Source organism: Streptomyces sp. NPDC050121, assembly GCF_044460385.1.
GTDB lineage: Bacteria > Actinomycetota > Actinomycetes > Streptomycetales > Streptomycetaceae > Streptomyces > Streptomyces soliscabiei.
On record NZ_JBITJV010000007.1, the window covers coordinates 115344 to 173014 of the forward strand.

48 protein-coding genes and 5 pseudogenes (2 of these 53 cut by a window edge) are annotated in these 57671 nt (G+C 68.9%); 24 read left to right on the plus strand and 29 right to left on the minus strand.

Features of this window, described 5'->3' with window-relative positions:
• On the minus strand, nt 1-2639 hold the 5' portion of the coding sequence (locus ACIBTS_RS13275) for a glycosyl hydrolase 115 family protein (protein WP_399319301.1). 283 nt of this gene lie to the left of the window's left edge; only the first 2639 of its 2922 coding nucleotides appear in the window; its start codon is at nt 2637-2639; the stop codon falls past the left edge of the window.
• Between the two features lie 172 nt (nt 2640-2811).
• On the minus strand, nt 2812-3339 hold the full coding sequence (locus ACIBTS_RS13280; protein WP_399319024.1) for an SMI1/KNR4 family protein: 528 nt from the start codon (nt 3337-3339) through the stop codon (nt 2812-2814).
• A 132-nt stretch (nt 3340-3471) separates the two neighbouring features.
• Between ACIBTS_RS13280 and ACIBTS_RS13285 the strand changes: the two genes are divergently transcribed.
• The 4 genes and pseudogenes from ACIBTS_RS13285 (at nt 3472) to ACIBTS_RS13300 (ending at nt 6677) form a co-directional block, all read left to right on the plus strand.
• Complete coding sequence (locus ACIBTS_RS13285; RefSeq protein WP_399319026.1) at nt 3472-4350, plus strand: hypothetical protein; 879 nt, start codon at nt 3472-3474, stop codon at nt 4348-4350.
• Nucleotides 4351-4391: 41 nt separating this feature from the next.
• Complete coding sequence (locus ACIBTS_RS13290; RefSeq protein ID WP_399319028.1) at nt 4392-4829, plus strand: RpiB/LacA/LacB family sugar-phosphate isomerase; 438 nt, start codon at nt 4392-4394, stop codon at nt 4827-4829.
• Nucleotides 4830-4944: 115 nt separating this feature from the next.
• Nucleotides 4945-5339 (plus strand): annotated as a pseudogene (locus tag ACIBTS_RS13295) (phosphoketolase); the annotation flags it as partial.
• A gap of 360 nt (nt 5340-5699) precedes the next feature.
• Nucleotides 5700-6677: a RimK family alpha-L-glutamate ligase gene (locus tag ACIBTS_RS13300; protein ID WP_399319030.1), complete on the plus strand. Its 978-nt coding sequence runs from the start codon at nt 5700-5702 to the stop codon at nt 6675-6677.
• On the opposite strand, the gene ACIBTS_RS13305 is transcribed toward ACIBTS_RS13300, so the two are convergent.
• Nucleotides 6661-8742 (minus strand): PAS domain S-box protein, encoded by a 2082-nt coding sequence (locus tag ACIBTS_RS13305; RefSeq protein WP_399319031.1) that lies wholly within the window; start codon nt 8740-8742, stop codon nt 6661-6663. The genes ACIBTS_RS13300 and ACIBTS_RS13305 overlap by 17 nt on opposite strands.
• A gap of 235 nt (nt 8743-8977) precedes the next feature.
• Between ACIBTS_RS13305 and ACIBTS_RS13310 the strand changes: the two genes are divergently transcribed.
• Complete coding sequence (locus tag ACIBTS_RS13310) at nt 8978-11359, plus strand: ATP-binding cassette domain-containing protein (RefSeq protein ID WP_399319033.1); 2382 nt, start codon at nt 8978-8980, stop codon at nt 11357-11359.
• 128 nt (nt 11360-11487) lie between these two features.
• Here ACIBTS_RS13310 and ACIBTS_RS13315 read toward each other — a convergent pair whose 3' ends face one another.
• Nucleotides 11488-11856, minus strand: coding sequence for a DUF6479 family protein (locus ACIBTS_RS13315; protein ID WP_399319035.1), 369 nt, complete (start codon nt 11854-11856; stop codon nt 11488-11490).
• A gap of 148 nt (nt 11857-12004) precedes the next feature.
• Here ACIBTS_RS13315 and ACIBTS_RS13320 point away from each other — a divergent pair, with 148 nt between their 5' ends.
• A complete protein-coding gene (locus tag ACIBTS_RS13320; protein WP_319674767.1) occupies nt 12005-12379 on the plus strand; it encodes a ferredoxin in 375 nt (124 codons plus the stop codon).
• Nucleotides 12380-12400: 21 nt separating this feature from the next.
• Here the strand turns inward: ACIBTS_RS13320 and ACIBTS_RS13325 are convergent, their stop codons facing one another.
• A complete protein-coding gene (locus ACIBTS_RS13325; RefSeq protein ID WP_399319037.1) occupies nt 12401-12613 on the minus strand; it encodes a hypothetical protein in 213 nt (70 codons plus the stop codon).
• Between the two features lie 219 nt (nt 12614-12832).
• Here ACIBTS_RS13325 and ACIBTS_RS13330 point away from each other — a divergent pair, with 219 nt between their 5' ends.
• The gene (locus ACIBTS_RS13330) at nt 12833-14011 is read left to right on the plus strand and encodes an acyl-CoA dehydrogenase family protein (protein WP_079664439.1); all 1179 of its coding nucleotides are present in this window, start codon (nt 12833-12835) and stop codon (nt 14009-14011) included.
• Nucleotides 14012-14328: 317 nt separating this feature from the next.
• Here the strand turns inward: ACIBTS_RS13330 and ACIBTS_RS13335 are convergent, their stop codons facing one another.
• From ACIBTS_RS13335 to ACIBTS_RS13380, 10 genes and pseudogenes are all read right to left on the minus strand, one after another.
• Nucleotides 14329-16224 (minus strand): TniQ family protein, encoded by a 1896-nt coding sequence (locus tag ACIBTS_RS13335; protein WP_399319038.1) that lies wholly within the window; start codon nt 16222-16224, stop codon nt 14329-14331.
• Nucleotides 16221-17534, minus strand: coding sequence for a hypothetical protein (locus ACIBTS_RS13340; RefSeq protein ID WP_399319315.1), 1314 nt, complete (start codon nt 17532-17534; stop codon nt 16221-16223). The genes ACIBTS_RS13335 and ACIBTS_RS13340 overlap by 4 nt, the downstream gene beginning before the upstream one ends.
• A gap of 201 nt (nt 17535-17735) precedes the next feature.
• A pseudogene (locus ACIBTS_RS13345) lies at nt 17736-18191 on the minus strand (TniQ family protein); the annotation flags it as partial.
• A gap of 385 nt (nt 18192-18576) precedes the next feature.
• Nucleotides 18577-19830: an AAA family ATPase gene (locus ACIBTS_RS13350; protein ID WP_399319040.1), complete on the minus strand. Its 1254-nt coding sequence runs from the start codon at nt 19828-19830 to the stop codon at nt 18577-18579.
• The gene (locus ACIBTS_RS13355) at nt 19827-22169 is read right to left on the minus strand and encodes a transposase (RefSeq protein ID WP_399319042.1); all 2343 of its coding nucleotides are present in this window, start codon (nt 22167-22169) and stop codon (nt 19827-19829) included. Before ACIBTS_RS13355 ends, ACIBTS_RS13350 begins: the two co-directional genes overlap by 4 nt.
• Nucleotides 22169-23044 carry a TnsA-like heteromeric transposase endonuclease subunit gene (locus tag ACIBTS_RS13360; protein WP_399319044.1) on the minus strand — a complete coding sequence of 292 codons (876 nt, stop codon included), beginning with the start codon at nt 23042-23044 and terminating at the stop codon, nt 22169-22171. The genes ACIBTS_RS13355 and ACIBTS_RS13360 overlap by 1 nt, the downstream gene beginning before the upstream one ends.
• Before the next feature lie 1001 nt (nt 23045-24045).
• Nucleotides 24046-25504 (minus strand): annotated as a pseudogene (locus ACIBTS_RS13365) (UvrD-helicase domain-containing protein).
• A 9-nt stretch (nt 25505-25513) separates the two neighbouring features.
• On the minus strand, nt 25514-25939 hold the full coding sequence (locus tag ACIBTS_RS13370; protein WP_399319045.1) for a hypothetical protein: 426 nt from the start codon (nt 25937-25939) through the stop codon (nt 25514-25516).
• 74 nt (nt 25940-26013) lie between these two features.
• Complete coding sequence (locus ACIBTS_RS13375) at nt 26014-26895, minus strand: DUF6083 domain-containing protein (RefSeq protein ID WP_399319047.1); 882 nt, start codon at nt 26893-26895, stop codon at nt 26014-26016.
• Nucleotides 26896-27055: 160 nt separating this feature from the next.
• A complete protein-coding gene (locus ACIBTS_RS13380; RefSeq protein WP_355902244.1) occupies nt 27056-27319 on the minus strand; it encodes a helix-turn-helix transcriptional regulator in 264 nt (87 codons plus the stop codon).
• A gap of 1594 nt (nt 27320-28913) precedes the next feature.
• Here ACIBTS_RS13380 and ACIBTS_RS13385 point away from each other — a divergent pair.
• The 3 genes from ACIBTS_RS13385 (at nt 28914) to ACIBTS_RS13395 (ending at nt 30588) form a co-directional block, all read left to right on the plus strand.
• A complete protein-coding gene (locus tag ACIBTS_RS13385; protein WP_399319049.1) occupies nt 28914-29168 on the plus strand; it encodes a hypothetical protein in 255 nt (84 codons plus the stop codon).
• Nucleotides 29169-30184: 1016 nt separating this feature from the next.
• Nucleotides 30185-30322, plus strand: coding sequence for a hypothetical protein (locus ACIBTS_RS13390; protein ID WP_399319051.1), 138 nt, complete (start codon nt 30185-30187; stop codon nt 30320-30322).
• Nucleotides 30323-30417: 95 nt separating this feature from the next.
• Nucleotides 30418-30588, plus strand: coding sequence for an FCD domain-containing protein (locus ACIBTS_RS13395; RefSeq protein ID WP_399319053.1), 171 nt, complete (start codon nt 30418-30420; stop codon nt 30586-30588).
• A 21-nt stretch (nt 30589-30609) separates the two neighbouring features.
• Here the strand turns inward: ACIBTS_RS13395 and ACIBTS_RS13400 are convergent, their stop codons facing one another.
• Together ACIBTS_RS13400 and ACIBTS_RS13405 are read right to left on the minus strand one after the other, a co-directional pair.
• The gene (locus tag ACIBTS_RS13400) at nt 30610-31380 is read right to left on the minus strand and encodes an HAD-IIA family hydrolase (RefSeq protein ID WP_399319303.1); all 771 of its coding nucleotides are present in this window, start codon (nt 31378-31380) and stop codon (nt 30610-30612) included.
• A gap of 222 nt (nt 31381-31602) precedes the next feature.
• The gene (locus ACIBTS_RS13405; RefSeq protein ID WP_399319054.1) at nt 31603-31752 is read right to left on the minus strand and encodes a hypothetical protein; all 150 of its coding nucleotides are present in this window, start codon (nt 31750-31752) and stop codon (nt 31603-31605) included.
• A gap of 65 nt (nt 31753-31817) precedes the next feature.
• Here ACIBTS_RS13405 and ACIBTS_RS13410 point away from each other — a divergent pair, with 65 nt between their 5' ends.
• Both ACIBTS_RS13410 and ACIBTS_RS13415 read left to right on the plus strand, forming a co-directional pair.
• Nucleotides 31818-31949: a hypothetical protein gene (locus tag ACIBTS_RS13410; RefSeq protein ID WP_399319055.1), complete on the plus strand. Its 132-nt coding sequence runs from the start codon at nt 31818-31820 to the stop codon at nt 31947-31949.
• A 16-nt stretch (nt 31950-31965) separates the two neighbouring features.
• Nucleotides 31966-32688 carry an IclR family transcriptional regulator C-terminal domain-containing protein gene (locus tag ACIBTS_RS13415; RefSeq protein WP_399319057.1) on the plus strand — a complete coding sequence of 241 codons (723 nt, stop codon included), beginning with the start codon at nt 31966-31968 and terminating at the stop codon, nt 32686-32688.
• Here the strand turns inward: ACIBTS_RS13415 and ACIBTS_RS13420 are convergent.
• Nucleotides 32683-33660 (minus strand): helix-turn-helix domain-containing protein, encoded by a 978-nt coding sequence (locus ACIBTS_RS13420; protein WP_399319059.1) that lies wholly within the window; start codon nt 33658-33660, stop codon nt 32683-32685. The two genes, ACIBTS_RS13415 and ACIBTS_RS13420, sit on opposite strands and share 6 nt — an antisense overlap.
• 150 nt (nt 33661-33810) lie before the next feature.
• On the opposite strand from ACIBTS_RS13420, the gene ACIBTS_RS13425 reads away from it, so the two are divergent.
• Both ACIBTS_RS13425 and ACIBTS_RS13430 read left to right on the plus strand, forming a co-directional pair.
• Complete coding sequence (locus ACIBTS_RS13425) at nt 33811-34323, plus strand: 2,4'-dihydroxyacetophenone dioxygenase family protein (RefSeq protein ID WP_399319061.1); 513 nt, start codon at nt 33811-33813, stop codon at nt 34321-34323.
• A 452-nt stretch (nt 34324-34775) separates the two neighbouring features.
• Entirely contained in the window at nt 34776-35039 is a 264-nt protein-coding gene (locus tag ACIBTS_RS13430; protein ID WP_399319063.1) for a substrate-binding domain-containing protein, read from the plus strand.
• Between the two features lie 84 nt (nt 35040-35123).
• On the opposite strand, the gene ACIBTS_RS13435 is transcribed toward ACIBTS_RS13430, so the two are convergent.
• Nucleotides 35124-35633 carry a TetR/AcrR family transcriptional regulator gene (locus ACIBTS_RS13435; protein WP_399319305.1) on the minus strand — a complete coding sequence of 170 codons (510 nt, stop codon included), beginning with the start codon at nt 35631-35633 and terminating at the stop codon, nt 35124-35126.
• Between the two features lie 82 nt (nt 35634-35715).
• On the opposite strand from ACIBTS_RS13435, the pseudogene ACIBTS_RS13440 reads away from it, so the two are divergent.
• From ACIBTS_RS13440 to ACIBTS_RS13450, 3 genes and pseudogenes are all read left to right on the plus strand, one after another.
• A pseudogene (locus ACIBTS_RS13440) lies at nt 35716-36698 on the plus strand (IS5 family transposase).
• A 441-nt stretch (nt 36699-37139) separates the two neighbouring features.
• The gene (locus tag ACIBTS_RS13445) at nt 37140-38162 is read left to right on the plus strand and encodes a ketopantoate reductase family protein (RefSeq protein ID WP_399319065.1); all 1023 of its coding nucleotides are present in this window, start codon (nt 37140-37142) and stop codon (nt 38160-38162) included.
• Between the two features lie 410 nt (nt 38163-38572).
• A complete protein-coding gene (locus ACIBTS_RS13450; RefSeq protein WP_399319067.1) occupies nt 38573-39064 on the plus strand; it encodes a hypothetical protein in 492 nt (163 codons plus the stop codon).
• A 67-nt stretch (nt 39065-39131) separates the two neighbouring features.
• On the opposite strand, the gene ACIBTS_RS13455 is transcribed toward ACIBTS_RS13450, so the two are convergent.
• The 6 genes from ACIBTS_RS13455 to ACIBTS_RS13480 form a co-directional block, all read right to left on the minus strand.
• On the minus strand, nt 39132-40343 hold the full coding sequence (locus ACIBTS_RS13455; RefSeq protein ID WP_399319069.1) for a cytochrome P450: 1212 nt from the start codon (nt 40341-40343) through the stop codon (nt 39132-39134).
• Between the two features lie 38 nt (nt 40344-40381).
• On the minus strand, nt 40382-40834 hold the full coding sequence (locus ACIBTS_RS13460; RefSeq protein ID WP_399319071.1) for a flavodoxin domain-containing protein: 453 nt from the start codon (nt 40832-40834) through the stop codon (nt 40382-40384).
• Nucleotides 40835-41009: 175 nt separating this feature from the next.
• Complete coding sequence (locus ACIBTS_RS13465) at nt 41010-41711, minus strand: hypothetical protein (protein WP_399319073.1); 702 nt, start codon at nt 41709-41711, stop codon at nt 41010-41012.
• Nucleotides 41712-41716: 5 nt separating this feature from the next.
• Nucleotides 41717-42034, minus strand: coding sequence for an NAD(P)-binding protein (locus tag ACIBTS_RS13470; RefSeq protein ID WP_399319075.1), 318 nt, complete (start codon nt 42032-42034; stop codon nt 41717-41719).
• 278 nt (nt 42035-42312) lie between these two features.
• Nucleotides 42313-43740, minus strand: coding sequence for an APC family permease (locus ACIBTS_RS13475; protein ID WP_399319076.1), 1428 nt, complete (start codon nt 43738-43740; stop codon nt 42313-42315).
• Nucleotides 43741-43972: 232 nt separating this feature from the next.
• Nucleotides 43973-44956, minus strand: a complete 984-nt coding sequence (locus tag ACIBTS_RS13480; RefSeq protein WP_399319078.1) for a C-terminal binding protein — start codon at nt 44954-44956, stop codon at nt 43973-43975.
• A gap of 341 nt (nt 44957-45297) precedes the next feature.
• Between ACIBTS_RS13480 and ACIBTS_RS13485 the strand changes: the two genes are divergently transcribed.
• The 4 genes from ACIBTS_RS13485 to ACIBTS_RS13500 all read left to right on the plus strand — a co-directional run bounded on the left by ACIBTS_RS13485 (nt 45298) and on the right by ACIBTS_RS13500 (nt 50477).
• Nucleotides 45298-46224, plus strand: a complete 927-nt coding sequence (locus ACIBTS_RS13485; protein WP_399319080.1) for a LysR substrate-binding domain-containing protein — start codon at nt 45298-45300, stop codon at nt 46222-46224.
• 227 nt (nt 46225-46451) lie between these two features.
• Entirely contained in the window at nt 46452-48074 is a 1623-nt protein-coding gene (locus ACIBTS_RS13490) for a flavin-containing monooxygenase (RefSeq protein WP_399319082.1), read from the plus strand.
• A 36-nt stretch (nt 48075-48110) separates the two neighbouring features.
• The gene (locus ACIBTS_RS13495) at nt 48111-49481 is read left to right on the plus strand and encodes an NAD-dependent succinate-semialdehyde dehydrogenase (protein WP_399319084.1); all 1371 of its coding nucleotides are present in this window, start codon (nt 48111-48113) and stop codon (nt 49479-49481) included.
• A 108-nt stretch (nt 49482-49589) separates the two neighbouring features.
• Nucleotides 49590-50477 (plus strand): fumarylacetoacetate hydrolase family protein, encoded by an 888-nt coding sequence (locus ACIBTS_RS13500; protein WP_399319086.1) that lies wholly within the window; start codon nt 49590-49592, stop codon nt 50475-50477.
• Between the two features lie 89 nt (nt 50478-50566).
• Here the strand turns inward: ACIBTS_RS13500 and ACIBTS_RS13505 are convergent, their stop codons facing one another.
• A complete protein-coding gene (locus ACIBTS_RS13505; RefSeq protein ID WP_399319088.1) occupies nt 50567-53314 on the minus strand; it encodes an FAD-binding and (Fe-S)-binding domain-containing protein in 2748 nt (915 codons plus the stop codon).
• Between the two features lie 304 nt (nt 53315-53618).
• Between ACIBTS_RS13505 and ACIBTS_RS13510 the strand changes: the two genes are divergently transcribed.
• The 3 genes from ACIBTS_RS13510 to ACIBTS_RS13520 all read left to right on the plus strand — a co-directional run bounded on the left by ACIBTS_RS13510 (nt 53619) and on the right by ACIBTS_RS13520 (nt 56107).
• Nucleotides 53619-54275: a TetR/AcrR family transcriptional regulator gene (locus tag ACIBTS_RS13510; protein ID WP_399319089.1), complete on the plus strand. Its 657-nt coding sequence runs from the start codon at nt 53619-53621 to the stop codon at nt 54273-54275.
• On the plus strand, nt 54269-54670 hold the full coding sequence (locus ACIBTS_RS13515) for a cupin domain-containing protein (RefSeq protein WP_398684152.1): 402 nt from the start codon (nt 54269-54271) through the stop codon (nt 54668-54670). The genes ACIBTS_RS13510 and ACIBTS_RS13515 overlap by 7 nt, the downstream gene beginning before the upstream one ends.
• Nucleotides 54671-54874: 204 nt before the next feature.
• Nucleotides 54875-56107, plus strand: a complete 1233-nt coding sequence (locus ACIBTS_RS13520) for an MFS transporter (protein ID WP_399319092.1) — start codon at nt 54875-54877, stop codon at nt 56105-56107.
• Nucleotides 56108-56126: 19 nt separating this feature from the next.
• Here the strand turns inward: ACIBTS_RS13520 and ACIBTS_RS13525 are convergent.
• The 3 genes and pseudogenes from ACIBTS_RS13525 to ACIBTS_RS13535 form a co-directional block, all read right to left on the minus strand.
• Nucleotides 56127-56270 (minus strand): annotated as a pseudogene (locus ACIBTS_RS13525) (IS701 family transposase); the annotation flags it as partial.
• Between the two features lie 109 nt (nt 56271-56379).
• Nucleotides 56380-57282, minus strand: a complete 903-nt coding sequence (locus ACIBTS_RS13530) for a 3-hydroxybutyryl-CoA dehydrogenase (protein ID WP_399319094.1) — start codon at nt 57280-57282, stop codon at nt 56380-56382.
• Nucleotides 57279-57671, minus strand: partial view of an acyl-CoA dehydrogenase family protein gene (locus ACIBTS_RS13535; RefSeq protein ID WP_399319096.1) — the final stretch only. Its footprint extends 798 nt past the window's final position; the window shows 393 of its 1191 coding nt (coding positions 799-1191); its start codon lies beyond the right edge, outside the window; the stop codon is at nt 57279-57281. Before ACIBTS_RS13535 ends, ACIBTS_RS13530 begins: the two co-directional genes overlap by 4 nt.

The following is a 57671-nucleotide window of genomic DNA, read 5'->3' on the forward strand; positions in this document are numbered from 1 at the left end:
ACGGGCGGCTGGTCGTCGAGCGCGAGGGCCAGCCGCCGCGCGCCGCGCTCGTCGAGCGAGGGCAGCCGGAAGACGGTGACGGGGAACGAGCCGGTGCTGCCGAAGCGCACCCGATACCTCAACTCCGGTGCCCGCGCGGCGAGATCGGCGGTGACCGGCGCCGCCGTCGACGGCACGGCCTCCACGGCGGCCCCGCGCCGGCCGAGCCCGCGCACCGTCCGCCAGCGGGCCCCGCCGCGGGACACCCGGTGCTCGGTGTGCACGGCGTCGATCGAGACGTACCCGCCCGCTTCGACGAACCCGCGCGCCCGCCTGCGTGCCCGCTCCCCGTCGTTGACCACCTTCAGAGGCACCTCGAAACGCTGCCCGCCACTGGTGACGGCCACCGTCGCGTCGTGCGTGCCCTCGGGGGTCCGAGCCCAGTCCACCTCGACCCACACCCGGACCTGTTCGGTCAGCGAGCCGCCCGTCGCACTCAGCCGAACCCAGGGCCGGTCGGCCTCCGCAGCCCAATCGACCGCGAGAAACCCGGTGTTGAACACATCGACGAAACGCCGGTCCCGGGTGGCGGAGGAGAACGACAACGGCCGTTGCGCGCCGGTCTCGTTGCCCTCGGCGGCGACCCCCAGCCCCGAGGTCTCCTGCCGGGCGACCCTGGTGACCGCCGGCCGGCCGGGCGCCTTCGGGATCTGCGAGGGGTACGGATTGATGTAGCCGTCCCATTTCCCGCCCGCCACCTCGGCGTTGTACCGCTTGGTGAGCGCCGCCTCCTGGGCGTGCGCGGCTTCGGCGAGGTCCGCGAAACGGTTGCTCCCGGCGCCACGGCCCTGCCGTACCGCGAGGGCGTTGCGATCCGCCCAGTAGTACTTGAGGTTCATCAAGTACGCGCCGTGCACCGGGTATTGGAGAAGTTCGTAGAAGGCGTCCTGGCAAGCCGCCGGGAGCTCGGCGCCCAGCGCAACGGTGCGCTCCAGCAGCCGGTCGTAGGCGGCCATGCGGCGTCCCGCCTCGTCCCCGTGGTGGACCACGGAGAAGATGTTCCGGTCGATGAACTCGGGGCGCCGCTCGGCCGCGAGACGGTAGTACTCGGTGCGGAGCGCGGTGATCTCCCGGGCGTGCCGGAGTCCGAACTGCCGTCCGTACCACTCCGCGAGAAAGCCCTCGACGTCGTCGGCGTCCCAGCGGTCCACGTCCCAGGCCATGTCCATGGCGAAGGACAGACCGGTCTCGATCGACTTGAGATCTCCGACGTTGAAGATCCACATCCGGTCGGCCCGGTGCTCGTACACCCGGCGCAACTCCTGCCAGATCTTGGCGAGTTGGGTGGTGTCCAGCCACAGATAGCTGCGCGGGCGGCCCCAGTAGGAGAGGTGGTAGTAGATCCCGTTGCCGCCCGGGCGGGCGCGCTCCGCCTCGGTGGGCAGCTGGCGCATGTTGCCGTGGTTGTCGTCCGGCCAGATCAGCGTGACGTCGTCGGGGACCTGGACGCCCGCGTTGTACAGGTCCAGGACCTCCTTGTACGGGATGAAGATCTGCGGCTCGGCCGCCGCGCCGACCTCCTCGGCCAGGATCCGGCGCTGGTCGGCGATGATGTCGTTCATCACCACGACCTTCTCCGGGATCGTGGTCGCGTTCTTCGTCTCCAGCGCGGAGTCGTGCAGCCCGCGCATGCCGAGCGTCCAACTGCTCTCGTACGCCGCGTTCTCCCGGGCCCGGGCTCTCCAGTAGTCGGAGATGACGCCCGGGTTCACCGTGTAGTCGTACACCGGCAGACCGCCGTCGGCGCCGCGGTGCTCCTGCGCCCACGGGTCCCACTCGTGGACGCCGTTGCGCAGCAGGGCCTCCGGGTGGCTGGAGCCGACGACGATGCCGTAGCGGTCGGCGAGCTCGGGGTTCTCCCGGTACTTGTTGAAGAAGTCCGAGTACGGATGCATGGCAGGCCACAGGTAGTTGGCCTTGAGCCGGAGCAGCAGCTCGAAGAAGCGCTTGTACGTCTGCGGGCCGATGTTCTTGTCCGGCTCCTGGGTGCGGTGCGACCAAGTGGTCAGGTTCTGCTCGTCGTTGAGGAAGACACCCCGGTAACGGACGGACGGCTCCCGCCGTACGAAGGGGCCCGCCGGCACCGTGACGGCGTCGCGCCGCTCCACGGGTACGTCGGCCCACCAGTACCAGGGCGACACGCCGATGCGTTCCGAGGTGTCGTAGACCCCGTACACCGTGCCGCGCCGGTCGCTGCCCGCGATGACCAGCGCGCGGTCCACGCCGGGGACCGGACGCTCCACCACCTCGGTCACGGAGGCCTCCCAGCGGCCCCTGACCCGCGCGACGTCCAGCCGCCCCTGGGCGACGAGCCGGTCGATGACCGGGCTCGCGCCCAGCGTGCCCACCAGGACGAGCGCCGTGGAGCGTTCCGGCAGGGTGCGCCGCAACGCGGGCCGCACCCCGCCGACCCGCTCCACGTCGACCTGGAGGTCCCCGGTCGCGCGGACCACGGCCGGATCGTCGGCCGCGTCCACGAACACGTCGACGGCGACGCCGTCACGCACCAGGTCGAAGGCCCGACGGGCGCCGGACACGGCGGCGTGGGCGTCCGCCGGAAGCACCGCGGGCAGCAGCGGGGCCAGCCCGACGGCCGTCATGCCCCGGAGAAACGCCTTGCGGGTCCATGAGGGCGAGGGGTCCTGTGGTGCGGTGTGCGGCATCGACGCTCCCGACTAGGCAGTGGCATGACCATGCTAGAAAGCGCTTTCTCGCGCACCTTAGGTCAGCGCCGACCGTGGCGTCCATAACCGTGCACCCCCTGCTCCGGCCCTACCGGCACAGCGCGGCGATGTCCTCCGCGAACGACGGGAACTCGCTCTGTGCCTCGGCGATGACGGCCCGGGCGGGCCGACGCGGGGTGGTGGCGTGACGCGCGGCCAGCTCGGCGAGTCGCGGCTGGGGGCGTGCGTCGCGGTCCGGGTTTTCCACCACCTCCATCGGGCCGAAACCGTCGGCCAGCAGCCACAGGAAGTCGGACAGGTTGCCCGCCACCACCCCGACCTCGCCCTCGGAGCCCATGAACACCACCGGCTGCCCGGTCAGGGGCCTGCCCGGCCGCACACACCACAGGGCGGCGAGCCCACCGGTGCCGTCCTGCCCGAAGACGCGGAAGGCGTCCCCGTCGAGGTCGTGGTTGCCGGTCCAGTGGCGGATCCAGTCGGTGGTCTCCTCGGCGGAGTCGAAGGCGTCGTACGGCTCGAAGTCGAAGCCCTCGCCGTCCTCGTAGGGGAACTCCGCCGTGGCCACCTCGGCGAGGGCGGGCGGGTAACGGCGGTCGTCGGTGATCGTCTCGGTCATGAGCGCAGGCTAATCGGGCCCACCGACATCGCCGGGCGGGGTTGTTATGACCGCCGTCATGACGGAAGCTGCCTCTCGGAACGTCACACCACCACTACTGGCGCTGCCACCGACCGGCCGGAGGACTTCGGAGTGAGTGACATCGACGCACGGGCGATGTGGGAGCGGTTCGAGCCGGTCCACCAGCTGATCTACTTCGCCCCCGAAGTGCGCGCAGCCGCCGACGGCCTCGGGATGCGCGGCTACTGGATGGGCTACTTCGCCCTGCGCGCGGCCCCCCTCGGACCTGTTCCCGGCTCCGTCGTCACCAGCTGCTTCTACGTCTTCCACCCCGACCGGGTGGCACGTGCGCTGCCGGACGCCTGGGCCTTCGCGGCGCCCGACGACGTGCTGGCGGCCCGCGAACGGGCCGTGGACGCCGCCATGACCAGCCTCTACGGGCCGGATGTCCTCGGTTCCGCCGAGCTGGCCGAAGCCGCGGACCTCGCCTGGGAGGCGGCGCGGGCCGCGGACACGGCCGGGCGCGTGCTCGGCGCCGCCAACCAGGCCCTCCCGCGCCCCGCGCAGGCGCATGTCAGGCTCTGGCAGGCGGTGACCACCCTGCGCGAACACCGCGGCGACGGCCATGTCGCCGTGCTCGTCGGCCGCCGTATCGGCCCCGTCGGGGCCATGGTGCTGAAGTGTGCGGCGGGGGAGTCGGACGAGGAGTTCCAGCGGCAGACCCGCAAGTGGGACATCGGGTCCTGGCGGTCGGCGCAGACGCAGTTGACCGAGCGCGGCTGGCTCGACGAGGACGGGCGCCTCACCAAGGCGGGAGCGGCCGCCCACGAGGAGGTGGAGGCGGACACGGACGCAGCCGCAGCCGCTCCGTGGACGGCCCTGGGCGCCGACGCCACCGCCCGCCTCGCCCACCTGCTCGAACCGCTCGCCCGGACCGTCCTGGGCTCCGGGATCCTCCCGGGCACCAATCCGGTCGGGCTCACGGGCGGGGCGTGGGGGTCCCCGGGGTGACCGCGTAGCCGTCGTTCCGGGGGCCCAGTAGGCTCCCCGACATGCGGATCTCCGTTTCCTCGGACATGGACGAACCAGTGGCGCGCGCCCTCGTCGCGGAGCTGCGCGGCCGCGGGCACGACGTGGTGCCGCACGGCGCGCTGCGCCCCGGCGACGACCCCCGGTGGGCGGTGTGCTCGGAGGCGGCGGCGCGGGACGTGGCCGACGGGACCTCGCAGCAGGCCGTGGTGTGCTGCTGGACCGGCACCGGCGCGTCGATCGCCGCGAACAAGGTGCCCGGGGTCCGGGCCGCCCTGTGCACCGACGCCTACACCGCCGACGGCGCCCGCCGCTGGAACCACGCGAACGTCCTCGCCCTCGGTCTGCGCCTGACCTCCGAGCCGCTCCTGAAGGAGATCCTGGACGCCTGGTTCGCCGCCGAGCCGAGCGAGGACGCCGAGGACCGCCAGAACGTGGCCCACATCGACGGGCTCGGCTAGCTCGACGGGCTCGATCGCCTCGGCGGGCTCGATCAGCGCGGTGGGCTCGAGTGGCTCGGTGTCGGGAAGCCGGGGGTGAGCAGGTGGCGCGCCCCCTTGCGGACGGCTCTGTTGGATCGCCCGCCTCATGCCGAGCGACGAACACCCGCACGGCATGGGCGACTTCGAGTACGACGGACTGTTCACCGCCGACAAGCCCGTGATCTTCGCCCACCACGGCTACCCCTGGCTGATCCACCGGCTCGCCTACCGCCGCACCGGCCACGACCACCTGCATGTGCGCGGCTACCGGAGATCGGCACCACGACCACGCCGTTCGACATGGTCGTCCGCAACGACCTCGACCGCTACCGCCTCGTCATGGACGTCATCGACCGCGTCCCCGGCCTCGCCGTGCGTGACGCCGCCGTGCGCCAGCGGATGGAGGACGCGCGACTGCGCCACCATGACGGGATCCGGGTCCACGGCACCGACCTCCCGGAGGTTGCGGAGTGGGCCTGGGACGCCTGAGACGGCAGCTCACCCGTGGCCGGGCAGGGCGCACGGAACGGGGCGGACGGCGCAGAAGGCGGGGCAGGAGACGGGGCGTCGTGCGCCCTGGTACGGCCTGCCGCCCGGTGCCTACAGTGGTCGGCCAGCCCTGCACGCGGACCCGGCGAGGCTGGGCCCCGTCCCACCCCCTGTGGTCACCAGTCGTCCTCGTCCCCGCCCGGCGCCCGGCCGGACCCGGGACGGCCCCGCACACCGTGCGGCTCCCAGGGCGACGCATGCGAGGACCACCCGCGCGACAGGCACCATCCATGACACCGCTCGGGCCGCGCGAGGGCCGCCCGTGGTACGAGCGCGCGTCGAGAGCCACTGGAGGCCGCTGTGTCCCGACCGTGCATCGCCCTGATCGCCGACCCCACCTCGCCCGAAGGCTGCCGCGAGTACCTCGCCGAGGCCGTCGAACTGCTCACCGGCGCACCGCCCGTCCGGATCGACTCCCGGCACTTCGCGAGCGGCGGCACCGGCCGCGGCATCCGCGACGGAGGCCGGTTACGACTGCAAGTCCCCGAAGAGCAAATGGACTTCGTGCCCGACGTCGTCCTGCTCTACGAGATCCCTCCGCATCACCGGCGGGCCCTCGCCGGCTTCCAGGAGCTCCTGGAGGGCCACGACGTGGTGACGCTCGCCGCCGGCCCCGACGCCTGGCGGACCGCGACCGAGAAGAACCTCACCGTCGAACGCTTCCACCGGGACGGCGTCGCCCAGATGGAGACCGCGGTGCTGTCCCGGCCCTCCCTGCGGGAGGCGGCCGGCACGTTCGACCGGCTCGGCCGCGACACCTGGGCCCGGCCCGTCGTCGGCACCGGCGGCAACGACACCTTCCATGTCACCACCCCCGCCCAGCTGGAGCACGCCGCCGCCTACTACGCCGAACGCGGCACCGACTGGCTCCTGTCCCGCGACGCGGGCAACATCACCGCCGACGGCCTGCGCCACCAGTTCCGCGTCTTCGTCCTCGGCGACCGCGTCGTACACGCCCGCGAGCACCTCCAGCCCGCGACCGACACTCCCTGCAACACCTGCCAGGGCGCCACCGCCGTCCACATCGCGCCGCCGGACCTCGATCCCCGGCTCGCCGAACTCGCCGTCGCAGCCACCGCGTCGGTCGGACTGCCGTTCGCCGGCGTCGACCTGGCGGTGGAGAACGGCGGGGTCGTCTTCGAGGTGAACGTCCAGCCCGCGTTCGTCGACGGCGAGCTCGAACTGCACGCCGTGGCCGTGCCCTACGTCCAGGCACACCTGGACGCACTCGCCCTGGCCTGCGGCCGTCCGCCCCGGGGGATCACAACTTCAGCGTGAACCACGTCGTCTTGCCCTCGTCCGTCGGCCGCACCCCCCAACTGGCGGCGAGGGCACGCACCAGCACCAGACCGCGGCCCGACTCCTCGCCCTCGACCGCCAGGCGCGGCTGGGGGAGCTGCGGGCTGCGGTCGCTCACCTCGACCGTGAGATCGGTGGCCGTGCGGTGCAGATGCAGGCCGACCGGGCCCTGCGCGTGCTGGACGGCGTTCGTCAGCGTCTCCGACAGCAGCACAAGCGCGTCCTCGGCGCTGTCGGCGCAGTTCCACGAGGTCAGCGCCTTGCGCAGAAAGGCGCGCCCCTCCGGCACGGACGCCGGGACGGCCGGGAGATGGGTGGTGACGGCGGCCAGAGGCGCGGCCGGCAACTGCGCGAGCAGCAGGGTGACGTCGTCGTTGTGGCCGTCGGCGTCCGGCAGCAGACCCGCGAGGACCTGGTCCGCCGCTGCCTCCAGACACGGCGTGCCGACGAACAACTCCTCCAGCAGCACGATCAGTTCATCGATCCGTACCTCGATGTCGCTGCCCGGCGTCTCGATCAGGCCGTCCGTGTACAGCACCAGCGTGGCCCCCGGCGGTATCTCCGAACTGGACTGCTCGTACACGACGTCGCCGACGCCGAGCGGGGCGTTGACCGGACAGGGCAGGGCGCTCACGCCGTCGCCCGCCCCGGCCACCAGCACCGGCAGATGCCCCGCCGAACAGACCGTCACCGTGCCCGCGTCCGGGGCGATCACCAGATAGCAGCAGGTGACGAGCTGATCGGGCACGTCGAGGTCGGCGACACAGGTGTCCAGCGCCCGCATCAACTGCCGCGGCTGCATCCCGGTCTTCGCCAGCGCATGCGCGGCCGACCTCAACTGGCCCATCACCGCGGCGGCTTCGAGCCCGCGGCCCATCACATCGCCTATCAGCACGCCCACCCGGTCGGCGCCCAGCGGAATCAGGTCGAACCAGTCGCCGCCCACCCCCGCGCCCTGCGTGGCGGGCCGGTAGCGGCTGGCGGTGGCCAGACCGGGCAGGGCCGGCGGGGTGCCCATCAGACTGCGCTGCAGCGTCAGGGCGATGTGCCGCTGCTGCTCGTACAGGGCCGTGAGCTCGGCCTCCGCGCGCTTGCGGTCGCTGATGTCCCGCACGATCGCGCACGCCCCGACCACGGTGCCGTGCGTGTCCCGGGTCGGCCACAGCGTGACGTCCACGTCCAGCAGCGCCCCGCTCTTCGTCAGCCGCAGTGTCTCGTAGTGCTCGACCTTCTCGGCGTGCCGCAGCCGCTCGAGCAGCTCACGGACCTCGCCCCGCAGCTCCGGCGGGGCCAGCATCGAGACGTGCCGGCCGATGGCCTCCTCGGCGGTGTAGCCGTACAGGCGCTGGGCGGCCGTGTTCCAGTACGTGATGTACCCGTCGAGGGTCTTGGCGAGGATCGCGTCCTGGGACGACTCCACGAGCGCGGCGAGCTCGTTGATGCGCGCCTCGGCCGCCTTGCGGTCGCTGACGTCACGCACGGCGGCGGACACCAGCAGCCCGTCCCTGGTCTCCAGGGGGCTCAGGCTGATCTCGACGGGGAACTCCGTGCCGTCCTTGCGCAGGCCGTGCAGTTCGAGTCCGGCGCCCATCGGACGGACCTGGCGGTTGGCGGTGTACCCGCGCCGGTGCGCGGTGTGCTGGCCGTGGAACCGGTGCGGGATCAGCAACTCGACCGGACGACCGAGCAGTTCCTCGCGACCGTGCCCGAACAGGGCCTCGGTCTGGGCGTTGACGAGCTTGATGATGCCCGTGTCGTCGACGATGACCATGGCGTCCGGCGCCGCTTCCAGCAGCCCCCGGAACCGCTCCTCCGCCCCGCCCACCACGCCCTCCGGTGCGGGCGCCCCACAGGCGCACCGTTTCTGCTCGGGCTTGTCCTTCACGCTCTGTCGAACGCCCTGCCGCGCGCCTTGCCTGCCGGCCTGCCTGAGGCCCGGCTTCACGCCCGGCGTGACGTCCTGCTTGACGTCCTGCTTCAGGTTCTGCTGCGCGGCGCCCGCCCCCGCGCGCCGCGCCGGTTCCGCCCGCATCACATCGGCCATCTTCCACCTCATCCCGCACGACGAATCAGGCCATCTCAGCGCCTTCGGCCCGCCCCCGCCCCCCGTTGTCGTTTACTGTCCGCCCCCTGTCCGAACCTGAGCGGCACGGAACCGATCAGAATTCGAGAAGCGCCCGCCCCGGGGCCGCGGATAGCGTGGGTCGTCAGTTCGAGCAGGCGACGCCGACGGAGACCGCGCAGCCGGTCCCGCGGGACAGATGGGGAGACGATTGAGCATGGCCAACAGCACGGACACGCCGCCGCCTGCGCAGCACGTCGCCGACAGCCACGGTCTGATCCGGGTGCACGGTGCGCGCGAGAACAACCTCAAGGACGTCAGCATCGAGATCCCGAAGCGCCGCCTGACGGTGTTCACCGGGGTCTCCGGCTCGGGCAAGAGCTCGCTGGTCTTCGACACGATCGCCGCCGAGTCGCAGCGGCTGATCAACGAGACCTACAGCGCCTTCGTCCAGGGCTTCATGCCGACGCTGGCACGGCCCGAGGTCGACGTGCTCGACGGGCTGACGACGGCGATCATCGTCGACCAGTCGCGGATCGGCGCCGACCCCCGATCCACCGTCGGCACCGCCACCGACGCCAACGCGATGCTGCGCATCCTCTTCAGCCGGCTCGGACAGCCCCACATCGGCCCGCCCAGCGCCTACTCCTTCAACACCGCCTCGGTCCGGGCCAGCGGTGCCATCACCGTCGAGCGCGGCGCCAAGAAGGCGGTGAAGGCGACCTACTCCCGCACCGGCGGCATGTGCACCCGCTGCGAGGGCCGCGGCACCGTCTCCGACATCGACCTCACCCAGCTCTACGACGACTCCAAGTCGCTCAACGAGGGTGCGCTCACGATCCCCGGTTACAGCATGGACGGCTGGTACGGCCGCATCTTCACCGGCTGCGGCTTCTTCGACCCGGACAAGCCGATCCGCGGGTTCACCGAGAAGGAGCTGCACGACCTCCTGCACAAGGAGCCGACCAAGATCAAGGTCGAAGGCGTCAACCTGACGTACGAAGGCCTGATCCCGAAGATCCAGAAATCGATGCTGTCCAAGGACCTCGACGCGCTGCAGCCGCACGTCCGCGCGTTCGTGGAGCGGGCGATGACGTTCACCGTCTGCCCCGAGTGCGACGGCACCCGGCTCAGCGAGGGCGCCCGGTCGTCGAAGATCGAGGACGTCAGCATCGCCGACGCCTGCGCGATGCAGATCACCGACCTGGCCGAGTGGGTCCGCGGCCTCACGGATCCCTCGGTGGCGCCGCTGCTCACCGCGCTCCAGCACACACTGGACTCTTTCGCCGAGATCGGCCTCGGCTACCTCTCGCTGGACCGGCCCTCGGGCACGCTCTCGGGCGGCGAGGCGCAGCGCGTCAAGATGATCCGCCATCTCGGCTCCTCCCTCACCGACATCACCTACGTCTTCGACGAGCCCACCATCGGCCTGCACCCCCATGACATCCAGCGGATGAACGACCTGCTGCTGCGGCTGCGGGACAAGGGCAACACGGTCCTCGTCGTGGAGCACAAGCCGCAGACGATTGCCATCGCCGACCATGTCGTCGACCTCGGCCCCGGCGCCGGTACGGCGGGCGGCAGCGTCTGCTTCGAAGGGACCGTCGAGGGCCTGCGGTCCGCAGGCACCATCACCGGCCGCCACCTCGACGACCGGGCCTCCGTCAAGGAGACGGTGCGCAGGTCCACCGGCACGCTGGAGATCCGCGGCGCGACCGCGCACAATCTGCGGGACGTCGACGTGGACATCCCGCTCGGCGTGCTCTGCGTGGTCACCGGAGTGGCCGGATCCGGCAAGAGCTCGCTCGTGCACGGCTCGATCCCGGCCGGCGAGAACGTGGTGTCGGTCGACCAGGGCGCGATCCGCGGCTCCCGACGCAGCAACCCGGCGACGTACACCGGACTGCTCGATCCGATCCGCAAGGCGTTCGCGAAGGTCAACGGTGTGAAGCCGGCGTTGTTCAGCGCCAACTCCGAGGGCGCCTGTCCCACCTGCAACGGCAACGGCGTCATCTACACCGACCTGGCGATGATGGCGGGCGTCGCGACCACCTGCGAGGAGTGCGAGGGCAAACGGTTCCAGGCGTCGGTCCTCAAGTACCACCTCGGCGGCCGCGACATCAGCGAGGTGCTCGCGATGTCGGTGACCGAGGCCGAGGAGTTCTTCGGCGCGGGCGAGGCGAACACGCCGGCCGCGCACCGCATCCTGGGCCGGCTCGCCGACGTCGGGCTCGGCTACCTCAGCCTGGGTCAGCCGCTCACCACGCTGTCCGGCGGCGAGCGGCAGCGGCTCAAGCTGGCGACCCACATGGCGGACAAGGGCGGCGTCTACGTCCTCGACGAGCCGACCACCGGCCTTCACCTCGCCGACGTCGAGCAACTGCTCGGTCTGCTCGACCGGCTCGTCGACTCCGGCAAGTCGGTCATCGTCGTCGAGCACCACCCGGCGGTGATGGCGCACGCCGACTGGATCATCGATCTCGGCCCGGGCGCCGGCCACGACGGCGGCCGGATCGTCTTCGAGGGCACTCCCGCCGACCTCGTCGCCGCCCGCTCCACCCTCACCGGCGACCACCTCGCGGCCTACGTCGGCGCCTGACGACCCCCTCGAGGCCGGGCACCTGACGCCGAAAGGCCCCGCAGGCCTGAGGGGCCTGCGGGGCCGGGGGCGTGGGGAAGTGGGGGAGGGAGTGGACGGGGCAGGGAGAGGGAGTCGCCGACGCCGGTTCAGTGGGCGCCCAGACCGCCCCCGCCGAACGAGCCACTGCTGCCGCGGCTCCAACGCGGCCGCTTCTTGTCGGTGCTCGGCCGGGTCTGCATGTTGGTCAGCTCGTACGGCGTGAGGGGACGGCCGCCCTTCGGCATCCGAGGCACCTCGTCGGGTTCCCGGTTCTCGCGGACCTCGTGCACCGGCCCACCCGGGGGCAGGTGCGGCTGTTCCTCGGGGCGCGGCCGGGCCGGCTCGCGCGACTTGATGCGCGCGCCCAGCCAGAAGCTGCCGGCCAGCACGGCCACTACGGCCAGGCCGACCACGAACAGCCCAAGGCTGAGCAAGCCGCTCGCGGCGGCCAGCTGCAGGCTTGCGTTGGTAGTCATATCAGGCGAATACCCCCGCAACGGGTCATGAACCCGCCACTCAACGCCAGTGACTCTCCGTCCGTAGAACCTCGCGCTCGGCGTTCGGCGAAGTCGGCGGGACGGAACGGCCGGGTTTGGCGCCGCCCCTACCGGCTACCCGCCAGAGGTGACTTCGACGACATCCCAACAGGAACTCTTCCGGTTCCTGGAGGACCGTTTCGCCTGCGCCCAGGCGTGCACCGAGTGTGCGCGAGCCTGTGCGCTGCGCGCGAGCCTCGTGGATCCGGACGGGACCGAACAGCAAGAACTTGTCCGACGCAAGGGCATCATGTGCGCGGAGGTGTGCGACGCGACCTGCCGCGTGCTGTCCGAGGACAGCAGCATGGACGAGGCCGGCATCCGCGCCCAGCTGGAGTGGTGCCGGACCGTCTGCCTGGAGTGCGCACACGTCTTCGACAAGCACCCGGAAACCGAGGAGAGCGCGGCCGCCTGTCGCGCCTGCGCCGTAACCTGCACGGACTTCATCGCGACGCTGGTCTGAGCCACCGCTTCGACCGGCTCGTCATACGACGCCCAGCTCGTGTAGCTCGTGCAGCATCCGGCGGACGACCGGCACGGGCAGGCCCGGATGCCGGGCCGCCTGCTCCGCGGTCTCGGTGTCCCGCAGCAGTCCCACCAGGACCCGTGCGGGCAGTCCCGGGTGCCGGCCGGCCGCGTCCCGGACGGCCCTGTACGGCCGGCAGGCTCGCGCCCCCGGTCGTCCAGATGCGGCCATGCGGGCCCGCAGGCCGCGGACCCTCGGCCCACCAGGGTTCCGCGATCTCGAGCCCCGCCCGCTCTAGCAGCGCCTTGAGGCCGTCCACCGTCATGGGAGGACATCCTGGTGGGAGGGGATCCGTCCCGCACCTCTTCCCGCCCCGCCATTCCCAATTTCTGAAACACGTTCTACGGTGTGCGCCGTCAGGACACCGGCCTTGGGAAGCCAGGAGGCGCCGTGCACCTCGACCACACGCCCGAGCAGCTACGGCTGCGCACCGAACTGCGCGCCTACTTCGCCGAGTTGGTGCCCGACAACGCCTACGCCAGGCACACCGACCCCGTCGCCGCCAAACGCTTCTACCGCAAGACGATCCGGCGCCTCGGCGACGACGGCTGGCTCGGCGTCGGCTGGCCCATGGAGTACGGCGGACGCGGCCTCACCCCGATCGAGCAGTTCATCTTCTTCGACGAAGCCGCCCAGGCCGGTGTCCCGCTGCCCCTGATGGCGCTGAACACGGTCGGACCGACGATCATGCGCTACGGCACCGACGACCAGAAGGCGTACTTCCTGCCGAAGATCCTCGCCGGTGAGATCGACTTCGCCATCGGCTACAGCGAGCCGGACGCGGGCACCGACCTGGCCGCCCTCAAGACCCGCGCGGTCCGGGAGGGCGACGCATACGTCGTCAACGGGCAGAAGATCTGGACGACCAACGGCGACACCGCGGACTGGGTGTGGCTCGCCGTGCGCACCGACCCCGAGGCCCCGCCGCACAAGGGCATCACCATGCTCCTCGTGCCGACCACCGACCCGGGCTACTCCTGCACGGTCATCCGCACCCTCGCCTCCCACGACACCACCGCCAGCTACTACGAGAACGTCCGCGTACCCGTCAGTCGGCGCGTCGGCGCCGAGAACCAGGGCTGGCGGCTGATCACCAACCAGCTCAACCACGAGCGCGTGACCCTCGCCGCGCACGGCACCATGGCCATCCGCGCCCTGCACGACGTACAGCGCTGGGCGACGGAGACCAAACTCGCTGACGGCCGCCGGGTCGTCGACCTGCCGTGGGTGCGCCGCCGACTCGCCCAGACCCATGTGAAGCTCGACGCGCTCAAGCTCCTCAACTGGCAGATGGTGGGCGCCCTGCAGAACGGCACCCTCACCCCGCAGGACGCCTCCGCCGTCAAGGTCTACGGCTCCGAGGCCCGCCGGGACGCCTACGCCTGGCTGATGGAGATCGTCGCCGCCCCCGCCGCACTCCAGGAGGGCTCGGCCGGCGCCGTGCTCCACGGCGAGCTCGAACGCGGCTACCGCTCCGCCGTGATCTTCACCTTCGGCGGCGGCAACAACGAGATCCAGCGGGAGATCATCTCGTGGATCGGGCTGGGGATGCCGCGGGTGCGGCGGTAACCTCGTTGTGACGAAGCTTTTTAGTTGGCACAAAAGCGGGATAGTTGGCACCGTAGCGAGGTGCGGACCGGAGGGTAGTGGACCTGGCTTGCAGATTGTCTGAGGCGGCTGACCTGCTGCTTCCTCAGGGCTGGTGAGGTTCGGGCGTGCTGCGCGTTCGTGTCTCCTACTAGATGATCGTGCGTACTGAGACACGGAGGCGCAGATTCTGGTCGCAGGGAGTCCCGAGTCGTGTCTAGTCTCAGGCGTCCGCGCCAGCAGAACTGCTCGCTGCTTCGTCCCCCAGGGTGAGGCCTGTTGTGATCCTCACGCTAAGGTCAGCCCCGGATCAGGATGTCGTCAATGCGGACCTGGAGGCTGGCCCCACGGTCGCAGGCGCTCGCCAGATGCGCCGCGTAGACGTCGAGACGTCTACGGAGATGGAGCCGGGCACCGCGCAAGTCGTCTCCCTGGAGAACGGAGAGTTCCCTGGTGAGCAAGGTGACGTCACCGCCGTTGCGCTCGGATTCACGGATGACGGGGCTGTGGACAGGTTCGCCCTGAGTGGCTCCGCTCCATGCGAGGGCGGCTCCAATCTCAGGGTCCCCCTGCTCGTGAAGTCTACGGAGGCGAGGGATGCCGGCAGTCAGAAGGTGCCACTCTTCACTCGCCATGCGCCACTCGGCCAGGCGTTGGCGGCGGTTCGCGTAGTTGATTCGGTCCTGGGTGACATCGAGGTGATCTGCGATTTGGTCGACTCGTCGGTCGAACTCAGACCACAGCTTAATAGGATCGAAGCGCTTGGCGAGGCTGCATATGAGCTTGGCGGCCATCTTCGGAGTCAGGTCGAGGACCTCGGCGCATCGGGGCCAGGAGGCGCCGGTGACGAGTCTCACGAGCCGGATAGAGGCGGCGCGGCGCAGCGCGCGCACCCTGGGGCGTTGGTCTTCTGGCATGTGATCGAGGAAGCCATCGAAGTAGGTGTCGAACCAAGGTTTCGGTAGGTAGGCCGGGACCTCCTCAACCGAGAACCGGTGCTTGCGGGCCGGTGTCTGCAGGTTGCGGTGCCCGTGAGTGCCGTAGCTCTTGGTGGCCAGGGCCTGGGCGAAACGAGGGGAGATGTTGAGCGACCGCGCGATCTGGCCGTAGAACATCGGGGCATGGGACCGGACGGTTTGGACCAACGGCCGGACCTGTTCGCGGAGGGATGTCTGGTCCTGCTCGCCGAGCAGAGTGTCGGCCGCCAGCAGCAGCGCTGCTTGTTGCGTGGTGTCCGCAGGGGCCGCACGGGTACCGGAGCGCCGCGAGGGTAGGCCCGTGACTTGGCTGGCCTGGATCAGTTCGGTGATCGGTGCCGCGTGCTCGTCGAGACGTGCCTGCAGAGAGCGAGAGGGGATGAGATCGGCAGCGGTCGGCCAGCTGAGAGTGATCAGGTGTGCGGCAAGGAGCAGGTCTTCGAAGTACGAGTTGCCGTCCGGCTCTTGTTGGTCTCCGAAGAGGCGCCGGTCGATGCGGTGTTGGAGGGCGAGCAGCCGGTCGAGGTCGGAGGCGATCAGGCCAGGCGGTGGGCCTGAGACATGGTCGAGGCGGTCCAGCCGGGTGCCGCAGCGGCGATTTCCTCGGGCCTTGGGCGCCGCGTCCTCGGTGCGATTGCGGCATTGTAATGCGTGCAGTCGCGTGCCGGGGCTGGTGACTAGGTTGAAGCGTCCCGAGCTGGAGGTGTTGAGCTGCCGTCGGCAGCCTGGGCAGGCCGATTCCAGCAGACGGTGGTGCTGGGGGCAGGCGAAGACCACGGGTAGATGCCATTGCAGTTTCCAGGGTCCGCCCCATGCCTGTTGGATCGCGCTCCCGTTGCCGCGCAGGCATGGGGGGCAATAGCGCGGTGAGAACTCCATGGCCCAGCGAGCGCTGAGCATGGTGGTCGTACGGTGCGGGGTGCGATACGCGGTCCGTAGGGGCGAGTAATGAGGCTGGAACCGTCTCAATGTCAGCGCGCTGACTTCGGCGAGGTCCAGCCCCGTGGCCAGGGCGAAGTTCTGGGCCGTAGCGCCTGGGAGATCCTGCAGGAGCAAGGTTGGAATGCGGGCGTTGTGTACTGAGCGTTCAATAAGGCCGCATCGGACCGCGAGCCAACGGGGAGGGATCTCGAGTCGGCTGGAGAGCCGTAGCAGGAAGCCAGGCAGAGATTCTTCCGGCAACGGGGCCAGGCTCCGTGCCAAGGGACGGAAGGTCACAGAGATGCTCCCGTGAGTGCTCGGGCGACGGGAGCGAGTATCCGGCCCGCCTCGTTGGTACCGGCGGGAGTGGAAAAGGTGGTTGCGATCGCAGCAGTGTCAGGGCCCTGGTCGCAGGCGGTAGCGAGGACGGCGGAGTACGTTTCGAGGCGGCGCAGGAGCTCGCGTTTGCCGCCCTTGCGGTTGGCTGGGGTGCGGAGCTGGTTGATCGACGCGACCAGGCGCTGGGTGCTGCAGCCCGATTCCCTCAGGGCGCCGAGCATGGGGCTGTGAAGGTGATCGCCCTGAGTGACATGAGTCCAGATCAGCACGGTCGCGGTGTCACGGGTGGGGGAGGTGGCCCCCTGGCCGAACTGCTCGGGGTCGCGGCACAGTTCGGCCCAATCACCAGCCGGAACTTGCCAGGACGAAAGAAGCTCCCGGCGTCGCCCGTAGTGAACGCGATCTGCGTCCCAGTCCAATTGGCTGGCCACACTTTCCACGGACCGCTCAAAGTCCGACCACAGATCCCGTGAATTCAACTCCTGCCGGATAACTTTGAGGGACTGTTGCGCGGTGTTCCACGGGATGTGGAGAGTCTTCGCGCAATCGGGCCAGGTGCCACCGCCACTCATCTCCGCGAGCTTGAGCACTGAAACGCGCCGCAGGTGCCGCACCTTCCAGTCGGTGTGGTGCGCCCAGTGGGACAACAGGTCGTCGAAGTGGGCGGAGAGCCACTCTTGCGGCAGGAGAGCAGGCACGTGCTCGATTCGGAAGCAGCTCTGGCGTGAGGGAAGGAGCTGCCGCGCGTGCCGGTGGCCACCGGCACGGTAAAAACCCTGGGTATGGCATAGCAGGGCACGTGCCATCGCAGGGGAGACGTCCATGCGTCGCAAAGAGGCCCCGATGTTGGCCGGATTACGGCTGAACGCGGACGTAGCGAGCGGCCGGACGTGATCGGTCATCCCGGCGTTATCGCGTTCCTCGTGACCGAGGAGGCTGGCGGCGGCAACGAGCACCGCCGCGCACTCCGCTGGGTCCTCGGGGGCATCCCAGGCGATGGGCATGCGTCCGTCGGGCTCAGGGGTGTAGCGGCGAGCGGCAGCGGAGGAAACGTGGCGGTCGATCAGGTCAGCCAGCGACGTCGAGGAAGCGTGTCGCGCACCGTCTGGCCAGCTGAGCCGGATCAGATGTGCAGCGACGATGAGATCGGGAAAGAAGTAGCGGTCTGGGGCGGACTGGCCTGCATCAGCGGTGGATTGACCGCACATCAGACGTTGATCGATGCGGTGCTGCAGGGCAAGCAGAACGGACAGATCGGCTTCGGGCACGCGCGCGGCCTGGCGGTCGTGGTCCAGGCGGGCAGCGCAGGGTACGGCCGGAGCGCCGGGCACATCAGGCACAGGGCGCCGGCATTGGGCGGGGTGCAACCCGCTCGTGGTGCGGTGCGTGATCAGCCCTTGGCGCTCTGTATTCGTCGGCCGATTCGGTGTACCCCCACAACTGGGGCAAGTATGGGAGAGCAAGGTGCGGTGTCTGACGCAGGCGTACGCGACGGGAAGATGCCAGCGCAGTTTCCAGGGACCGCCATAGAGAGTCTGGACGGGACTTCCGTCCCCGGACAGACAGGCGGCACAGTATCGACTGGAAATGCTGGCAGCCCACGACTTCCGCGCGGCTGTGGTGTTGCGGCTGCCGTCGATCCGAACGGATGCCAGGGGCGGGTAGACGGCAGCAAAGGAGGACAGCGTCAGTGCGTTGGCCTCCTGCACGTTCAAGCGGGCGGCCGCGGCGAATGGCCCGATCCGCTCGGCGGGCAGAGAAATCAGGTACTCGCCTGGAAGTCGATTTTGACGGTGGATCAGTCCGCACAGGCGTGCAGCCCTGGCGGGAGAGCGCTCCATGCGGTAGGCCAGCCGCAGGAGCAGGCCGGGCAGTGATTCCTCAGGGAGCGGACTGAGGGCGCGGGGCAGCGGGCGGACGGTCATCGAGCCGCGGCCAACCGGTGAGTGATGCACGACCCGACATGAGTTTCACACGGGACGGGAATATCGGCATCACGGACCTCATCACAGGCTCGTGCCATCAAGTCCGCATAGTGCTCGAGTCGTTGGGACAGTGCCGAATCCGAGGTATTCCGGCGGCGGGTGATTGGTTCAGGGACGCAGGTGATCGGGGCAGGCGCCGTGTTGGCGGAGCGGTGCACGGTGGCGGCCGGGATGCGCTGTTGTCCACCTCTGTTGTTCCCGCACGGTTCCGCGATCCAGCCCGGTGAGCGGTTCAGGCGGTCTGCGAGGTGGACGAGGTAGCCGGGGAGCGGCTCCTCGGGTAGGGGCGCGAGGCTGCGGGTCAGCGGCCGGGGTGTCACCTCCGTCAGCCCGTCTCGCCGGCTGCGGCGGGGCCGTCATCGTCGAAGGCGGCGTTGCGGCCCTTCGGCTTCTTTTTCCCCGGGGTGGGCTTGTGCGGCGGGATCTTGGGCTGCTCGCCGGATTCCGCGTCGAGGTCGGGCATGTCGCCGGGGGTGACGGTGAACTGGTTGAACAGTTCCTTCGTCAGCCGCTCGCTCTGCTCCTCGATGGCCCGTCGGCAGCCGTGCTGGATGAGTTTCTCCAGTACGCCGACCACGCCGCCGGTGCGGTCGAACAGGTACTCGGGCATGTCGTCTCCGGTCAGCATTCCGTTGGTGTCGTTCAGTAGTCGCAAGTGCCCTTCCATGCGGGCCAGATGATCCATCCAGGCGGCCATCTCCGGTCCGGCGGTATAGCGGAACGGGTCGAGGTCGACGATCTGGAAGCGCCGCTCGTGCTGGCTGGCGGCGTGATCGTTCGGGCTGCGGCCGCGGTCCTTGATCGGCTGGTAGATCCATTCCAGGGTCTTGGGGTCGCGACGGCCTTCGCGCAGCAGACCGGAGGTGGGGATGCCGACGCCGACGAGAATGAGTGTGACGGGCATGCTCATCATTTCGCGGATCAGGTCGAGGACATCCTGGTCGGCTTCCCGGTGGAGTTTGAGGCGGGTGATGTCGTCGATGACGAGTGCCCTGGTGGCGTGCTCGACGATGGCGGTCTTGACGGTACGGACCAGGTCTTCCAGGCGCATGCCCTTGTAGTCCTCGCCGTAGAAGTCGAGGATGCGCTGGCAGGTGGAGATGGGGGTGGCCTTGACCGGGCAGCGTACGTAGGCGACGGGGGCGACCAGGTCGCGGGTGCCGGGCATGGCATCCGGGTTCATGTAGTTGTTCAGGGCCATCCACGTCTCTTCGAAGACGGCCAAGGCCTCGCACACGGTTTCGGTCTTGCCCTGGGCGCCATCGCCGTTGACCATGATGCCGCCGCGTGTGCAGGCCTTGTGGCTGAACGCGCCGTCCTCGACGCGGGCCAGAACGGCGTGGGCGACGCGCTCGCTCATTGGAGTCACGTCGATGGGCAGGCTGCTGTGTGTGGCGAGCCTGTGCAGGTTGTAAAGGCGTTGCTGGCGGGGTGACTTGAGGGCGAATTCTGCGGCCGTTAACACGGGCGCGGGGATGAACGCCCTGCGGGTATCGCACCAGCGCCGCCAGCCCTCCCAGGTGGTGCGGTCGATCGGCGGGCCGGGGAGGAACGACGGACCGTTGTAGGGGGGATTCACCGGCTGACCTCTTCCTCGGCTGCGGCCGCTGTCGCCGCACCGGGCTCGTCTGTGTCGTCGTCGGGCAGGGCCAGCAGGCTGGTGGCGTGCAGCCGCTCGGACAGATCCTGTGGTGGTGGGGTCGGGCGTTCGGGGACGGCGGCTTCACGGCGTCGTCGGCGTTCGTTGGTGACCGCGTTCTGTCCCTGCTCGGCGCGTTCGTGCCAGCGCAGCGGGACGACCTTGCCGTCGTCCGAGCCGGTGCGCGCCGCGGGCACGGCGGCGGGTGCTGGCTCGGCGGGCGCCGACTGGGCCGCAATGGCGTCGGCGGGGCGGTCGGCCGCGGCGGCCGCGGCCTGAGTCACTTCGCGGGCGTGCTCGGTGCGCTGCTTCTTCGTCAGTTGAGTCGGCCACTGCTCGACGGGGATCTTCCCACCGATCACGTCGAGGAGGACCGGCAGGAGTTCCTTGTCCGACTTCGGCGCCAGCCCGCGCTTGCGTAGTTCGCGCATGGCCTCGCGAACGCGGGCGTCGCTGAAAGCGGGGAAGTGCCCTTCCTCGGGCAGGCCCACCCAGCGCAGGGTGTGCCAGTCGTGCGTGAGCGGATCCTGGAAGAACACGAAACAGGGATCGCGCGGGTCCCGGTGGATGACGTAGCGGTTCTCGTCTTTGCCGCCGCGCCGGGAGAGCTGCCCGCGGTACGGGTCCAGGGCCTCTCCGTCGTACCACAGGTTCTTGATCTTCACGCCTTGCTTGCCGTGGATCATGACTCGATGGGTGGGGAGAAGCTGGTAGTACAACTCAGGAGAAGGGATTCGCAGTGCGAAGCCGCCCTGAGTCATGGAGGCAGCGAACAGGCTGTTGGGACTGTGGTCACCGCCCGGGTCCCAGCTCGGGGCGTAGGAGTCGAAGCGGCGGTTCTGCCAGATCTTCACAATCCAGGTGGCGATGATGTGCTCCATCTCGGCCACAGTCAGGCAGGCGTCCGCCTCCGGATCCACGCCGCGGTCGGCGGTGTCCACGCCCTGGTAACCGAGCAGGATCGCGAACAGTAGCGACTGGATGGCCCCGAAAGCGCGTTCCACGGCCTCCTTGTCGGTGGGGCGCAGCACCCGGCTCGGCTTGATGTTCGCGCCGAGGACCCGCTGAACCTCGACCAGGTGGTGGTTGCGGTAGACGGAGCCGTGGTCGGTGGTGACGGTCTCTGGCGCGAAGAACGGCAGCCCGGCCACCTCGTACCCGGCGAAGTCGGCCACCACCGTGCCCGGGACGCCGGGATAGGCCCACTCCATGTCCTCGCCCCAGTCAGGGCGCATCGGCAGCGGCATCGTCATGTCCCGCAGCACCATTGCCACGTCGATCGAGGAGTCCGAGACCAGGCTGAGCCGGAACGCCACGATCGAGTGCGTGTACACGTCGAGTGCCAGCGTGAGATGCACGGAGACCGGATCGCCGAACACGTCCTCCAGGACCTTCACCGGCAGCACAGTGGTGTCCAGGGCCACGACCTGCCCGGGCCGGTGCACCACCACGTGCCGCCCCGTCGCGTACTTCTGCGCCATGGCCGCCGAGCGTGCGTAGCGCTGCCGGCCGCCGTTGGAGCCGAACCAGTCCCGCCACACCCTGCGCAGGACGTCGTAGCTGGGGACCTTGGTCTTCTGGCCGAAGGTCTCCCGTACATACTGGTGGATGAGGCGTTCGCGGTCGCGCGCGGTCAGCTTCGCCCGCCGCAGGCTCTCGTCACGTACGGCGAACAGCGCCTCGCGCACCTCCGGGGTGATCCGGTGCCCGGTCGCCTCTCGCAGCCACCGGTCGTCCGAGAGACCGATCGGCCCGAGCTTGCGCCGTGCCGTGTCCCAGCGCACCAGCGTCCGCGCGCTCACCTTGTGCAGGGCCAGCGACTTCGCCAGCGTAGGATCCATGGCCTTCGCCTTGCGCAGTTCGGCCTCCTTCGCCTTTCGGCGCTGCGTCAGTGTCGTGGTCTCCGGGTCGTACTGTCGGAGAGGCTCGTGCGGCAGCGCGGCGTCCGGATCGCCGCTGCGGTAGCCGGTCTCTACCTCCCGGATGTGCTCCAACCGCCGTACCACGTAATCTTGTTGAACCGGAAGGAGGTCTGCCATCGACTTCGGCTGGCGGCCCCGGCTGGCAGCCGGGAGATCCTTGCGGGTCCGGGTGGACGGTCGGCAACCGGGGCGGTGGATCAGCTCGCTCAGCTGGACCTTCCACGGCGCGCCCTCGTCCCCGATCAGTGTCACGCGGCCCAAGTGCGGCAGACACGTCTCGACCCGCCACGCCTTGCCATCGATGATCAGCTCGGTGCCGGGCTCCAGCGCCCATGTCGATGCCGTCTCAGTATTCACTACCGCATCCCGCGAGGCTCTACGGGTGCGAGCCGGATCAGGCTCGCGTCCCCGTACGGTGCCGAGAGGTCCGCACCGAGCTCTCTACGCCACAGCAAGTGCAGGGCATGGGCCCGGGCCACTGCAGGGATGGAGCACCGCTCGACCAAGTCACGTAGCGGCTGCGGACCTTGGGAGGCAGCTGCGCGCAGCTGGCCGTGCATGTCGAGCACATTGGACAACGGCCGCCGTTCGGCGGAGAACGCGTCCACCGTTTCCCATACGTGCCGACGCCAGCCGGTCACCACGCCGTAGCGCCACCCGGCGGCCAATGCGGCCTCGAACGTCGCGGCGAACTTCACCTCGTCCTCGGGGCGAATCCGACCGGCCGGCCGTACATCGATCACGAATGGACCGGTATCGGTCAGCAGCAGGTAGTCCGGCGTGTGATTTACTCGCTTGCCGCCCGCGTAGAAGCGCAGCAGGAACGGCTGCGAAAGCGCCTCACGCAGCCCGGCCGCGAAGTCAGCGACCAGGAGCAGACACTCCTCCTCAAAGCTCTCATAACCGTGATGCCGACGCGTGGACACCATGTACTCGAGCCCGGGCCGGTGGTGCTGGTCGGTCCGCCAAGTGAACCGACGCACCGGCATGGTGCGTGAGACGTCGACCTCGTTGAGGTCGCGCACCGAGTACGTGGCGGCGGCGTCCTGCCCGAACTTCCACCTCGTCGTCCAGCGCCGAGCCCATCGTTCGTCTAGGTCCAGCTGGTGCGCGTATTCGGTGAATCCCCGGTGCAAGAATGCCAGGTCCTCCAGGCGACAGGAGTCGGACCACGTATCCCCCTGTGATCCTTCCGGCACTCGGAGGACGGAACTCGCCTCGGAATCCTTCATATGCACGTCCACCGCTCCTCAGCAGATCGAACACGGACGCCAAGATCAGCCACGACGCTACGGTGAGCAGCGCCCATGGCTCCACCACATCAGCGCCCTTCACACGCACGAGTGAACGCCGGGCTCGGGACTGTAAAACGGTCGGCTCTGTCCCGTAATCGGTGGCAGCGCCGTGCAGCCCCGCCTGGAAGGAGGACGCGGAGTACAGGAAGAGGTCGGGGAGCCTCCTCTCGGTGCACCTGCACCGGGGCATAGCCGGCAGTTGGCTATGCATCAACGTCGCAGGTTGGAAATCCACCGAGTACCTCCGTGCAGCGCTTGGCACGCCGGAGTTCGCCTCGCACCTGGCGAGCTACCCTGCCTGGACCGTGGCCTACCCGCACCTCTACCAGAAGTTCGCTGCAGAGGGCATCTGCGACGGGAAATGACGACCGCCCCCCGATTCCGAGCCGCCGTCCGCTACGCACACGACGTGTGATGACGTTCGGTTCCCGGTCAGCTGCGGGCTCGCGCCGACGACGCCGATCCGTGTCCTCCGAACCGACCGGTGCTCGACGTTCTCGGCCTGGTCCGCACGGGGAAAGACTCAGCGGCAGGACGTACGCGGTTGCAACTGACCAATGTGGAATGGGAGTTCATCGAGCCATACCCGCCGATCGGCGGGTATGGCTCGTACTCCGACCGGTTGCGGCAGTAGTTCGAGGGTGTGATCTGGAGTCTCAAAGCTGGCGGACAGTGGCGGGAGACGACGAAGGAGTTCGGCGCCTGGTCGACTGTCCCAGCCAACAGGAGCGACGTTGGGCCCTTGCCCTGCCCCAGCCTCGAAAAGAATCACGACACAGATGTAAAGTCTCCATTAGCGAGCTGACGGAGACTCATGAACGATCGAGGCTAATCAGTCACCCTGGACTGGCAATAGCTGTGAATTGAACAATCCTCTTACTCGCTGAAAACTACGGGCCTGATGGCGGCACCGGCCCTCCGGCCGGGTGATGGTCCAGTCAGTTTCCAAGGTGGCTGTCGATCCAGGACAGTCCACCAAGGTCGAGATGGCGACGCGCTCGGGTGACGACGACATAGGCGAGACGGGCGTCAGTATCGCTGACGGGTTCGGGGATAGAACTGCCCTCGGAGTCCTGCTGGCCGGTGCCCTCGTGGTGGGAAGTCGTCGCCGATGCGAACTGTTGGCCATTCGCGGCCCTTGGCCTTGTGTGCGGTGGAGACGACTACGTCGGCATCGTGCTCGTCGGTGAGTCTGTCGACCGCAGCCAGGATCGCCTCGGGACCGTGCGTGTCGACTAGATCGACGAAGGGCTGGAGGTCGCCGTCGGCGGGGTCGTAAGCAGCGTAGTCCTGTACTTCGCCCCAGGATGCAAAGAGGACGAGTTCGGGATGGCTGGTTCGGCGGCCTTCTTTGAGGTCGCGCGCGGCCAACGCCAGTGCGGCGAGCGTGTGTCCGCCACGAGCCAGGGCGACGCGGCGGCCTTCGGAGAGGAGCCGCATGACCTCGGCCATGGCGCCGATGTTGGTGCGACACAGCACTGCATCCGGGTTGGCGATGTCTCCGACTTGTGTCGGCATCGTCTCGCTTCCGGTCAACCGGATGGGCGCCTGGGCGAGCTCGAGCCAGCGGTTGGCCTGGTCGGCGAGGAGGGGGCCGAAACGGAAGGAGCGGGTGAGGGTGAGTGGGGTGGCGTCGTCGAAAGCGGTCATTACATCGCGAGCGCCGCGCCAGCCGTAGATGGCCTGGGCGGAGTCGCCCACCATGACGAGCTGGGCGTGGTCGCGCTGAGCATGGAAGACCTGTTCCAGGACGGGGTTGGTGTCCTGGGCTTCGTCGAAGAAGAGGAAGTCCGCTTCGATCTTCGGCTGGGTCAGGGCCCACATCTTCAGATAGTGATCGTGTTCGAAATGGACCACGCCCTGGTTGGGGTTCTGAAGGTCGGCCCACGCTTTTACCGCGAACGGAAAGACCGCATCGGTGAGTTGGGTGTGCTCGGCCTGTGTCGCCAGGCGGCGAAGTCGCGGTACATGATGGTGGTTCAGAGCTCGGTCGCCGGAATAGCAGAAGCCCTTAACGGCGCGTAGCGCCGTGTTGGAGAGCGTCCTGTGGCTGATCTCGTGATCGCCGATGCGGACGGGCCGGGTGATGCCGAAGGCCTGACCGGTTTTCCAGGCGGGTTGGCGCGGACCGTTGATCCGACCGGCATAGTGGTGGCCCAGGGCGGCGTACGCCGTCGCATGTGCGGTCCTGCACGTCACCGTGCGCGGGAAGCGCGTAGCGGCGTGGCAGGCGATGTCCTTGTTGAAGGCGACGTAGCAGCCGCGTCGTTTGGTGCTGGCGGCGAGCATCTCGAGGGTGGTGGTCTTGCCGGTACCGGCTCCCGCTTGCAGGGCGAGGTGGTGTCCTGCTCGGAAGGCGTCGACGGCGTGAACCTGCTCGTCGGTCGGGGTGGACACAGAGGCTCCTCAAGAAGGGGCGGAGGCGCACATGCCTCGTGGCCGGCGGTGGGGATGGCTGAGGAGAGTGCGCGCGGCGCAGAGCAGTAGTTCTTCCGGGGTGTGCTCGCCCAGCAGTTCTTCCAGCTGGCCTGTCAGATGGCGGGCACGCTTTTCTCCGTCCCGGACAACGGCATCGGTCACGGCCTGGCTCAGGAAGTCTCGGGGCCGTTGACCGTGGGCTGCCGCAGCTTGGCGGACGGTGGTGTGGGCGGCGGGGCGGAGGTCGACGTTCAGCAGGACCCGGCCCTGCTGGTCCGGGTAGTGGGTGGTGAGAACGTCGATGGGCAGTACGGCATCGAGCCGGTGGCGTAGCGCCCGCACGGCGCGGCCAGGAGTCTTGGCGCGCTGCAGGGCCAGCAGTCTGGTGCGGCTGGTGTCGCTGGCCAGAGCCACGACACGACGGGCACGGCACAGCTCATCGTCAGTGGCGGGCCGGGTTAGGGAGATTTCGACCGCGTGATGGCCGGTCATGGCTGCGGCGCCCTTCTGCTTCGGTCGGCAGGACCTGGACGTCGTCTGATCGTGGGAAGCCGGGTGTGGATGTGGTCGTGGTGGACGAGCGGATCGAAGGGCTCCCACTCGGTCACGGCCACGTCAGGGGCCGTGGGAATGGCCGCGTGTTCTGGGCAGCGCTGGGCTCGCCAGCGCAGTTGATCGGCATAGGGCAGATGCGTGAGCGCGTAGACGGCCATGACGTCCCCGTGCAAAGGAAGTTGGCCGTACGAAGCAGTGGCGGGCACGAGGGTCCAGACGCCTGCCGGAGACCCAGGTGTGAGCAGTGGACTTGTACAGCGGTGACGTCGGCGGGTCTGGGCGACGCACTGGATCTCGTCCACCGGGCGGCTGGCTAGGTAGCGGACGTACAGGAGTTGTACGACAGGACGGGCCGGCCGACACGTGGCCGTCGGAGAGTCATCGCTGTTCGACGGAGCGGAAGGGGGAATGAATGCGCCGTGGTCGATCAGGCGGCGGGTGTTGACCGCCAGAGCGCGGCGCAGTCCTGCCAATTCGGGGGCAGGAGGGGCGTCGCGGGCAGGGCACACCAGGGCGTGCGGCAGACGGCACCAGTCGCTGCCGTCGCCCGCCGGATGAGCGACACCGCGGCTGACGTGCCAGTGGCAGGTCGAAGGCACCCTTTCAGAGGGCAGTTCGTCAGGATGCAGTCGGACGGGGCGCTCGTTGGTGCGGTGGTACCACTCGATGCGGTTGCCGCATTCCCGACAGCGGTCGCTCTGGCCGCACCGCAGCAGACGGCTGGCACTGTCGCCGCTGATGCGGAGGGAACGCCTGGTGTGGACGTGGACGGGGCTGCCGTCCTGGCGGTGCGGGGAATGGGGTGTGGAGGGCATGTGGGCGAACCTGCCAGCCAACACGCCGCTCAACCGGTGTCGCTGCCGCAGTTGTCCCCTTGACGGCCGTATTTGCTGAAACTGGCTTTCGAGGGGTGCGACCACGTGTTCGCTTCGGGTCACCAATTCGAGCGGTTGGCGACTGCCGTCCCGAAGCCGGTCAGCCGTCCGCCTTCGACGGGGGTTCGTGTCCGTTGCACAGGGTGGAGAAGAACTCGTCGAGCGGGGTGCTGAGGGCGTGCGCGAGGGCGTGCCAGGTCTTCAGGGTCCCGATCGTGCGGCCCTGTTCAATCTCGATGAGAGTCCGTCTGGCGAGGCCGCTACGGGCGGCGAGCTCGTCATAGCTCCACCCTCGGGCCGCCCGCAGGCGCGCGAGCTCAAGGCGGAGTGCCTCGAAGTCCGGATCGGGCGGAAAGATCGTCACCTGACCATCCGAAGGTGCAGACCCCTGCACTGTCAGTGCAGACCTCTGCCCTATTTCCCTAGGCGGCTGCGCGGGCAAGGGGGCAGAGGTCTGCACTACCGTGTGCGGCCGTCGCTCTCACTTGAGCGGAACAGTGCGGGACGGGATGGGGAGGGGCGCGCGCCTTATGAGGCTCCGCACAACATGGCCAACAGCACGGCGTGCCTGGACTGTGGAGCTGCAGCCCGGCTCTGGCGGGCCGCAGCTCGTGTGTCAGCAGTGCGACCATAGGGGCGTGCTGCCCGCTGCCGTATCCGCGCGCACCGCGGCGCTCGAGCATCTGGCCAGACATGCCCGGCACGACGTTCTGCCGTCGTACATGCGTACCTGCCAGTGTCATGAGCGAGGCTGTCGCTGGCACCCTCGCCACCGTGGGTGTGCTGGTCCTATTCGTCTGCTTCTCGCTCGAGAGCGGGGCGGTCGACTCTGGCGGCTTGCCGATGCCTGCACGGCTTGCGCAACGGTGACGGCGCAGGCTGCTGTGGTTCCGGAAACCTTCCTGCGTGCGGTCGTGACACCGTCGGGTGGCTCCTCGCGGCGTCGCAGGCGACGACCCAAAGGGCCGGGCGACCAGGTTCGGGTGCGGGAGATGCTCAGCTACCTGGCCTCAGCCCTGCCGGACTACACCGGGGCTGCAGCCCGGCTGCTCGCCGTGCAGTGTGCGCTGCGTATGGACTCCCGAGGGGAGGTCCGGGTGCCGATTGGGGTTCTGCGCAGTCTTCGCCTCGGGCACGATTCGCTCCCGTGGCGTGAGCTGGAGCAGGCGCGGTGGCTCCGCCGAACGTCGGCTGCCTCGGGTCTTGCCGACAGGGTGGTGGTCGCCCAGATCCTCGACGGCGGGTTGTTTGGTCAAAGCCCCGCACGTCCAGACCGCAGGAGCGCTGCCGACTGGGCGCTGCGTACAGCGAGAGACGACTGCGCGGGCGCCGGTGACCACGCTCTGCGGCTGGCAGTGCTCTGCCTTACGGTGCATACGGACCTTTCGTCCGATCATGGGTGTGCCGAGACGGACCGGATCGCGCGTGAGTGTGGACTCGTTCCTGCGGCTTTGTTCCCATTGCTCGACCGGTTGGCGGCATCTTTCGTCTCCTGGAGCGTGGTCCGTGGCTCAGGGGATCTGTGCTGGGAGCTGCACCGAACTTGATCGGCCACAGCGGGCGAGCGGGCGATCGCTCTGACGCCGAGGTGAAACCCAAGAACTGAGCAACCGACCTGAGACTCGACCCGTTACGGAACGCGTCGTTCGTCCCGCTAACCCGTTGCCGTTCACCGTGAGTCGCTGAATGCGCGGTGCGGGAGCGTCATGGTGGGTGTTTTCCCCCAACTGCTTTGCCTGGTTGGGGAGGTGGCAGGGAGCCGGCTGTTTCGGCGGCGCGCACCTCGCGCCCTGCAGCGGCTCCTCGGCGTCGGGCAGGCGTAACTGCTGGCTGAGCGCGCCCGCGGCCATGCCGCCCGTCCGGTCGCCCCGCAGAACCGGCAGCGCATCTGTGCGCCCACCGCGCGCTGAAGCGAGACTGCCTCGACCCCGCACAGCATCACCCTGCCGTTCTGGGACTTGCCGATCAGACCGGCCAACGCCTGGGCGGCGAAAGCCAGATCCGCGAGCCGACTCACCCTCACAGTGCGGGAATCCGACCGCAGCTCCACCACGCGTACCTGCACCCTGCCGGAGCCCACCAACCACTTGCCCGCCCTCGCCACGGCTGCGCTGAGCCTGCTGGCGGCGATGCCCGTGCCCGCGCGACTGAAGCCGCCGCAGACCGTGCCCGTCGGGGCTTCGGGCCGGGGGCTATTCGTCCAGCCCCACTGACGAACTGACCGCTTGTGCCAAGAACCACTGATTCCTGGCAAAAGCGGTGATGTGCGGCATGGCAGTTCCCGTCCCTGTCGGCGGGGCTCCGTCGCCCCGCGTGCCGTGGTTGGAATCAGGGTCGTGAGGCTTGTGTCGGCTCGGCAAGGCGGCTTCTGCCAGGCGGAAGGACTTCTGTAAAGAGGCTGGTCAGGGCCCTGTGCTGTCAGCCCCTAGCCGCCAGAGTGGAGGGCCGGGTGGTGCTGCTGTCCGGTTCACACTTGGGGTAGCCGGAGAGGGCGACGGCGAGCGCAACTACTCACTGCGTGGCGTTAATCTCCCAAACATGTCCACGTCGTTTCAAATGTGAGACTCCTCTGTCGAGGCATGCTCAGTACAGCGGCAAGAACCGGCATTACTGCAGGTCAACTACTGATCGTTTTGGAGTCTGTGGCCCTCGGGTCGAATCCGGGTCGAATCCGCACCCTTTTGGACTGTTGGGCGTGTCGCCGCAGGTCAGGGTGGTGTGAAGTCGCGCGCTGGACTGCCTCCCGGATAGGGGCGGCGCGGCAAGTAGCCGGACCGATGAGCCGCTGAAGAGGCGCTGAGTGGCTGTGTCGGCGGCCAGGGGCAGGGGGCTCACCAGCGGATTCTTCGCTGGTGGTGGTGCTCGCCGTTCGTGATCATGTCCTGCGGAAACAACTTCAGGCGGGGCGGTTGATGCGCGACGGCCCGGGGCTGGCGGTTCCTGGCCGAGACCGACCTGCCGGGCGGCAGGGGCCATCCAGGAGCCGGGTGGTAGGCGGGTGGCGTGGCCGGCTGCCTCGCCGCGAGGCAGCCGGCGCTCTCGCAACGACCGCCTGTCCACCGAACGGGACCTGGCGACAGCCACCGGGGCGGCCGCGCCGCGGTCCGGACCGCTCTGCAGGACCTCGAATCCCGCGGAATCGTGCTACGTCACGTCGGCCGTGGCACGTTCATCGCTCCGGACGAGACCGCCCTTGCGGACGGCGCCGCCCACGAGCCCTGCGGAGATCATGGCCTCACGCCTGGTCCTGGAACCGGAGCTGATGCCGCTCGCCGTCGCCTCCGCCACCGGGGCCGACCTCGCGGAGATGGAACGCTGTCTGTGCGGCGGCGAGCAGGCGTCCAGCTCCGAGGAGTTCGAACGCTGAGACACCGCTCTGCACCACAGCTTCGCCGTGGCCACCCACAACACGGTCCTGATCAGCGTCAGCTCCCTGCTCGTCAACGCCCGCCGCCAGCCCATATGGGGCGGACTCAAGCGCCGCAGCTTAACCCCGAACGCCACCGCTGCTATTGCACCGAACACGGGCAGATCGTCGCCGCGGTCCGTGAACGAGACCCACAGGCCGCCCGCGACGCCATGCGCGACCATCTCCACCACGTACGCCGCGTCCTGCTCGGCGACCACCTCTGACGCCTCGCGCTTCATGGCTGGTCAGGCTGCCGCAGGCAGGAAGTCGATGAGCCTGCCCACGCCGTCGATGGTGAGATGCGGGCGCTGTTCGAGTGGCAGTGTGGTGGAGTGGTCCGCCGTGTGGATGCCGGTGGCCACCGCGATGCCGAGGGCGTCGGCGCGCCGGGCCATCGCCATCTCCAGCTCCGGGTCGTCTCCGACGACGGCGAGGTGGTGCGGGTCGACGGCCAGCCGGCGCGCGGCGCAGCGCATACCGGTCAGCGAGGGCTTGCCCACGACCTGTTCGGTGACGCCCGTAACACTGGTGATCATGGCGCAGATGGCCCGGGACGTGCCCAGGGTCCGGCCGTCGGCGCTGGCGAAGAACACCGACTGTGAACTGCTGTACAGGGTGGCCCCGCCGAAGACGGCGTGGCAGGCGGCTTCCAGGTCGTCCATGGTGAACTCGCGGTACCAGCCGGCCAGGACGGCGTCGGCCTCCAGTTTGCCCTTGGGCGCAACGATCTCGATGCCGGCCTGCCGCAGCGGCTCCTTCAGACCGTCGCCGTCGAGCACCAGCACGCGGCGGTGGCCCGTGGCCAGGAAGTGGTCGACGGCACTGGTGGCGGGGGTGAGCATGGCGTCGTCGGAGAGATCGAAGCCGATGCGGCGCAGCGTCTCGGCGTAGGCCTCGGGCGTACGGGTGGTGCCGTTGGGGAAGGTGACCCAGGGCAGACCGCGTGCCGTGAGGGCGGCGGTGATCTCCAGGGCTCCGGGGAGGGGGGTGAGTCCGTGGTTGCGCCGGTCGCCCAGGGCGAGCGTGCCGTTGACGCGTCAGCCGGATGCGCTCCCACGGGTCCTCGCGGTGAGTGCGCACCGCCATGCCCATGTGGGTGCTGGAGGTGTAGTCGAGGGCGCGGAAGCCGACCCGGTTCCAGGACCGGCGCGATCTGGAGGATCTTGCCGGTGTCGATCCCGGTCGCGCCCCACAGGCTCTGGTTGCCGTCACGCAGCGACACGTCGACGAGCTGGATGTCAGCCACGGCTGCTCCCGGTGGGGTGGTCGCGCAGGAAGCGGGTGAACCAGGCGGTGTCCACACCGCCTTCAGTGAACTCGGCTCCCACCAGCACTGCTTGGTGCAGGGGGATGTTGGTGGTGACCCCGACGAGCCGTGACGCGGGCAACAGTTGCCTGCGCTCATTGCACCTGGTGAAATCTTCTCCTCGTCTCCGCAGCTGGGGGAGGTCTCATGCGGCAGTACCAGGTGAAGACGATCAGTTCTCTGGAGTGCGGCCTGCGGGTGCTGAAGGCCCTGGAGGAGATGCGCGCCGCGAGCCTGCACGACCTGCACCAGGTCACCGGCATTCCCAAAGCACCCTGATCCGCATCCTGTACACGTGCAATCAGCAGGCCTGGTGTGGCAGCGGCTGGCCGACGGGGCGTTCATCGCGAGCCTCAGACCGCAGCGTGCCCCGTACGACGACGCCGAGTGGCTCGGCGAACTGGCGTCGCAGGTCCTGGAAGGGCTGTGCGAACGCGTGATGTGGCCCTCTGCGCTGACCGTGCCGCGCCTGGACTACATGGAGACGATCGACACGAACAGCCCGAAGGCCTGCTTCGACGAGGTCGTACCCGTCGCTCCCATCGGCTTCCGCTCGCACATGCTGCTCGGGGCCTCGGGCCGGGCCTACATCGCCTTCTCTCCCGAGCGAGAGCGGGAAGCGGTCCTTCGCTGCCTCCGCGAGCACGACGCCCCCGGGAACGAGTACGCCCACGACGCTGGATGGCTGCGCCGTCTGCTGGCGGCCACCCGCTCACGCGGGTACAGCGTGCGCGCACCGGAGTACGACTTCGACGGCCGCAACTCGATCGCCGTACCGATCCGCCTGCACGGGGAGGTACTCGGATGCGTCAACGTGACCTGGCGCAAGACGGTCATGTCGGTGCAGGAGGTGGCGCGGCGCCACCTGGACGACCTGCAGGCCGCGGCGCACCGGATCGAAGAGCGGGCTTCGGCGGCCGCCCCACAACGACTCGGGGCGGGCGGCGACGAGACCGGAGGACGACGAAAGATCCGCACGCCGTCCTCCGGTCTGCACCAGCCACGGCAAGGTCTATGAGGCTGGCCCCTGTGGAGCAGCCGAGTGGTCTCTGCGGTACTCGCGCGGGCTGACACCGTGGCCGCTCTTGAAGGCGCGGGTGAAGTGCGAGGCGTCCTTGAAGCCGACCGCGTAGGCGATGTCCGTGACAGTCCAGCCCGTCCGGCCTGGGTCGGCGAGCAGCCTGGCGGCCATGTGGATGCGCTGTCGCTGGATCCAGCGGGACGGCGAGGCGTCCTCGGCCTGGAAGATCGCGTGGAGGTAGCGGACGGAGATGCCCAGCGCCTGGGCGATCACGGCGGGTGACAGGTCGGGGTCGGCGATGTGGTCGAGGATGTACCGGCGGGCGCGGCCCGAATGGACCGCGCCGGGAACTTCGAGCCGGACAGCCGCGGCGGTCCGGTCGGACAGAGCCGTGGCCAGCAGCTCCAGCAGGGTGGCACCGATCCGGGCGCTCGTGTCGGGCGCCAGACCGCGGGCGTGGAGGGTCAGCGAGTGGAGGAAGGGCGCGATGAGCGCGCCCACCCCCCGGTCGCCCGGCACAGGGGTGGCCATCGTGTCCCGTGCCAGTGGGCAGTGCGCGTCGAACAGCGGCCGGGGGACTTTCAGCACCAGCAGTTCGAACGGGTCGAGACAGGCGATCCGACAGGGCAGTGCGCTGTCGTAGACGGTGAGGTCACCGGGGCGCAACAGCGCCTCGCGTCCCTGCTGGGCCACCGTGACGCGCCCCTGGACGGCCAGGTTCACCAGGAGGTCGTCCTCGCTGGACCTGCGGATCAGCCTTGGCGAGCGGAACACCGTATGAGGGTCGGAGACCACCCGGGCGATCCCCACGCCGCCGACCGTCTGCGCCGTGACCTGGCCCAGGAAGCCGGCGGACGGATGCCGCGGCACGTCCATCTCGTACTCGACGAACGTCGTGCAGACCACCTCGCGCCAATAGTCCAGCTGAGCGCGGCTGTCGAGCGGCGCCGTGGAGAAGTTGAGCGTCATACCGGTGCCACCTTGCCTCGCACCCTCGGAAAGACCCTGCTGCGGGTGCGCTCAGGTTCAGGTAACCGTGCGGCCTCAGTCAAGCCCTCGCCGCAGGTCGGACCGTACCTTCGCACCCACAAACCCACCCAGGCAATGAGGCAAGGTGACATGACTACATCCGAAGAGATCATGGCGCAGTACGTGGCGACCGAGGCGCGCGTGGACCGCATGCGGGACAAGTACGCCCTGGAGGAGGGGTACATCAGCGAGGACAGCAGCCCCTGGGTGCCGTTCGTCCCCGGCGTGTTCATCAAGCACCTCACCTTCGACGTCCGTGGCAGCAGCGCCGCCAACGTGCTGTGGGTGCAGGAGGGCGGCACGCTCGGCCGCCACCGGCACCGCGGTCCGGTCTCCGGCTACGTCCTCGAAGGCAGTTGGCGCTACCTGGAGTACGACTGGGTCGGGAAGCCGGGTGACTTCGTCCGGGAGAGCCCGGGGCGCAGTCACACCCTCTACTCCGAGCACGGGATGAAGACGATGTTCTGGCTCAACGGTCCGCTGGAGTTCCTCGACGAGGAGGACCGTGTGATGGAGACGGTCGATGTGTTCTGGTTCATCGATCACTACGAGAGCTATTGCCGGGAGAACGGCCTGAAGATCAACGAACGGCTCTATCTCTAGGCAGGCCGAGGCGTGCCCGCCTCTCCTCCACGACGCCGACGACCTCCGGGGCCGGACACACCGGTTACACGGCCGCCATGATCCGGTGATCGGTGCCGATGGCGGCATCCGCAGGTCACAGCCTGCGGCGAGCGAGACAACCCGGTCGACGAGGGCGCCCCAGTCGGACATCACCGGGATGGCGGAACCCCGCTCCTCACGCAGCACCTGCGTGAGGAGCGGGGTTCCGCCATCCCTTGCAGGATCACCAGCGGACGGAACGGTCCGCGGGACGAGGAGATCCCGTCCACGGCAACGCTCGGCTTCATCGGCGCCGGCAACATCGGTACGAAGCTCGCCCGGCTCGCGATTCGAGGTCTTCGACTCAGGCAGGACCACCACCCGCGAAGTCGTGCAGGAGCAGCTGGCCGGCGCGAAGCTCGTCAAGGCGTTCAACAACGCAGGCGGCGCCGGTGGCCCGGGGCGCACATGAGCCTCCGCCACTCAACGGTGCCTGGTCGGCCGCCGCCGGATACGCCGCCGACCAGGCATTGGCCTTCGGAGGCTCCGTGACCGCGGTGTCCGCGGCGGGCGACGAGACGGCCATCGCTCTCATGCGCGGCCTACGGGAAGCCGGGTGCCGACAAAACGTCAGTGTCGTCGGTTTCGACGCCAATCCGGTCTTCGGCTACGTCTCGCCGCCTCTGACCACCGCGGTCAGCCTTTCGAGGCCGTAACGAGGAAGGTGTCCGGCTTCTCGTGCACACCATTGCGACGCCTGACACCGGCCCGCCGCTTACGATCCTCTGAAGTAGCGAGGATCAGCAGGCCAGGGCCGCGAACGCCTCGTCCAGCAAGGAAGTGAGATCGAGACGGCCGTCGGAGTCGGTCCAGTGGTCAAGGGCGACATTCAGGCAGTCCAGCGCCGCGGCGACGCGCACGGCATGGGTCAGCGTCGGCTGCTCGGCCGACCCTGCGCGTTCGGCCAGTGAGTGGGCCAGGGGCGGCCGCCAGCCACTCTGCTTCCCCAGTTGGCGCGCGCACAGTGCCGGGGTCTCCTTCACCAGCCGCGTCATGGTGAGCGCGCTGTCCGGGTCCTGTCGGTAGTGCTCCAGCACGGTGTCCAGCGCACGGCGTAGCGCGGTCCAGTCGTCCTCGGCCACCGGGCGGGCGCGCAGCGCGGCGGCGACGCGCTCGCCATGCGCGTCGAAGGCACTGAGAACGGCTTCCTCCTTGCTGCCGAAGTAGCGTAGAAACGTGCTGCGTGACACGCCGGCCGCCGCAGCGAGGTCGTTCACTGTGACGTTCTCGTAGCCCTCGCGGCGGAACAGATCGAAGGCGGTCCGGGCTAGGGGCTGTCTCTAGTTGTGATCAAGTGGCTTGGGGTGGGGGCCGGTGCGATAAGACTGTGGTGTGACGCGTGCGCAACTCACCGACAGCGAGTGGGAGTTCATCGGGCCGTTCCTGCCGGTCGGCAGGTTCGGCCCGTACCCCGAACGTCTGCGTGAGCAGTTCGAGGGGGTGATCTGGCGGTTCCGCACCGGCAGCCAGTGGAGAGAGATGCCCGAGCGGTTCGGCGCCTGGCAGACCGTCTACAACCGCTTCATGCGATGGCGGGACGCGGGCGTCTTCCAGACCCTGCTGGACGAAGCGATCGCCGAGGCCGCCCGCAGGGACGAGATCGACATGTCCCTGGTCAGCGTGGACTCCACCATCACGCGGGCCCATCACGACGCCGCCGGCATGCGGGTCAGCGAACAGACCCTGGCCGCGCTCGAGGAGGCGGCCCTGCAAAAGGGGGAGCGTCAGAGGGACAAGGCGGGCAGGACGGTGAAAGCGATCCGGTCCGCGCCGAACGCAGGCGCATCCGATTACGACGGCGGGCCCGGCTGAAGGCCGCTCTGCTCGGACGGTCGCGCGGCGGTCTGACCAGCAAGATCCACCTGGCTGCCGACCGGCGTTGCCGGCCGATGGCCCTCCTGCTGACCGCCGGGCAGGCCGCCGACAGTCCCCAGTTCATCCCGGTCCTGAGCAAGGTCCGGGTCCGTCTGCCCGTCGGCCGTCCCCGCACCCGGCCGGATGCCGTGGCCGGCGATAAGGCTTACTCCTCGCGCGCCAACCGCGCCCACCTGCGCAAACGCCGCATCAAGGCAGTCATCCCGGAGAAGAAGGACCAGGCCGCCAACCGCAGGAAGAAAGGCAGCCGTGGCGGCAGGCCCGTCACCCACGACACCGGTCTCTACCGCGACCGCAACACGGTCGAGCGGGCCATCAACAGGATGAAGGACTGGCGAGGCATCGCGACCCGCTACGACAAGACGCCCGAGAGCTACCTCGCCGGACTCCACCTCCGCGCAGCGACCATCTGGATCAGCAGCCTCCTCAAAGCCCAATGATCACAACTAGAGACAGCCCCTAGTTCGGCTCTTACGGCACCGCGGGCGATGTCTCGGGTGGTGGTTCGGGTCTCGGCAGGGGGCACGCGGCGACTGTACTGCGGGCAGAAGCATGATTGCCATTACGGAACCGTGAATCTTCTCTGACACTCAGTTCCATACATGCAGTATTGTTCCGGAGGTGCAGTCGCGGCTCAGCCAGCTTGATCGTGGATGCGGTCGACGTGCTGCGCCAGCACTGCGATGACGCGGCAAGGGAGCGCCGGGATTCGCACGACCGTGGTCTGTGCCGGCTACGCGATCCGGAGCGGGGACTTCGACCGGTTGGCCGGGAGGCAGCCGACTGTGCCGCTCTCGCCATGGACACCCACCCCGCCGATCCTGCAGCGCGACGACCTGCCGAGCTCGGCTGTCAGCAACGATTTCCACCGGAGGTATCCCATGACCACCCCGTCCGTCCTCATCGTCGGTGCCGGAGCGACAGGACTGCCCGTCGGCTACCACCTCGGCCTGGCAGGAGTCGACATCACCTTCCTGGTGCGGCCCGGCAGGAAGGCCGCCCTGGGCTCGGCGCGGCGGCTGTACTGCTACGACGACGCCGAACTGAAGACGTTCGACACCTACCGCGTCGTCGACGACGTCGCGGAGCTGGAGGGAACGAGTTTCCAGTTCGTCATCATCACGCTGGACGGCCACACCAGCCGGACACCGGAAGGTACCGGGCTACTGCGCGGCCTGGGCAAGCTGGTCCGATCCTGCGGCGCGCACGTCATCATATGCGGCTTCGGCCTCGGCGTCCGCGAGCATTACCGCGAGACGCTTGGCGTCGACGACGACCGGCTCACGCACGGATTCCTCGGCATGCTCAGCCATCAGGCCTCGGCAGACCTGCCCGTTCATCCGCCCACGGATCCAGCGCGGGTGGCCCGGGCCGACGTCTGCTACCGGCATCCGACGAACCGGATCGGCTTTCGCCTCGAGACGGGCAACGTCACCGCCGCGCAGCAGTTCGCCGCGCTGTACGAGCGCAGCGGCGTGTCGCAGTGCGCACAGGTCAGCCGGGAGGTCGACGACATCTTCTGCACCGCCGCCTCGCCGGTGTACGCGGGCGCCGAGCTCGCCGGGTGGCCCGACTTCACCACCCTCGTCCGGGACGAGGAGCTCTGGAACCTGGCCTGTCGAGCTCAGGCCGAGATCATGACCCTCCCGCGGTACGGCCAGACCGGCGAACACATGGCCAAGGCCATGGGACCACGTGAGACCGCCCAGACACACCAGGCCATCGAACGGGACATGCTGCCGCTGGACTACCAGGCGTTCAACCGGTTCCACCACGGCGGCAAGGTCCGCGCCCAGGACGTCGCAACCATGTACGACTGCCTGGCCGAGGGCCGCAGTTGCGGCCACTCCATGCCCGCGCTCCAGACATTGTTGAGCCGGTTGGAGGCGCATGCCGCCGTGTAGGTGATCACCTGGCGGCCGACGAGGAGGGTGTGGTGGAGAGACCGGCCTGGGCTTCGGTGCCGGCCTGTCAAAAGGATCACCGACGGCTCTCTCGACATGCGGCATGGGGCTTGCCGGCCTCGCGGACGACGCCGCCTCCTGCTGGGTCTCGGCCACCCGGGCAGGCAGTCGAGGCGCTCCGCATCGCGGCCCTGGCCGGTGACAAGAACGATCTGTACCGGAAGGCAGTGATATCTAACATGTTAGTTGTTTCACCCTCGTGTGCGTACGCTGCCGACCAGCAGGCGAGTGAATGTTCGGGCGCGATTCGGAGTGCAGGGAGGCGGCTGACATGACCGTCCTGGTGGCGCACGGGGAACCTGCCCGAGTCATTCACCACGTTCGTGGGCAGGCGCCATGACATTGGCGAGGTGCGCCGTCTCCTCGGCTCGGCGCGGTTGCTGACGCTCACCGGGACGGGCGGAGTCGGCAAGACGCGGCTGGCGCTGGAAGCGGCCGCCGCGGTGAGGAAATCCTTCCCTGACGGGACGTGGCTGGTCGACCTGGCACCGGTGCGGGACCCCTCGGCGGTGGCGACCACGGCCGCCGCCGCTGTGGGCTTCGCGGACCTGGGCGACAGACCCGCCCTCGACAGGCTTGCCGAGCGCCTGGCCGAGCGACGCGTGCTGATCGTGCTGGACAATTGTGAGATCCTGCACCGGCGGCCAAGGCTGCTCGCCCAGGGCGACGACGTGGTCCCGATCCCCGGCACCCGCAACGCCGACCGCCTGGCGGAGAACACCGCCGCGGTCGACGTCGAACTCACCGACGCCGACCGCGAGCAGATCAGGCAGATCCTTCCCCAGGGCTCTGCGGGAAGCCGGTACCCGGCCGCCATGTTGGCCACGATGTCGACCGACTGACTCCGGGGCGTCCGTACCGGTCGTCGGTTCCGTGATCGCCTTGTCGGTACGGGACCGACAGTCCGGCTCAGGAGAGCCGGACAGGCAGCTTGTCGAACGCGACCAGACGGTCGGTGCGGACCTCCAGCGGATCACCGGCGAGCTCGACCGAGGAGTACCGCTCGGCGATGAGGCCGAGGATCACGCTGGTCTCGGCCCGCGCCAGCAGCTGCCCGGCGCACGCGTGGGTACCGAGCCCGAACGTCAGGTTCCGGCTCGCGTCCGGGGGCCGGTTGTGGTCGAACTCGTTGGGGTTCTCGAAGATCGCCGGGTCCCGGTTCGCGGCCCCGATCGGGTACTTGCTGCACGACCCTGACGGGATGTGCACGCCCTGGATCTCGATGTCCTCGTTCGGGAACCGGGTGATGATGAGTTCGACCGGGTTCAGCCGCGCCAGCTCGTTGATGAACGCGTCCCGGATCTCCGGCTTCTCCCTGAACTCGGTCATCAGGTCCGGTCGTTCGGCGAACAGCTTGAAACCGGCCCCGATGAGGTAGGCGGGGTTCGGGCCGCCCGACATGTAGAGCAGCACCGTGGTCTCCAGGACCTCACGCCAGGTGAGCTCGCCGCGCCCGTGGGCCGCGAGCAGCTCGTCGACCAGCCCGTTTCCGGGCTCCTCGGCGGCCTGCTTCTCGCGCACGTACCGTTCGGTCTCGGCGAACATGAAGTTCATCCCGGCCAGCGACCTCGCGTCGATGCCCTCACCCGGTGCGGTCGCGTTGATGAGCATCGCGTCCCACAGGGCCCATAACATCCCCTCCACGTCACCCACGGGCATGTCGAGGATGCGGCACATCGCCAGATGGGTCGGCATCACGCCCAGGTCGAAGTGGGCGTCCACGACCTCGCCCGGGGCGAGCCTGTCGAGCGCCTCGACGGTGAAGTCGTGCGTCAGCCGCGCCCAGGTGCCGATCATCTTCGGTGTCAGCCAACGGTTCGTCAGCCGCCGCATCCGGGTGTGCTCCGGCGCGTCCTTCGACAGGACCGTGTTGTCGAACGCGGTCCATGGATGAGGGTGCTCGCCGGCGGTGGCGAACGACGGCGGCTCCGCTATCCGCATACACGGCAGTTTCGCGTTGTGCGTGGTGTCCGCGTGGTTCAGCACCACGTACGTGTTCTGCGTCGTCCGGTGTACGGGCGCGATCGCACGGGCCCGCTCGTAAGCCGGGTACGGGTCGGCCCGGAATTTCTCGTCGTTCCACGGGAACAGCGCCGAGGCTTCCCCGATGGTCAGGCTCATGTCTGTCGCTCCTTCGGGTCTGGTCGGGCCGGGCTGGGTCAGGCGGGTAGCAGAGTCAGGAGGTCCCGGGCCCACGCGTCGGCGAGCTCCGTGGCCGGGGTCGTCGACGCGGCGTCATGCTTGGCCGTGGTTCCGATCTGCTCCGCGCCGAGCTCAAGGAGCGACCTGCGGAGGGTGTCTATGGCGTTGTTGAACGTCTCGTAGATGCTGTCGCCGAGTCCGAACGCCGCGAACCGCACACCGGACAGGTCAGGGCGCTCCGTCAGGAGCGCGTCGTGGAACGGCGCCGCCGTCTCGGGCAGGCCGCCCTCTCCGTAGGTGGAACTCACGAACACCGCGATCTCCATGGCCGCCAGGTCGGACACCTCGACATCGGTCAGCTCCGCGGTCACCGTCTCGTACCCTTGATCGCCGAACGCGGCGGCGATGTCGTCGGCGACCATCTCCGCGTTGCTCGACTCGGTCCCATACAGGACATGGACGACAGTCATTTCACTTCTCCTGTGGTGTCGAGGGCCGCAGTCGTGGCCGTCGGGATGAAAGCCAGGGCACCGGAGCCCGCCGCCGCAGCGAGGAGTTCGTCCCTGGTCGTGAACTTGGTTCGGCACCTGTCGGGCCGGGCGCGCCGCACCTCGGCACCGTCGATACGCTGCCACGCCTCGAAACTCACCACCGAAGGCGGCAGCCGGTCGCGGAGCCCGGCCAGGCCGGTACGGTGCAGCGGTTCCTGACGGTGAAGGCACTCCAGGACGCCCTTCGCCGCGTCTGCCGCCAGCTTCCGGTTCTCGGCCAGATTTCCCAGCCGGCCGGTAGCGGGGCCACCCACGTGGAACACGTTCGGAGCCTTGATGTCACCGAACCGCGACGACTGCGCCGGAGGGGGGCGAAGCCGAGCGCCGTGATCACGGTGTCGGCGTCGAGGTGGTCGACCAGCGCGCTGTCCCCCGCCCGATGTGTCGTCACCCGGACCCGGCCGTCGTGCCACCGAACGGAGACCGGAACCCGCCGGAACCGCACGTTCACCGTCGTACGCGGAGAGGCCGAGGGCTCGCCGATCAGCGGTACGCCGTCAACGCTGAGATGAACACCGGCGATCTCGGCGAGTTCCCTGACCATCGACGCATCCCACTTCGCCGTATGCGGATCACACCTCCCCAGGATGTGGATGGTCCGTACCGGGTTCGGCGCCACAGTGCGCAGCGCGTCGTCGTCGACGTCCGACGCGATGAAGTCGAGGTCGGACTTGGACAGCAGCCGTGCGACATCCACCGAGACGTTTCCTGTCCCGAGGATGACGACCTCGGACCCCAGGCTCTCCGAACCGGCTTGCCGGTGGCGCAGGCGGGCGTCCGGATCGGAGTTCAGCAACCGGATCAGGCTTCGAGGCTCACGTCGGTCCCCACGGACACGTTGCCGACGAACTCCACTCCTGGCTGCCCGAAGAGCCGCTCGAACTGGCGCGACACCGCCTTGGCGCCCTGGTGGTCCGGTGCGATGCCGTACCGGACCAGGCCGAACGGCGTCGGCAGCGCGTCGAAGACGGCGATCTCGACGTCCGGCTGTCCCTTGCGCAGAGCCTGGGCCGCGTAGCACCCGCTGGGGCCGGCGCCGATGACCGCGACCTGGAGCGGAAGCCCGTCGCCGACGGCGTCGGCCGGTCGGTTCGGGGCTGTCTCTGCCGGAGTTCTCATGGCTACCTCGGTTACTGCGAAGGAATTCGAAGACGGGATGAACGCTAACTAACTAACGATCGTTAGTATAGTGGGTGAACAGGAATCCAGGTCTGGACTCGACGCCGGGTCAGGAGCGTCGATGCCGTCCGGCGCCGCTGGTGACCGAGCTCGTGGATGTCCTCGACGTAGGACGTCGGTGCATCCCGCCCCGGTCGGCAGCGGCGCCGGACGGTGTTCCGGCCCTTCCTGGCCGTGTGGTCGAACTGCCTACCGTTGTGGTCGCAGGTAACACGAAGTCACAGCTCCTGGCGGCCGATGCGCTGGTACACCTCGGGGCGCCGGCCCCGCAGGACTCGCGCGACGCCCATCCCGATCGGGAACAACGCGAAGGTGAAGACCAGGAAGAACGACGTGACGAAGCCGGAACCGCCAAGCAGGTCCGAGTAGTTCGCCACCGCGAGATACGCCACCACGCCGATACCGACGGCCGACAGGAGTGGTGAGGCAGTGGTCTTCCACGCGGGTTCCTGCGACGGATGGCGACGGAAGTAGACGAACACCGCCACGCTCGCCGCGAACAGGAGCAGCAGGATCGCGAAGGAACCGATGCCGGACGCCCGGGCGAACAGAACGTTCGGGTCGCTGCCCAGTGCCACGAAGAGGGCGACTCCGATGGCCCACAGCGCACCGATGAGGGAAGCGGCCAAGTACGGGGATCCGTGCCTGGGGTGCACCTTGCCCAGAGCCGTCGGCATCACACCGTCGGTACCGAGTGAGTGCAGGTAGCGCGCCGTGACATTGTGGATGGACAGCATCGACGCCAGGATCGAGGTCAGCAGCAGGACGGTGACGATGTCGACCACGGTCTTGCCGACCAGCACGGTCAGCCCGTCGGTGAACAGTCCGCCGGTGTTGGCCGTGGCGGCCTCCTGCACCTTGTTCGCGCCGGAGAAGGCGATGTAGCCCCACGCGGCCAGGGCGTAGAAGACGCCGATGCCGGCCACGGACAGGTAGGTGGCCCGGGGGATGGTCTTGTCGGGGTCCTTCACCTCCTCGCGGAAGATGACTGTCGCCTCGAACCCGAAGAAGTTGCCGACGACGAACAGGAGCGCGAGACCGATGTTGGGGTCGGTGACCCACGGCAGGCTCAGGGCGGCGCCCCCGGTGCCGGAAGGGGCTCCATGGACGAACGACGCGATGTCGAAGACGATCACGACGATCACTTCGAGCACCATGACCGCGGTCAGCACCTTCGCGGAGAGGTCGATGCGCCGGTAGGCAAGCGCGGTGGTCACCGCGACGATCGCCAGCGCGTACCAGCCCCACGCGATGTGCGGCCCGTGGAGGTTCTTCTCCACGTAGCTCTGGACTGTGATGGCGAAGAACGGCGGGGCGAAGAACCCGATCATGAAGTAGCCGAACGTCGCCAGGAACGCGCCGCCCAGTCCGGCCGGGCGTCCGAGACCCTGGGTCACGAAGGCGTAGAAGCCTCCCGGGTTCGGAACGGTGCGGCCCATCAGGGTGAAGCCGACACAGAAGACCAGAAGTATGACCGTCGCCACGATGTAGATCGCCGGCCCCGTCTTGCCGCCGAACATCAGCAGCACCGGGATGAAGCCCGCCGCCGTGGTCAGGGGCGCGGAGAACGCGAGCACGCTCATGGCGAGCTCACCGACGCCCATGTTGCCCTGCAGACGCCGCGGCTCATCCACGACTTCAGCCATTTGTCTTTCACCACTCACGGTGGGGACCTGCTCGTGTCTTGCCATGAGTTTCTCTTCCTGGTGGGGCCCACCCGAGCTACCGCGGGGCCGGTGGGGTGTTCGTGTCGCGTCCCCGTGTGATGCCGTCCTGTTCAGGTACGTGATCACCTCGTGGACCTCGCTGCGCCGGCACCCATGCCCGCGCAGACGTTCTGGTGTGTGGTGACGCTGTCGGGGTGGGATACCGGTCCGGTCAGGTCACCAGGTCCGACAGTGGCCGGCCCGTCAGCGCCTGTCGGGCGCGCAGCACGACGGCCTCCTGGAGCGCGTCCATCGCCAGGTCGGACCGCCACGCGACGTGCGGGGTCATCACCAGGTTCGGCACGCCGCGCAGTACGTGGTCCGCCGGAAGCGGCTCGGTCGTGAAGGTGTCCAGGCCCGCGCCTGCCAGGTGGCCGGAGCGCAGCGCGTCCGCCAGCGCGGCCTCGTCGACGAGCCCGCCGCGTGAGACGTTGACGAGGACCGAGCGCGGCCGCATACGGCGGATGACCTCAGTCGACATCAGGTTTCGGGTCTCGGCCGACAACGGCAGGTGCAGCGACACCACGTCGGACTGCTCGAGCAGCTCCTTCAATGGTGCGGCCGGTACCGAGTCGAAGGTCGCGAACGGGTCGTAGGCACGGACGTTCGTGCCGAGGGCCGCGTACCACCGGGCGACCTGGCGGCCGATGCGGCCCATGCCCACGACCGCGACGTCCAGCTGGGAGAACCGTGGCGTGTCCATTCCGACGCTGCCCGCCCAATGGCCGGCCTCGATGGCCGACTGCCCCGCGGGGATGCGCCGCGCCAGCAGCAGCCCCATGGTGAGCGCGTGCGACGCGACCTCCTCGGTCGCGGCACCCGGCACGATCGCGACCGGGACGCCCTTCGTCCGGGCGGCCGGCACATCGATGTTGTCGTAGCCGATGCCGTACCGCACCACGGCGATGCACTTCTTCATCGCGGCGAAGTCCTCAGCCTCCACGGGCGCGTACGGGGTCACCATCACCACGGTCGCCTCGGGGATCGAAGCACGGAACGTCTGCCGGTCCGGTGCCACCACGAACTCCAGTCCGAACTCCTCGGCCAGTGCCCGCTCCCGCTCCAGGCTCGGGTACTGCTGAGGACCGACAAGGAGCAGACCACCGGAATGGGCGGGGGTGCGGGCCGGTATTTCCGTGCTGCTTGCAAGTGACATTTCAACCCTCTCGGATCAGGGCGAAGGTGTTCGGCAGCCGTGATCTCAGGGCGCCTAAACGTGTTCGTGTGGAAAGTGAATGAAAAGTACGGACGGGCCGAATGATCCGTCAACGACTCCGACCGTGCGAGATCGGGGTAGGCCTCGATTGGGAACAGTGTGTTGTCGAAACTGGATTAGTCTCCGCGAGGCTCAAACCGCGAGCGCGGGATCACTCAAGATCACTGGTGCGGTGTTCCGCGACCGGGTCCTTTCGGACTCTAGGTCCTTTCGGACTCTAGCGAACTAACGGTCGTAAGCATAGGCTGAGCGTCGCGCATCGCAACCGGAGGTGTACGACCGTGAACGTTCGACAACTTCAGGCCTTCCTCGCGGTCGCCGAGCACCTGCACTTCGGCCGCGCCGCCGAGCAGCTCTTCATGGCCCAGGCGCCCCTCAGTCGCACCATCCAGGCCTTGGAGGGAGACCTCGGCGCCCGCCTGTTCGATCGGAACACCCGTTCGGTCTCCCTCACGCCGGCCGGCCAGGCCCTCGTCCAGCCCGCTCGCGCCGTACTCGATGCGGTGTCCTGCGCCGAGTCCGCCGTCAGTGCCGCCGTCTCCGGTGAGTCCGGCACGGTCCGCGTCGAGTTCTGCGGTGTGGCGGCGCATCCCCTGGTGGCCGCGCTCTCCCGGGGCATGCGCGCGGATCACCCCGGCATCCGCCTCGATCTGACCTCGCAGGCCGTGTCCAGGCCGACGATCCGCCGCCTGCTGGACGAGGAGGTGGACGTCGGCCTCGGCCGGTTCGACAACCTGCCGCCCGGCCTCGACAGCGAGGTCCTCATCAGCGACTCCCTCGTCGTCGCGGTACCCCGGACCCACCGGCTCGCCGGTACCCAGGTCGTCGGTTTCCAGGACGTGGCCGCCGAGCCGTTCGTCTCCCTGCCCTACGCCACCGGCTCGGTCACCACCGACCGGCTCTGGCGCCTCGGTTACGCCCATGGTGTGGGCGGTGTCAACAACGTCCAGTTCGCCCCCGACACCCCCTCCTGTCTGGCGCTGGTCGGAGCCGAGGTCGGCTGCCACCTCGCCCTGCGGTCCGTCGCGCGGTCGACGACCAACCCCAACGTCGTCTTCGTCCCGCTCACCCAACGCGAATGCGAACTGGTACCCGACGTCCACCTGCGCGCCGCGTGGCGATCCGGGGCGGTCACCCCGCCCGTAGCGGCCGCGCTCGGGCACTTGCGCCGCTGTCTGCAGCAGGATCGGCCGGCGTACGCCGCCTGAACCTCCTCGAAGCCGCACTGATCATTTCAGTTCCGGAAACAATCGCCCGCGGCCTTCGCATCAATTTCTTCTGGTGCTGAACATTTCCGAGAAGTAACGTCACATTGTCGAAATCGTACTCGACTCTCCCCGGAAATCTCGGGGAAACGATGGCCGCGCCGGCCAATGCGGTGCCCCCCGCTGATCGAGTCGTTTTTCTATGCGCGAAATTCCGCGAAGGAGCAACCATGGGCAGTGAAGAATCCGTGCGTGAGATCGACGCACTCGTCGTCGGAACCGGCCTGGGCGGCGTCATGGCGCTGCGCACACTCACCGCCGACGCGGGCCTCGACGCGATCGCGATCGACAAGGCGCCGAAGGTCGGGGGAACTTGGTATTGGAACCGTTACCCCGGCGCCCTTTCCGACACGCAGAGCTTCATGTACCAGCTGCCCTACGACAAGGAACTCTTCCAGCAGACCGACTGGCGCACCCGCTACGTCCCCGGTCCCCAGATCCGCCAGTACGTCGAGGATGCCGTCGACTTCTGGAACCTGCGCTCCCGTATCCACCTCGAAACCACCCTGGCCAGCGCGGCCTATGACGAGGCGAACGCCCACTGGCACGTGGTCACCGACAGGGGTGAGTTCCGTGCCCGCTTCCTGATCACCGCAGCCGGCCTGCTCTCCCAGATCAACATCCCCGACTTTCCCGGCATCGACCGGTTCGAGGGCCGCATCGTTCACACCGCCGACTGGCCCGAGGACTTCGACATCGCCGGCCTGCGCATCGGTGTCATCGGCAACGGCTCCACAGGGATCCAGTTCATGACCGAGGCCGCCAAGACCGTGGCCCATCTGACCTCGTTCCAGCGCACCGCTCAGTACACCGTCCCGGCCGGCAACCGTGAGTGGTCCGAGGCGGAGCTGGAGCAGTTCAAGGCCACGTGTGAGGACCGCTGGGAGGAGTTCCGCACCTCCAAGATCGGCTTCGGCGTCGACGAGACCAAGCGCAGCATCTGGAGCGTCTCGGCGGAGGAGCGCGAGGCCGTCTTCGAGTGGGCCTGGCGCAAGGGCGGCAACTACACCTTCGCCAACGAGACCTTCTGCGACGTCACCAGCGACCGTGCCGCCAACGAGCTCGCCGCCGACTTCATCAAGCGGAAGATCAAGGAGATCGTCAAGGACGAGGAGACGGCGCGCAAGCTCACCCCCACCGAGCTGTTCGCCCGTCGCCCCATCTGCGACTCCGGTTACTTCGCGATGTTCAACCGGCCCAACGTCACCCTCGTCAGCACTCGGGAGAATCCCATCGCGGAGTTCGTGGCGGGCGGCATAGTCACCGAGGACGGCGTCCTGCACGAACTCGACGTCCTGGTCCTGGCGACCGGCTTCGACGCCGTCGAGGGCAGCTACCGGAACATGGACGTCCGCGGCATCGGCGGCCGGACCCTCAAGGAGCACTGGGCTGACGGCCCCCGCACCCACATGGGCATGACCGTGTCCGGCTTCCCGAACCTGTTCATGGTCCTCGGCCCGAACGGCCCGTTCGTCAACAACCCCTCCGCCATCGGCGTTCAGGCCAGGTGGATCGCCCAGGCCGTCAAGACCGTCAAGAACACCCCCGGCGCCTCCATCCGGCTGCGCGAGGAGGCCGAGGAGAACTGGCTCCAGACCTGCCTCGACGAACTCAAGGGCTCCCTGTTCCTGGAGACCGGCTCCTGGATCTTCGGCAACAACATCCCCGGCAAGCGCAAGGCCCGCACCGCCAACTTCTACGTCGGCGGCCTCGACAAGTTCATCGCCCTCTCCGAGGCCGAAGCAGCCCAGGGATACCCCAGCTACGAGGTCCGCATCCCGTCCGTGGTCTGACCCCCCACCCCCGCAAGCTGTTTGGAGAAGCAAGCCATGCCCACGTACAAGACCGTCTCACCGCTGAACGGCGAGGTGCTCGCCGAATACACGATGATGAGCGACGCCGAGATCGCCGAAGCACTCACCCGTGCCACCGACGCCTACCGTGACTGGGCCGACGTCGGCATCGACGACCGGGTCACCGTCCTGGCCCGCATCGCCGAACTGCACCGCGAGCGAAGCGCTGAACTCGCCGAGGCCATGGCGACCGAGATGGGCAAGCCGCTCGCCCAGGCCGAGGGCGAGGTCGCCCTCTCGGCGTCGATCTACGACTACTACGCCCGCGCGGGCGCCCAGCTGCTGGCCGACGAGGTCATCGAGATCAAGGCCGGCGGACGCGCCGTTGTCCGCACGGCTCCCACGGGCCCGGTGCTCGGGATCATGCCGTGGAACTTCCCGCTGTACCAGGTGGCGCGCTTCGTCGCCCCCAACCTGCTGCTCGGGAACACGGTCCTCCTCAAGCACGCCCGCTCCTGCACCCGCACGGCGCTCCTCATCGACGCCGTCGTCGCCGACGCGAACACCCCGAAGGGCGTCTACGAGAACCTCATCGTGTCGTCCTCGCAGATCGGCGACCTCATCGCCGACGACCGTCTGCGGGGCGTCTCGCTGACCGGCTCGGAGGAGGCCGGCCGGATCGTGGCCACCCAGGCCGGCCGGCATCTCAAGAAGTGCGTCCTCGAACTCGGCGGCTCTGACCCGTTCATCGTCCTGCCCGACGCCGACCTCGACCTCGCGCTCGACCTGGCCGCGACGGGCCGGTTCAGCAACGCCGGCCAGTCCTGCACGTCCTCCAAGCGGATGATCGTCCACAGTGACGTCTACGACCGGTTCCTCGAGGGATTCGTCGCCCGCGCACAGCAGTGGAACACCGGAGACCCGCTCGACCCGGGCACCAGTATCGGCCCGATGGCCTCGGAGTCCGGTCGGCGGGAGATCGCCGAGCAGGTCGAGGACGCCGTGTCCAAGGGCGCCGGGCTGCACCTGGGAGGCGTGGTCCCCGACGGCCCCGGTGCCTTCTACCCGGCCACCGTCCTGACGGACGTCACCCCGGACATGCGCGCCTACAGCGAGGAACTCTTCGGTCCCGTCGCAGTCCTCTACAAGGTCGACTCCGTCGAGGAGGCCGTCGCGCTGGCGAACGACTCCCGGTTCGGGCTCGGGTCCGCCGTCTTCACCCGCGACGAGGACCTCGCCGCCGACATCGCCGAACGGCTCGAGGTCGGCATGGTCGGCCTCAACACCCTCATCCGCAGCCAGCCCGACATGCCGTTCGGCGGCGTCAAGGCGTCCGGGATCGGCCGGGAGCTCGGCCGCCTGGGCCTCGACGAGTTCGCCAACAAGAAGACCGTCCGTCTTTCCTGACGGCCTCCGCCCCCCACGCTGCGCCCTGCCCGCGAGCCTCCCCCCGCGGGCAGGGCGCCTCCACGGCGGCACACACCGCCGTACGACCCCCTCCCCGAAGGACATGACGTGAAGCTCGTTTCCTACGACTCCGGCGCCGGCTGGAAGCCGGGCCTTCTCCACGGCGGCCAGGTGTTCAGCCTCAACGAAGTGCTCTGGGCGGCCGGCTCCCGGGCCTCCTGCGACCTGCCGTCCGTCCGCGCCTTCCTCCAGGTGCACGGCGGTCAACTGCCCCAGGTCGCCGCGGCTCTCGGACCGGTCCTCGACGGCGGGGCCGTGAAGCCGGTGGGTGGTCTTGACTCCGTACTGCTCGGGCCACCCGTCACCGACCCCCTCAAGGTCCTGTGCGTAGGCCTGAACTACTCCGACCACGTCGGCGAGACCGGCCGCGCCCTGCCGACCCACCCCGACCTGTTCGCCAAGTTCGCCAGCAGCCTCATCGGCCCCTACGACACCATCGACCGGTCCGACGTGACCGACAACCTCGACTTCGAGGGCGAACTCGCCGTCGTCATCGGCAGAGAGTGCAGCCGCGTCGACGAGAGCGACGCGCTGTCGTACGTGGCCGGTCTGTCGGTCCTCAACGACATCACCGCCCGCGACCTGCAGTACCGTGGCACGCAGTGGCTCGCGGGCAAGGCCGTGGACCGGGCCACGCCGTTCGGGCCGGCGATCGTCACGCTGGACGAGATCGGCGACCCGCAGAGCCTGGACATCGAGACGTTCGTCAACGGCAGCCGGGTCCAGGGCTCCAACACGAAGTACATGATCTTCCCGATCGCTCGGATCATCTCCTACGTCAGCCAGTTCCTCACCCTCAGCCCCGGCGACGTCATCGCCACCGGCACTCCCGAGGGCATCGGCGCGAAGCGGAATCCGCCCCTGTGGCTGCGTTCTGGTGACAAGGTCGAGGTGCGCCTGGAGAAGATCGGGCTCCTGAGCAACCAGGTCGTCTGAACTGTCCCTCTTACGTCTGCGGAGCTGACCTCGGGGTCAGCTCCGCAGACGTTTGCTCCGTCAGGACTCTTGGGTCGCCGTCCCGGGTCTCAGGCGCGCGAAGCGAACAGCTCCGCCAGATGAAGAGTCGACACCCCGGCCAGATCACCGAGCTGGATGCGGCAGGACATGCCGTCCGCCAGGACCACCGCGTCCGAGTGGGCCCGCACCGCAGGTAGGAGGTGCGACTCTGCCACCGCGACGCTGACCTCGTAATGCCCCTTCTCCACGCCGAAGTTGCCCGCCAGGCCGCAGCACCCCGCCACCTTGGTGACGGTCGCCCCGGCCCGCTCCAGCAGACGCTGGTCGGTGTCCCAGCCGATGACCGCGCTGTGGTGACAGTGCGGCTGCGCGACCACCTCCACACCGCTCAGATCGGGCAGCGCCAGGTCGAGGCGCTCGACGAGCTCGGCGAAGCTCAGCACCCCCGACGCCACCGTGGCCGCTTCCTCGGTGTCGCACAGCTCCCGCGCGTCGCTGCGGAGCGAGGCGAGGCAGGACGGTTCCAGCGCCATCACCGGGATCCCGCTGCGGACGTGGTGCGCGAGCGTTCGCACGGTCCGCTCGACGAGGGTCCGCGCCTGTTCGAGCTGGCCGGTCGTGATCCAGGTCAGGCCGCAGCAGGCGTCCTCCCGGATGACGCGGACATCGAGGCCGTGTGACTCCAGGAACCGGATCGCCGCCAGGCCGGACTCCGGGAAGAAGTGGTCGGTGAAGGAGTCAGCCCAGATCAGCACGTCGGCCTGAGCATCCGCCGCCCGAGAGGTGTCCGTCGCCCGCCGCAGGGTGGGGGAGGCGAACCGCGGCAGGGAGCGCCTGCGGTCGACACCGGCGACCCACTTGGCCAGGCCGGCGAGCGGCTTGACGCGCAGCAGCGAGTTGGTCAGCGGAGCCAGCGGCGCGGTGAGGCGGGCCCACTTGGGGAGCTGCCCGAGGAACACGTGCGACCTCGGCCGCCTCATCCCGGCGATATCGTGCCGCTGGTGCAGCACCTCACTCTTGTACGTGGCCATGTCGACGCCGCTGGGGCAGTCGCTCGAACATCCCTTGCAGGCCAGGCACAGTTCGAGTGCCTCGGCCACGGCCAGGTCGTTCAGACCGCCGCGCAGCAACCCGCCGTCGAGCGCTTCCTGAAGCACCCGGGCACGGCCACGGGTCGAGTCCCGCTCGTCCTTGGTGGCGAGATAGGACGGGCACATCACCCCGGCGGTCTTCGGCGCCACGCACTTTCCGACACCCGTGCAACGGTGCACCGCGGCGCCGAGGTCCGCGGCGTCGTGCACCAGACGCAGACCGGGGCGCACTGGTATCCGAGGGCGTACGGGGCGCAGATCGTCGGTGATCGGAACCGGGTCGGCGATGATCCCTGGGTTGAGTAGCCCGTCGGGGTCGCAGACCGCTTTGACCTGCCGGAACAGGGCGAGGGACGTCTCGTCGTACATCAGTGGCAGCAGCTCGCCGCGGACGCGACCGTCACCGTGCTCTCCCGACAGGGTGCCGCCGTAGTCACGCAGCCGTTTCGCACAGGCGGTCATGAAGTCGCGGAACACTCCGGCCGAAGCCGGGTCGCCGGGCCGGAACGGGAAGTCGATGCGGCAGTGGACGCAGCCGTCGCCGAAATGCCCGTACGGAACGCCCTGAAGGCCGTGCTCCAGCAGCAGTTCCTCGAAGTCGCGCAGCCATGCCCCGAGGTGCTCCGGCGGAACGGCGGCGTCCTCCCATCCCCCGTACGCCGGCGTCGGCAGCGACCGGCCCGCGAGCCCGGCGCCGTCCTCACGGATGCGCCAGAGAGCAGCCGCCTCACGCGGGTCGTCGACGAACCTGGTGTCCAGCGCGGCACCGGCGGCGACGAGCCGCTGCACCGCGTCCATCGCGTCCTCGCCTGCCACTTCCGCGAACAGCCAGCCGCTTCCCCGTGGCAGGTCGGGGACGGGTGAACCCTTCGCGCGCACCAGACCGACGATGCGTGAGTCCATGCCCTCGCACGCGACGAGACGCCCCGGTGCCGCGGCGAGGAGCGCCGGCACGGCATCGGCCGCGTCGGCCATCGTCGGGTACCCGAGCACCAGCATCCTGCGATCGACCCGGTCGTCGACGAGCCGGACGGCCGCCTCGAGGACCGTCGCGAGCGACCCCTCGCTGCCGACGAGGAACCGGTCGACACGGCGCCGCTCGGGCAGCAGGTGTTCGAGGCTGTAGCCGCTGATCTGGCGGCCGAAGCGGCCGAACTCGGTCCGCAGATGGGCCAGGTTCGCCTCCCCGACGGCCGCCAGCCGCGCCGCGGTGACGCCGCCGGGCCGACCGTCCTGCTCCAGGGCCAGTTCGCCGTTCCCGTAGAGCACACGCAGCGACTCGACGTTGTCCACCGTCCGCCCGTAGCCCAGCGCTCGTGACCCGCAGGCGTTGTTCCCTATCATCCCGCCGACCGTGCAACGACTGTGCGAAGACGGATCCGGCCCGAACCGCAGTCCGTGCGGCGCCGCCGCGCGCTGCAGGTCCGCATGCACCACGCCGGGTTCCACGCGCGCAGTACGCCCGCCCGGGTCGATGTCGAGGATCCGGTTGAACCGGCGGGTGTCGATGACGATGCCGCTCCCGATCGCGTTGCCGGCGATGCTCGTGCCCGCACCGCGCATCGTGACCGGAACCTGCATCTCACGCGCCACCCCATGAGCGGCGATCACGTCCTCGGCGTTCCGCGCCTTCACGACCACGGACGGGACGACGCGGTACAAGCTCGCGTCGGAGGAGTACAGCGCTCGTGTCACTGGCGAGTCGTCGAACTCGACTCCAGCCACGCGGAGAGCGGCGGCGAGGTCATCGTGCGAGGCCCTCGACGAGTCCTGCCGCGTTTCGTCGGATGCGGACTGCGCAGACTGTGCTGGGATCGGCATACTTCAGGCTAACTAACGTAAGGTAGTTTCGCTACTGTGGAGAAGGTCATTCCTGACGCCCTCGGCCCAGGGGATGACGAAGGGCGACGGGCGAGCCTGACTAACGTAAGGTAGTTTCCGACGTCACGCATCGCTGCGCCGGCCTCGACCGCACGCACGGTCGAGGCCGGCCACTCACGGGTCTCCGACGTCGGTGAAGGAGGAGTCGGTGGGCAAGGAACGGTGGCCCGGCGCTGTCGAGGAGTTCGGCCAGCACCTGGGCAAGCTCGACTGGAGCAGCCAGAGCGCGTCCCGGCGAGCGATCCTCGAGGCGTTCCTCCGGCTGGCCACCGAGAACGGGTTCAACTCGGTCACCATGCGCATGATTGCCAAGGAGATGGCGATCAAGGCCCCGAGCCTGTACAACCACTTCCCGGACGGCCGCGACGAGATCGTCGCCGAGTCCCTCCGCTGGCACTTCTACAAGTTCGGCATCGCCGTACTCGACGAGGTGCGTGGCGTCTCCGACCCCAGGGAGGGCTGGCGTCGGATGGTGCATGTCCACCTGGCCCGGCAGATCCAGCTTCCCGAAAGCAACCTCTGGGACCTGCTGGTCGCGACCGACCAGGTCGTCCACTTTCTCCCATTGGCACTCCGTGAGGAAGTCGACGCCTGGGTCGACCTGTACGAGGCGCTCTACCGTGCCGCGGCTGAAGACATGGGCTTCGGACCTTCGTTCCAGCAGGTCAAGCTGGTCATGACGGTCCTCGAAGGCGCGAATCGCTGGGCCATGTGGGACGGCAAGCCGCGGTCGCTCGCAGCGCTGGTCGAGAAGGCGAACACCGCGACCCTCGCGCTGCTGGAACTCGGAAGGGGCAGATGGTGACGCCGCAGAAGTACCCCTCCGGCCCTCTCGTCCGCCGGAACGAGGAATGGCCCAGCGGTCATGCCTTCGTGGCGCCGGGCGAGGGCCACCGACCAGGAGTCGCCCTCATGGAGTGGGAACTGCGGGGCGAATCATGGACGGACGAGCATCCGCACGACGAGTTCAACTATGTCCTGGAAGGCCACCTGTTCGTCGCGTGTGATGGAGAGACCGTGGAGGCGGTCACGGGCGACGTGGTCCGGGTCCCGGCCGGGAGCGTCGGGCGCTACTGGGCACCGGAACACGCTCGTATGCTCGCCGTCTACGGCCCCAACCCGCAGGGGCTGGAAAGCCGCGTGCACGCCTACACGCGACTGGAGTCGCCGCCGGAGCGCTCCGGCGGAACCCCCTCCTAGCAACTGCACCCGGATCGCCCCCTGTTCGGTGCCACGCCGAGCGTGACGTCGAGGATCTGCTTCCGTCGGCTGGAGGCGGTGAGGTGGTCTGCGATATTCCGTAAGCGCTTACTCCCGGCGATGCGCGGGTCTGTACATTTGTCCGAACCGGGTAGGTGCCGATGCCCGGCCGACTGCTGTCCCAATCGACGGAGAAGCATTCTCATGGACCAGGCCGTGCGTCGGCGCCGTCATGCGTTGTTCCTGCTCTTCCTGCTGGCCGGAATCGCGATGTCGTCGTGGGTGACGCGCACGCCCGCGATCCGGGACCGGCTGGACGTGTCCACCGCACAGATGGGATTGGTGCTGTTCGGGCTGTCACTCGGCTCCATGGTGGGTATCTCCTTATCCGGGCGGCTGGTCTCCGGGTTCGGGACGCGGCGCGTGATCGCCTGGGGGACATGGCTGCTCATAGCCGGGATGGCCGTGATCTCCGTGGGCAGTCTCGCCGCGTCAACAGCGGTGGTGGCCGCGGGCCTGTGCGCTTTCGGCGCCGGTCTGGGCGTCGGTGATGTGGCTGTGAACGTCGACGGCGCGGACGTGGAACGGCTCAGCGGCAGGACCACCCTGCCCGCCCTGCACGGCTTTTTCAGCCTGGGCACGGTGGTCGGAGCCGGTGCGGGCATCGCGGCGACGGCGGCCGGGGTGCCGGTGCAGTGGCACCTCGCGGCGGTCGTTCCGCTGGCCGCGGGACTCTACCTCTGTTCGGTGCGCGCCATCCCGGCGGGCACCGGCCGCGCTCTCCCCGACGAGTCGCCCGGAGCCGACGGTGAACGGCGGCACCCGGCGGTGTGGAAGGACGGGAAACTCCTCCTCATCGGCGCGATCGTGATGGCGATGGCGTTGGCCGAGGGCTCGGCCAACGATTGGTTGCCGCTGCTGATGGTCGACGGGCACGGCATGGACGCCACAGCAGGCTCCCTCGTCTACGCCGGATTCGCCGCCGCCATGACACTGGGCCGCTTTTCCGGCACGTTCTTCCTGAACCGCTTCGGCCGCACCGCCGTAGTCAGGGCCAGTGCCGCGTCCGGGGCACTCGGCCTGCTCCTCGTGATCGTCTCCGACAACGCTGTCCTCGCCGGAGCCGCCGTGCTGTTATGGGGACTGGGTGCCTCGCTCGGCTTCCCCCTCGCGCTCTCGGCCGCCGGGGAATCCGGCCCCGACTCGACGGCCCGGGTCAGCCTGGTCGCCGTCATCGGCTATGTCGCCTTCCTCGTCGGGCCGCCCGGCCTCGGTTTCCTCGGCGACCACATCGGCCTGCGCCCTGCCATGCTCGTCGTCCTCGCCTGCGTCGGCTGCGCCGCCTTCCTCGCCCCCGCGGTCGAGACCCGCCCCCGCGTCGCCGCAGCGGTGTCCGCCCGGGAGACCGACACGCCCGCCACGGCTGACGACGCCTGACCCGGGCCGGTTCACCACGCTCCACCACGTAGGCCCGCACGTCGTCGCGGACCTGGTCGGCGTCCCGCTTGGCCCGCCCGAGCAGGTGCTGCATGCCGTCCGGGGTGCTCTCTCCGGCCCACTCTGCGATGGTCCAGCAGTTCTTGCGCGGTAGGTCCGACAGCCCAGGAGATGCGCGGAAGGCGTGCTACGGGGGCGAGGCCCCACCGCCTCGCGCGGCAGCCGGCGCTCTCCTGACATCCTGTACATCTCGAACTTCCTGTGCCATGAGGTCAGTTGCCCTTCATGGAAGAGTCGTGCTCGGAGTAGTGGTGGAAGCCGCGTCCGGACTTGCGGCCCAGCAGTCCGGCCTCCACCATGCGCTGCAGCAGGGGCGGCGGGGCGTGCAGCGGGTCCTTGAAGTCCGCGTACATCGCGTCGGCGATGGCGGTGAGGGTGTCCAGGCCGATCAGGTCGGCCAGGCTCAGCGGGCCCATCGGGTGGGCGCAGCCGAGGACCATGCCGGTGTCGATGTCCTCCGCGCAGGCGTGCCCGGACTCCAGCATCCGGATCGCGGAGAGCAGGTAGGGCACGAGCAGGGCGTTGACCACGAAGCCGGCCCGGTCCTGGGCGCGGATGACCTTCTTGGCCAGGACCCGGGTGACGAACTCCTCCGCCCGGACCTGTGTCTGAGGGGCTGTCAGCAGGGACGGCACGATCTCCACGAGCTCCAGGACCGGCACCGGGTTGAAGAAGTGCAGGCCGATCACCTGGTGCGGGCGGGCGGTGGCCATGCCCAGTTTCATGATGGGCAGGGAGGAGGTGTTCGACGCGAGCAGCGCGTCCTCCCGGACGACGATCCGGTCGAGCTCGGCGAACAGCGCCGCCTTCACCTTCTCGTCCTCCGTCGCCGCCTCCACCACCAGGTCCCGGTCGGCCAGGTCCGTCAGGTCGGTGGAGACCCGCAGGCGGCCGAGCGCGGTGTCACGGTCCGCGCCGGAGAGTTTGCCGCGTCGTACGCCGCGGTCGAGCGAGGCGGTGATCCGGGCCCGGCCGGCCTCGGCCGCACCCGGGTTCACCTCGTGCACGACGACGTCCAGGCCGGCCCGGGCGCAGACCTCGGCGATGCCCGCACCCATCAGACCGCAGCCGACGACCCCGACCCCGCGGATGTCCGCGCCCGGCCCGGCGCTCACCGGAACGCCGCCTGGCCCGTCAGCGCCTGGCCGATCATCAGGGTGTGCATCTCGACCGTGCCCTCGTAGGTGAGGATCGACTCCAGGTTGTTGGCGTGCCGGATGACCGGGTACTCCAGCGAGATGCCGTTGGCGCCGAGCACCGTGCGCGCGGTACGGCAGATCTCCAGCGCCGCCCGGGTGTTGTTGAGCTTGCCGTAGCTGACCTGCTCGGGCCGCAGCCCGCGGTCGTCCTTGATCCGGCCGAGGTGCAGGGCCAGCAGGGTGCCCTTGTTCAGCTCCAGGGACATGTCGGTCAACTTGGCCTGGGTCAGCTGGAATCCGCTGATCGGGCGGCCGAACTGAACGCGGTCGCCTGCATAGTTCAGCGCCGCCCGGAAGGCGGAGCG

What these genes read in the sequence shown, in the direction of transcription:
- ACIBTS_RS13280 (WP_399319024.1), bottom strand. Translation starts at nt 3,339, where the DNA reads ATGACCGAGACGATCACCGACGACCGCCGTTACCCGCCCGCCCTCGCC.
- ACIBTS_RS13375 (WP_399319047.1), bottom strand. Translation starts at nt 26,895, where the DNA reads ATGCCCTCCACACCCCATTCCCCGCACCGCCAGGACGGCAGCCCCGTC.
- ACIBTS_RS13305 (WP_399319031.1), bottom strand. Translation starts at nt 8,742, where the DNA reads ATGGCCGATGTGATGCGGGCGGAACCGGCGCGGCGCGCGGGGGCGGGC.
- ACIBTS_RS13515 (WP_398684152.1), top strand. Translation starts at nt 54,269, where the DNA reads ATGGTGACGCCGCAGAAGTACCCCTCCGGCCCTCTCGTCCGCCGGAAC.
- ACIBTS_RS13390 (WP_399319051.1), top strand. Translation starts at nt 30,185, where the DNA reads ATGGCCTCACGCCTGGTCCTGGAACCGGAGCTGATGCCGCTCGCCGTC.
- ACIBTS_RS13460 (WP_399319071.1), bottom strand. Translation starts at nt 40,834, where the DNA reads ATGACTGTCGTCCATGTCCTGTATGGGACCGAGTCGAGCAACGCGGAG.
- ACIBTS_RS13325 (WP_399319037.1), bottom strand. Translation starts at nt 12,613, where the DNA reads ATGGCCGCATCTGGACGACCGGGGGCGCGAGCCTGCCGGCCGTACAGG.
- ACIBTS_RS13290 (WP_399319028.1), top strand. Translation starts at nt 4,392, where the DNA reads ATGCGGATCTCCGTTTCCTCGGACATGGACGAACCAGTGGCGCGCGCC.
- ACIBTS_RS13520 (WP_399319092.1), top strand. Translation starts at nt 54,875, where the DNA reads ATGGACCAGGCCGTGCGTCGGCGCCGTCATGCGTTGTTCCTGCTCTTC.
- ACIBTS_RS13395 (WP_399319053.1), top strand. Translation starts at nt 30,418, where the DNA reads ATGGGGCGGACTCAAGCGCCGCAGCTTAACCCCGAACGCCACCGCTGC.
- ACIBTS_RS13470 (WP_399319075.1), bottom strand. Translation starts at nt 42,034, where the DNA reads ATGAGAACTCCGGCAGAGACAGCCCCGAACCGACCGGCCGACGCCGTC.
- ACIBTS_RS13475 (WP_399319076.1), bottom strand. Translation starts at nt 43,740, where the DNA reads ATGGCTGAAGTCGTGGATGAGCCGCGGCGTCTGCAGGGCAACATGGGC.
- ACIBTS_RS13315 (WP_399319035.1), bottom strand. Translation starts at nt 11,856, where the DNA reads ATGACTACCAACGCAAGCCTGCAGCTGGCCGCCGCGAGCGGCTTGCTC.
- ACIBTS_RS13420 (WP_399319059.1), bottom strand. Translation starts at nt 33,660, where the DNA reads ATGACGCTCAACTTCTCCACGGCGCCGCTCGACAGCCGCGCTCAGCTG.
- ACIBTS_RS13490 (WP_399319082.1), top strand. Translation starts at nt 46,452, where the DNA reads ATGGGCAGTGAAGAATCCGTGCGTGAGATCGACGCACTCGTCGTCGGA.
- ACIBTS_RS13310 (WP_399319033.1), top strand. Translation starts at nt 8,978, where the DNA reads ATGGCCAACAGCACGGACACGCCGCCGCCTGCGCAGCACGTCGCCGAC.
- ACIBTS_RS13410 (WP_399319055.1), top strand. Translation starts at nt 31,818, where the DNA reads ATGCGGCAGTACCAGGTGAAGACGATCAGTTCTCTGGAGTGCGGCCTG.
- ACIBTS_RS13455 (WP_399319069.1), bottom strand. Translation starts at nt 40,343, where the DNA reads ATGAGCCTGACCATCGGGGAAGCCTCGGCGCTGTTCCCGTGGAACGAC.
- ACIBTS_RS13445 (WP_399319065.1), top strand. Translation starts at nt 37,140, where the DNA reads ATGACCACCCCGTCCGTCCTCATCGTCGGTGCCGGAGCGACAGGACTG.
- ACIBTS_RS13495 (WP_399319084.1), top strand. Translation starts at nt 48,111, where the DNA reads ATGCCCACGTACAAGACCGTCTCACCGCTGAACGGCGAGGTGCTCGCC.
- ACIBTS_RS13480 (WP_399319078.1), bottom strand. Translation starts at nt 44,956, where the DNA reads ATGTCACTTGCAAGCAGCACGGAAATACCGGCCCGCACCCCCGCCCAT.
- ACIBTS_RS13360 (WP_399319044.1), bottom strand. Translation starts at nt 23,044, where the DNA reads ATGAAGGATTCCGAGGCGAGTTCCGTCCTCCGAGTGCCGGAAGGATCA.
- ACIBTS_RS13425 (WP_399319061.1), top strand. Translation starts at nt 33,811, where the DNA reads ATGACTACATCCGAAGAGATCATGGCGCAGTACGTGGCGACCGAGGCG.